The following is a 57,671-nucleotide window of genomic DNA, read 5'->3' on the forward strand; positions in this document are numbered from 1 at the left end:
GCCTGGAGCTTACGAATTAAATCCACAACGGGTTTGGGAATCCGTAAGGCAGGTTATTGCAGATGTTCTCTTGGATTCACCTCGTGTTACCGTTCGTGCCCTAAGCATTTCATCCTTAGGTGAGACTGTTGTACCGGTAGATCATAATGGAAATGTACTGAGCAACGCGATCTTGTACACTGACTCGAGAGGCATCGAACAAGCCGCGATTCTTGAGGGAAAAATAGGTAAGGAACGAACGATGGCGCTTACGGGTGTCCCCTTGCATCCGATGTTTTCTCTCCCGAAGGTCATGTGGATCAAGCAACACCAACCTGAAATTTATCAGCGTGTGTGGAAGTTCATGCTTTTTGCTGATTTTATCGCATTTCTGCTCACTGGTATTTCCGTCTCCGATTACACCCTTGCTTCGCGGACCATGGCTTTCAATGTCTCAACAAAGAAATGGGACCCGGAAATGTTCGATGCTTCCGGTATTGATATGGATAAATTCCCTGATCTCATTCAATCAGGAGAAATCATTGGCTACGTGCGGAAAGAAATCGGACAATCGCTTGGGTTGCATTCGAAAACATTGGTTGTTGCCGGTGGTCACGATCAGGCCTGCGCAGCACTAGGGGCAGGTATTCTTCATAACAACCAGGCAGTAGACGGCATTGGAACTGTGGAATGTATCACTCCGGCCTATTCTTCTCCGGTTTTGGATGCGACGATGCTTAACTATCAATTCAATTGTGCGCCACATGTCGTAGAAGGTCTCTATTTGACTTATGCCTTCAATTTTACCGGAGGTTCCCTCATTCGATGGTTCAGAGACAAGTTTGGTCAAATCGCTGAAGCGGAGGCACGAAAGCTTGGTGTAAACGTATATGACTACTTGAATTCGACTGCAGCAGCACAACCGACCGATTTACTAGTTATCCCTCATTTTGCAGGCTCGGGTACGCCATACATGAATCCTGAATCCAAAGGCATGATTTTTGGGTTAACGCTTGATACTGATTCCAGCCGACTGTATCGTGCTTTATTGGAAGGAGTAACGTACGAAATGCGCTATAATCTGGAATGCCTCGCAGAAGCAGGTATCCCGATCGAAACGCTGCGTGCTGTCGGTGGCGGGGCTAAATCCGATTTGTGGCTTCAGATTAAAGCAGACATCATGAACCGTCCGATCGAAAAATTGGATGTCAGCGAAGCCGGGACGATGGGAAATATCATATTGGCGGGAAAGGCTTCCGGTATTTACCGCTCCTATGAAGAAGCCGTAAGCGTGCTGGTCAAGCCAGTGCGTATGTTTTACCCGGATCAGCCAAATCAGTGCATTTATCAAGAACGGTATGAGAAATATAAAAAACTCTCCAGCTTTATAACATCACTCTAGAAACTCGTTATGTGACATTAACTTTCATAATTACAAGAATAAATGAGGTATTAAACGAATCGAAGCTTTACATAGGATAAGAAAAGGGCAGACCCGAACATTGATCGATTGCCCTTTTAACCGTGCTACTGATTAATGGATTCTTGCTCTCTTGCAAGTAACAATTCAGGGGTATTGTTTCCCTGGAAACTTCGAACGATTACGTAGAGTGGAAAAGCTAGCAGTGGAGAAAGGTTATGCTGTATCGCAGATTGCATTGGCCTGGCTGCTTCGACAACCAATAAATGTATGTACGATTTGCAGCACAAATAGCGATGAACGAATGAAAGCCAATATAGAGACTTTACATATCGAATTGACGCAAGAGGAACTGTTATATTGGGATTTGAGAAGAAATTAAAATAAATTGCTGAGCCATCCAGATTTTCATTAGTTACAATAGAAGTGAAGCGATTTTTCCATATCCGTTACATAATAAGCAACATGACCGATGTTCTTGATAATCAATTAAAAATCCCCTTCTTCCTATTCGAATATTTTCGGTTTAAATACCGGGAGCGCTTCGTCAAAGATTGAGGTGCCTAATTGTCAAAGCGCAATCGTTGTTTCTTCTTCAATTGAAAAATAGGATTTCCCCAGATATCCCCTTGGCAGCAGGGGCCCTTTTTCGAAGGTTGACTGCATGGTCTGGGTTTGCTTTTTATTGCCTCTTTTCACGATTCCGTGCAATACTTCCAGTGCATGGTACGCCCTTTCCTTGCTGACGCGATGTTTTCGCCCCTTCCGCAAAGACCAAGCCATTTCTGCTACGCCAAGACCTCTGGTTTTGCTGTTGAATGGATGAACCCTAGATAGTAAAATATCCAGCGGTTTTTTCTCAGGTTAAACAATGTCATACTCCTCTTTATTTGAAAAGATCTAACCCACTTCCCTTAATTTTTTGTCTATTTCTCATTTTTAATTATATAAGAGGACCGAAAGCGCTAACATATAACAGGATTACGAATAGTTTCGAAATTTTACACATCTTCCTTCGAATTTGGCAGTAAGAATTACTTATACTACTTCGACGTGAAAGCCATCTCCAACTGGAAGTAGTCCCGAATCTTCTCAATCACAAGAAATAAACATCCAAGATCCGATCTGTAGCAATTACAACTTTGCCGGCTGACCATGAAGAAATTCTCGGCAGAGTCTTTTAACTCGCGCATATACCTTCAAGATTGTTCTCAGAGTGGTTCGCCGCCATTTCGATACAGAACTCTCACATTGTTAAAGTTCACCTCAAATCCAAAAAAGAGAGTTCTTCATCTGTAAGCCCGATATGCAATGCCTCTATGTTGGCTTTCATGCGTTCAGCGCTATTTGTGCTACAAATCGTACATACATTCATTGGTTGTCGAAGCAGCCAGGCCAATGCAATCTGCGATACAGCATAACCTTTCTCCTCTGCTAGCTTTTCCACTCTACGTAATCGTTCGAAGTTTTCAGGGAAACAATACCCCTTCATTGCTGGCCCATCAAGAATTTCCTTAGCAGCATTTGGTTCATTACTTTTCACTTTACCGGATAAAATCCCTCTTCCCAAACTGGAATAAGCAATAACAGGCATGTTGGTATCTGAATACCATTTTCTTGCTTCTATATTTGAAGGACCTGCGATTGAGATACATCCACTTTCCCAAGGATCAGTTATCTGGTCTGCAAGGGAGAAGAACGGGCTTGAAACAGAGAATGGAATAAGATTATGTTTATTGGCATATTCATTCGCTGCAATGATACGTTGGTGCGTCCAGTTAGAGCCACCAAATGCGCCAACTTTCCCTTCGCTATGCAGACGATTCAACACCTCCACAATTGGGCCTACTTCCACGTACGGGTCATCTCTGTGAAGAAGATATATATCAACATATCCTGTCTTTAATCGTTCTAAGGAAGTATGTATATCACCTACAATATCCTTTTCAGTCACTCTCTTCTCTCCAATTATACTTGGATGTGCTCCCTTTGTTAGTATGACTACTTTATCTCGTATCCCCCGTCTTTCAATCCAATTTCCTAATGACTTTTCACTTAAACCATATCCCTCGGCAGTGTCAAAGGTATTTATACCTAAATCAAACATACTGTCTAATAATTCACCGACGTCTTCACCATTGATCATAGCAGGAATAGCAGTGCCAAACAGAATTCTAGATACCGGTATATTCACAAAAGGCATATTAATATATTTCATCTGATATAAACTCCTTTTCAAAGTGAAGGACTCCACTTCCTTCCACAATTTTAATATCTATTGAAAGTAGGGTAAGACGGGGGATTACTCCCCCGGACTCCCCATCAAACCGTGCATGCGGATTTCCCGCACACGGCTTTCCTTCGTCAGTTCCCCATCTTCAGGAGTGAGTCATCTTCACCCGTCACCGGGCTGCATATTTCACAACTGAATTAGAAACGTGTGGTGAGTAAGTTTGTTAGAAATACCATTCCTGCCGATTCCAACTCTTTGTTTGGTATCAGCGAATTAGAAACCGTAGATTTCTTTTTACGCATAAAGGCTCGTACCCTCATGCGCGTCCATTCATCCAAACGTTGAATCTTGTTCTTTACATTCCCTATGCCGAAATAGTTACCAAAACCTCGAGCGACTTCATTTAGTTTCTTGAGCATTTCTTCAAGGTTCTTTCCTTGTTGTCTCCGGGTGATCTTACGGACTTTATCTTTGTACTTCTTCACTTTCGTGTTAGGTACAATGATATATCCCTTCCAGAAGTCGAATCCAAGAAAGCGAAATCCATCACTGAAATGTACAACCTTCGTTTTCTCAGGGTGCATTCGTAGTTGTAATTCGTTTTCCAGAATGGTCTTTGCCGCTAGGTATGCCTCTTCAGCCTGTTCCTTTGTTTTACATAGAATGACTGCATCATCCGCATACCTTACCACTGCAAAACCTCTCTCCTTCATCCCCCAGTCGAAATGGTTCAAGTACAAATTCGCAAGCAATGGCGACAAATTCCCGCCCTGTGGAGACCCGATTTCCGTTTCATGGAACTGATCATCTTCCATGAATCCCGCCGTCAGCCATCTGCGAATGAGCGTCAGTACTTTTCCGTCGGTGATACTCTCATGTACTTTCTCCATCAGTAATTCGTGTGGAATTTCATCGAAGAAAGACATAATGTCCAGGTCAACCACATATTCGTATCCGCCACGTTTCGCGCGTCGAATCGTATTCACCGCTTGGTGCGCCGAGTATCCTGCTCGAAAGCCAAAGCTATAATAGTAGAAGTCTTGCTCAAAAATCGGCTCGATGATCTGGCGTACTGCTTGCTGACATACGCGATCTCGGATTATAGGAATACCTAACGGTCTTAATTTCCCATTCTCCTTCTCAATGTAATGACGTCGCACAGGGTCAGGCTTGTACCGCCCTTGTTGCAATAACCTTTGGAGCTCCCTCAGGTTCATGTTCACATTCTTCTCGAACATGGCAATGCTTACGCCATCGATTCCGCCGCTTCCTTGATTCTTCCTCACGGATAGCCATGCTTCGTACAGATTTTCTATTTGGTACACTTTATCGATCAGGGAGCAATATCGTCGTTTCGGTTTCATTGGTGTTTCACCACCTTTACCGCTACTCACCAAGCTGGTCTTGTTTCCGCTACAGATGATCGATTCCTTGCTTGTTCCACGGGCGTAACAAATGCGTCTTAGACTCATTGTCAATCGCTCCTGTTGGTCCGCCGTTTACTCAGGTCGCCAGTAGTCCTTATCCGTTGGCGTTCTTCGCCATTGGCGGGACGCACCCACTTGGAGCTACTCTCGTTGGTTTAAGGCGCTTACGATCTCCACTCGCTTTAACTCACAGGCTTTGACGAAGCACGTTCCCTTTGCCTCTGTCTTCCCTCTTTTGAAGTGGAAGCAGGTTATGCGACTAAGATTTTTTTTTCTTCTCGCGCGCATACTCATCCGAGTTTTACCCTCCAGACTGTTACCAGCTTTCATCGGCTCAGACTTACTCGCTACTACGGAACGATCCGCCATCTCACAGCCCATCGATTCGGCTTTCCCCATTGGGTTATTCCTCCTCTACCTTGTCCGCGTTTGCGCCAAGGAAGCTACGAGACTTCCCTCAGTTATCTTCACATTCTGTTCCATCCATCCTGACCCTAATCACGTCGATGAGCCTTGCAGGTCATATCCCTTTGTTTGTTTTCCTACAAAGTATGCTGATTCGCATAGGTTTCCCCGTTTTTATGGCGGGTCACCCAACACCGCCGCCACCTCTGGTTCACCGCATTCCGGGCTGGACTTTGCCTGCAGGCCCTTCGGATTCCCCCTCACGAGAAACACCCTGCCAATCCTTCTCCTTTTGGAGGTAGGACCTCTGCTTCGGCTACGGCACTTTAAAGGGTAAAGTTACCGAGTGGATTTGAACCACTTAGATTGTGCGACTGTAAGGCGCACATTCAAAACGCCTGAAATCAATATTCAGGCGTTTATTAAATAAAAACTAACACTTATAAACATGCATTTTATTTGTTTTCTCTTTTGAAATTGTCAAACTATTCTCCGTTTACGGGTAGACCATTATTGTCGATGAGCTTTTGATACCAAAAAGCACTGTCTTTCCAAATTCTTTGCTGTGTGTCGAAATCTACATGGATCAGTCCGTATCTTCTGCTATAGGCGGCAGACCATTCATAATTATCCATTAATGACCATGCGTAAAATCCTCGTATGTCAGCCCCATCTTCGATCGCTTTGTGAGTCCATCTAAGGAACCCTTCGAAATATCGAATCCGTTCCAGATCATGGATGTGTCCATTCACAATCTCTTCACCACAGTTATATGTCCCATTTTCCGTAATATAGATTGGAATAGACAATCCATACTCGTTCTTGAGCAGCATAGCCGCATCGTATATTGCTTTCGGGTAAAACTCCGATCCGTTATCCAAGAAGTTTCCGCCGATAGGTTGCTCTCTCTTTCTTTGCATTGCCGGATCCGTCGATAAATTGGGATCGGTAGAGACTATGATCCGGCTATAGACGTTAAGGCCGTAGTAATCAATAGGCTGAGAGATAAGTTCCAAATCCCCCGATCGAATGTCAGGCAAGGTTCCTTCCCGTTCCATCTGACTCAAGATATATTCCGAGTAATGTCCTTGGAAAATCGGATCCAGGAAAAATTTGTGCCCGTTCTCGTCACCACGACGGACGAGTTCATGATCCTCCGGAACATCTCGGGCGGCATGCCTCTTCCATATATCAACTACAATCCCGATCTGCGAATCCTTCATGCCTTCTGCCCGGAAAGCCTTCACTCCTTCTCCGTGTGCCAGCATTGCGTGATGCAAAGCCGCCTTCGCGTCTTTCTCGCTTCTTCGGCCTGGGGCGAAGAAACCAAGTCCGTATCCGACATAAATTGCGATCGGTTCGTTCAATGTGGACCACATAGGAATCAAACCGTTGAATTCGCGGAACATAAGAGCGGCATATTCCGAATACCAGTCTTTAATATCCCGATTGGCCCATCCTCCCCGATCTTCCAGCGCCTGAGGCAGATCCCAATGATACAAAGTAGCATTCGGCCGGATGCCGTTTTCAAGCAGTTCATTAACCAATCTTTTATAAAAGTCGAGACCTTTAACATTCACCTTGCCTGTTCCTTCAGGAATCACGCGTGGCCATGAGAACGAGAATCGGTACGTATTGATGCCCAGTTTTTTCATATTGGCAATATCTTCGGGGTAGCGATTGTAATGATCGCATGCCACATTGCCTGGAATGTTATTCCATGTTTTACCGTTTTGCTGAGTGAAGGTATCCCAAATGGAAGGACCTTTACCCTCCATATTCCATGCACCTTCGATCTGATAGGCGCTACTTGCAGCCCCCCATTGAAAATCAGTAGGAAATTGAAGAAGTTTCATTTTACCGTTATCCTCCCTATAATTTATTAAATAACTTGTAAATCCGCTACGAGCTCTTTATTACAGCTATGCTAAATCGCCCGATGCTTTACCTTTGAGTTGTAAGGAATGCTCTGTATATTGCATCAATTCGATTTGGTTGCCGTCAGGATCTGCAATCCAAAGTTGATAGGTACCATCTATCCCCAGCATTATTTCCTTAACTATCGATACGCCGTTACCTTTCAATTCCTCGGCAGCTGCAAAAATATCTTCCACTTCAAGGCATAAATGATTGTATCCTAATCCGGTATCCTTATTCTTGACTAGCTCCACAATCTCGGGGTAGGAATAAAAAAGCTCGATGAATTGCCTATCGCTCACCTTCAAATAAATAAACCAAGGTTTCCCCTTCTGGTTTTTCAAGAATTCCAGAAATTCTCGTGGTATCCCCGATTCGTTTTTAAGTTCAGGTACATTCATTGAAAAATGCTCTTTTAATCCAAGACAATCACGATAGAAATGAAGCGATTTTTCCATATCCGATACAAAATATGCAACATGGCCGATGTTCTTGATATTCAAATTAAAATCCCCTTTCATAATCAAATATTATTAGAGTTCATTCAAAGACAGGTTATGTTAAGGATTGAATATCTCAGGAAATCGCTTTATAGCGCAATCGCTGTTTCTTCTTCTTTTGAAAGATACGATTTACCCAAATATCCCCTTGGGATCGGCGGCGTTTTTTCGAAGGTTGACTGCATAACATGGTTCTGTTTACTGCTTCCGCTTTTTACAATACCATGTAAGACTTCTAATGCATGGTATGCCATTTCCTTATTTGCACGATTAATACGTCCCTTCCGCAAAGACCAAGCCATTTCTGCAACACCTACACCTCTGCTTTCACTGCTGAAAGGATGAATTTGTTGCATGGTAAAGGGTTCGTTGTTCCCCTTCAGAGTGACACGCACCTCACTGCCGAATGTGTTTGGATCCGCCATATGGAGAATACCCTGCGTTCCAAATAATACAACACTTGGTTTTTCCGGAAGAAGCAAGATTGTACTTGAATCGAAATGAAGACTGCCGATGGCACCACTTTCGAATTGGAGTGTTCCCGCCAATAGAGTCTCGCACAACATTTCATATGTATCGCCGAATGCTTCAATACGATTGCGTTTACGCATCCTCTCCCAGGTTTGCGCAACGCCACTTACTTCACGGACAGGCCCCAGTATGCTTAAGAGCGCTGTTACATAGTAGATACCCACATCAAATCCAATGCCGCCTCCCGGTTGAGCGCAGTACGGGATCATTTCCGCAAAAAGATAGCTGTCACGATTCAGAACACAATAGCAGGATGTCACATCACCAATCATGCCGCTTTCGACAACATACCTTGCTGTCTGGATAGCCGAACCAAGGAAAGTATCCGGAGCAGCGCCCAGATATAAATTCTTCTCGTTGGCGATTGCTATCAGTTCTTCAGCTTCCTCCAATTCAAGGGTTAGCACCTTTTCCGTATAGACATGCTTGCCAGCCTCGAGCATCTGCTTGATCACTCCGTGATGAGCATGTGGCTGAGTCAGATTAACGACCAGTTCAATCGATTCATCCGCTATAATTTCGTCGATGGTCATCGCTTTAATGCCATACTTTTCTGCGGCTTTTTCAGCTTTGCTTGGATTTCGGTCACAGCAAGCGACAACCTCAAGAATTCGAAAATTTTCAATCATATTCTTCAGATATGCATCACTGATGTTTCCACACCCAATCGTAGCAATCTTTACTGGTTTAAAATTGTTCATATCCAATCTCCTCGTCTCCAACGACGTTTTTGTAAAATAAGATAGCCCAACCGGACTATGCAGCGAATTCTTGGTTAAATTGTAAGGTTCATCTCTTAAATCTAGATAACTCTTAATTATCCTTTGTCCAAATGCCATCGTTCACTACATAGTGCCATCCCGGCAGATCGAGCTTTACCTCCCGTTTCTCCCAGCCGGCCGCTATGCGTTCACTTACTTCCACCCATGCTGGGACACCGCTTGTCGCATCCGCTTGCTCCACATTACACGCTCCAACGCCAACCGCAGTTTGAAGCACCTCTTCGAGAGTCAGCCCCTTCAAAAGACCTACTAAAAAACCTGCAATCGTGCAATCCCCCGCCCCAGTCGTTCCTGAAACGTGAACTTTGAAACAAGGAGCCAGCAATTCGCGATCAATCCATCCATCTAATCTGTCAAGTGAAGGACTACATGCACCGATTGCAGCAATCCGATCGCGATCTGCTGTTGTCCTAACATACAAGCCGTACTCTCCCAATTTGAACGCTACTATTGCCACTCCCATATCGAGCAGTTCTTGCGAAAGCAGGGTAAGGAGTCCCCCATCAGCGAAAGGCAGCAGATCACTCGTTTGATGAATTTGGGCTAATTCTTCATAGAGCTCTGGCTTGAGCATGAATAAAATCTCTTCAAAGCTCGGCAGAAACACATCGACATATGGTAGAGCATTTTCCAAGATACAGCGCCAATTCGCCTTGCCGGCAGGCGATTCCAGGTCCGGCCTGGCCATATCGAGCGAAACCGTCTGCCCCTGCGATTTAACGTGGGACAAGAGACGGATTAATTCTTCTCCACTTTTCTCGTACATTCTCCGCATCAAGGGAGGATAGCCGAAATGGAACAGTCGTGCCCCTTTTAGTTCTAAAGTCCGGACGTCCTCTGCAGCAAACGTATCGTTCGCCCCCGTACAGTGAAGAAAGATCCGGTCCACCCCTGGCATGCTGATGACTACTGAATACGAGCTACTCTCACCACTCGCAACTATCATCCCCTTCACCAGATCGTCCCCGTACCGGCCCAGTACGTCAAGAATTGCTCTGCCGAACAGATCCTCCCCGATTTTGCCCATGAGCTTGGTTTGGATGCCCAAGCGATGCAGCGCCAATCCCGTATTAGAAACAGCGCCTCCGGTGGAAATCAGCGAATGCCCTATATCGACCAACTTACCCGGAACGAGAAGTGCATTCATCCCTTCCCTCTCTTCTTGGATCACCGGAATTATATCGAGACAGATGTGCCCAGCCACAATGACCTCCGCAGTTCGCTCATTCAACTCAATCCCTCCAGTCGATGCTGTCATTGAAACATTTGTCTTGTGTACTGAACATTCGGATTAGACGCGGCTTTCCGAACATTGAATCTCCTCCTCATTGTGTTTGAGCTTAGAGCTATGCTAAACTAATTGTGAAATACTTCAAAATCCTCTACATAACCGCTTTTTCCCTCATTAAACTTAATGGATGGTTAACCATGAATAATGAATTTGAAATCATCACACATCCAAAAATCAAACATTTGAATACTTTTCTTGTGAATTTATCCTATCGCAATTCTCATCTACACAATGATTTTGAAATTTGTTTAATATTGGATGGAAGTTTGTCAGTTTACACTAAAAAGGAAATGTATAACCTTTCAAAAAATTCTATTATTTTATTCAATCCCGTTCAGCCCCATGAGCTACGCGCTCGGGATGGAAGCGCATTAATTTTGTCGATCCAAGTTTCACAAACCTTCTGTTCCGCATATTTCCCGCAATTAACAAATATTTTATTTGATTTCATATTTATTTCCGACTTTCTCGGTAATAAAGAATGTAATCTACTTTTGTCCATACTTCTTGAGATTTCCTACTTCTACTTTAATAAAGATTTCGGGTATGAATTTAAGTGTATAAGCTCACTTAACAATCTGTTCTTCTACCTGTTGAAATTCGTCCCTTATCATTTAGTCAGTGATGAAGAACGTACGAGAAACACAAGTCGCTTACATCGGATGAACCGGGTTATAAGCTATGTTGAAGAAAACTATTCAAGTAAACTACTTCTTTCAACAATCGCGGAACATGAAAATCTGTCACTTTCATACCTATCTCATTTCTTTAAAGAGAATCTAAACATGACGTTTCAGGAGTTTTTAAATCAAGTCCGTTTCGAAAAAGCAAAACAGCTTATCGTGCAAACGGATATGAAATTTATTGATATTTGTTTGGAAAGCGGATTTTCGGATACTCGTTATCTCAACCAAATGTTTATAAAACACTTCGGTTGCACCCCAAAACAATACCGGAATCGAATGGATCTGGGGAATACGGAACCAACTCTTGTAAACTTAACTAGTAATCAAAAATTCTTTACTGATATTGAAAGTTTAGAGATTATCAAAGAGTTTTATAGGATTGATTGACTATTCGATTCCCATCAATAGATTCATGACATACATTTCGAGGCCTTCAAAATCTCGGGACGCTACACATTTTTTCTGAAATTCGTAATTAAATTTTTTAACCTTTGCTTCCAAGGCTTTTACAATGTTCAAGCTGTTTTCCAAATGCTTATAACTGTCCTTATCGGATGTGGTACGCATTGCCTTTACATCCAAACCGACATACTCGCCATTGGATCCATAATTGTTTTCAATCAATACCTTAATCTGATTAAATGCCTGCCGGAGATTTTCCACACCGAAGCTTTTATCTTGGTCAAATTTGAGCCCATTTTGGTCATTCAAATGCACACCCCATAATTTTCCCATCGCTAATGCAAATCCGATTTCATGGGAGGGGTCAAGACCGGCCAGAATAGCGTGAGCAGATTCCAATAAACCGCCTACTCTAGAAGGATCAATCGTAGCAGCGGAAACAGCCAGTACATGACCCATGGTACCGCAAATACTTCGATCTATTGGTTCATTTGGTTTTGGCTCAATCAGGATTTTAATATGGGAATCATACTGAAGCATTTTGTTGATGGAATCCACCAACTGTTTGGTTGCATCTACCGGGCTCTTGCTTTCTGCACAAAGAGTTCCTTCCCTTGCTAACCACAACACAATTTTATCGCAACCCAGCTCATTCGCGATATCGATGGCACGACAGGATCTCCACATCGCGAAAGCTCTATCTTTCTCCGAAGTGGACATGAATCCGCCGTCAACTGTGTGCGGGTCCATCCATAATCTTGGTGCAACAAACTCAGCAACCAAATTATATTTGTCTAAAAGCGCTCTCAATTTTCTTGCTTCAGCTTTAATTTCTTCATCCGTCAGGTCGTTCATGTTCGGCACCGCATCATCGTCATGAAATTGAATCGCACTAAAACCCATTTCTGCAAAAGTTTTGAGTTTTTCTTCAAAAGCAATGGGGTTTCTTGTCGCGGGTCCGTAAGTATCAGCACCCTCATGAACGTTCCAAGGACCTACCGAAAATTTAAATTGCGACACGTATTCCAGCTCCTTTTATTATGACCTTACATTTAATTTATTATATTTGCTCGAAACCATCCTGCACAGTTTTACGATTTTCAAACTACAGTTTTGCTATTTTCTGTTGGAGAAAGATTCAGATAAAACCAGATACTCATAGACAATATGAAAATGCCTTACACCTCAACATTTTCATAAAAAATCTTTCACTCCCCTTGGTAAGGCAATTAGCCCAACTCAAACATTCCGTCCAATAATTTTCCAGCGTCGCCCCCCATAATCATAGAAGGAATAGCAGTACCAAACAGAATTCTAGCTATCGGTTTATTCACAAAAGGTATCTCCGTATATTTCATCTGATATAATCTCCTTTTCCCTGCACTAATATAGCGAATTTAAATATGAAATAGCATTACGAAGGTTTTCTTCGTGATATAACCATTCCTCTCCTAAGGGAGAATATTCTACAGTGAAATAACCTTCATATCCGTTACTTTTTGTATGAGAAAGTAAAGTTTTGAAATCCAATAAGCCTTTTCCATGAAGTGCACCTGTCATCTTGGTTCCATCCATACTAACATCCAAATGAGGATGTTCGTCTGTAACTACCCGCATATCTTTTAAATGAATATGCTCAGTACGGTTTGCGAAAGTATCATAATATTGAACTGGATCCTCATTAACAAGTAACATATTGCCACTATCATAGACAACTTTAAGATTGGGCACGTTGTCTAGAACATAGTGTAGTTCTTCCGTCGTACAGAGCGGAATTTGTAAATTCGGAGTATCCTCAATAACGATATGAATTTGCTTCTTAGTTGCATATTCAACGATAGGTATCCAATGCTTTATTAATTGATTAGCTAAATCCTTACGACTGTAATTCAGAATATTCTCATGTACTGTTGGAACCATCATCACAATGTTGGTCCCTAATGCTATACCAATGTCAATTGCCGCTATCCCTTCAGTAACCGCCCTAACACCTTCAACATCATCTAGTGTTGTGAACTGTCCAAAATGAATATAACTGCTTACTTTAAGATGATTTTTGGTTACTATTTCTTTTACTTTTTCAATTCCCAACAATTCAATTTCAAATAACGCAATTTCAACTGCTTCAAACCCCACCTTGTGTGTCATGGCCATTACATCATCATACTCTTTTGCGGCTTCTTCCATACTTCCACCACTCTGAAGCTTGCGTTTGATTCCTACTATTAAACTAATTGTCATTAAACTAAGTTTCATTCGATTCTATCTCCCTATTAAAATCAAGTTATTTAATCCAGTTGTCATACAATAGTAAGCTTGATGTCAGTGGACTTCATACCCTTTGCATTTGATTTGACTACAATAATCCCTGATTTACCTTCCGTTTCTAAGCCTTGATCGTCCAACAATTTTTTCAATTCCTTCGCTCGGGCTTTAATTTGAGCTTCAGATAATTCATTCATATCCGTAACTGCATCATCATCGTGAAATCGAATGCCCCTGCTCCAGTTGTGCTGAATTCTTTCTGGATATTGAAACTAGTCTTGCTTGACCTGAGTTCATAATTATTGGTATGTTTCGTTGCCGACCACCAGCCAACTCCGATAACATCAATTCAATTTTTATCATTCACCGTTATTCCAACCCTTGGGACAAATATTCTCTCAATACTTTAATCAAAAGCGCATGATCCTCTCCAGCACTCAGACCGGATAAAGTAATTGTCCCGACTACACCGACTCCTCGAATAATCAGCGGGAATGCTCCATCTGCTGCTGCATAATCTATGGGTGATCCTCCAAAGAGATCAAAATCTTTTCCGATCATTTCAAGAACGGAACTCACATAATGGGAACTGTGTCCGAAACGGTCGACTACTATTTTTACGCCGAATCCATTCAGCATTGTCTGGTGATGTTCCATCCATAGCAAAATGAAAAATTCGATGCCTATTGCGCACAATATCAACGGTAATAGATTTACCGATAGACCGAGCTTCGTTTATTATTTTTTGTCCGATAATCATGGCCGTCTCATTACTGAAATGAGCAAATTGTATTTCTGTTTCCTGTCTAAGAAGTTCTCCAATTGTTTCTTCCGGATTATTTGTCATGTTATCTAACCCCTCCCTTATTCATTAGCTTCTCAATTCCAAATAACAAAAGTTCCTCGTCAGTCAACTCAATATGCAAAGCATTTATGTTAGCTTTCATTCGTTCAGTGCTGTTTGTGCCGCAGATGATACACATTCATTGGCTGATGAAGATCCAAGCCATTGTTAACTGTGATACACCGCATCCTTCCTTAACTGAAATCGCTTCCAATCTACGCGACCGCTCGAAGTTTTCAGTGAATCAATAGCTTGAAACGCTGAACCATCTAATATTTACTTAGCATTATTCGGTTCATCACATCTCACTTTGCCCGATAAACCTCTTCCCAGACTAGAATAAGCAATGACAGGCATTTTGTCATCTATATACCATTTTCTTGCTTCTTCAATTCAAGGTCCTGCGATGGATATACATCCGCCTCCCCAAGGATCTCTTATTGGTCTGTAAGTGATAAGTAAGGGCTTGATACAGAGAGTGGAATTAAATTATTATATGCATATCCATTCGCTTCAGCAATACGTTGATGTACCAATTAGAGCCATCGTTTCCTCCCCATCCCCTTTTGTTTGTACGAGCCAGTAATTGATGTTGTCTTTTATATTACATGCGCCTAACATTCATGTTCCGACCTCTTGTTATCCAGAATCCAACATTTGTTTCAAATAAAAGGAGCGTTCCGGCGAATTGCCGAAACGCTCTCTATCATAATCAGTCCGCTACTACCTCTTGGACCACTCATCGAATTGCTTCTGTTTTTCCGCAATAATTTTCTCGAGACCTGCAGCCTTGAGCGCTTTATTAAACTCGCCCAGTTTCTCGGGACTTACCATACCGGTTTCTAGCCCGATCCGATACTGGTTGGTTACGTTCGTGACCGCAGCGACCTCTGTCTTCACCGATTGCGGATCGTAGGAGAAGCCAAGAGCTGGAGATTTAACCGAGTTTGCATTGAATTCTCTATACTTATCCCACAATTTCGTGTCATTACCTTCCGCCACATAAGCCAGGAAGTTGTTCCCCACAGCCCATTGATTAAATACCCAACCGACTTCGGATACACCAGCCGGTTTGCCGGCAGTACCGTCGCCTTTCACCTCGTAATGCTTTCCTTTAATCCCGTAATCAATCAAATTGATGATGTCTTTATCGGTATACATCAGGTTCATCAATTGCATCGCTTTATCCGGATTTTGGCTATTTTTAGCAATTGACATCATAAAAGATGCGACGTTAATCGTTCCGGTAATCGGCTTTGTTAGACGTACGGCAACCATCTCTTTGCCGATCGCTATCGTTTGCTCTTTTTCAAACCCCGGGTTTATATTGGTAAGATAGCTAAAGGCTTTGCCAGACTTTATGATTGTTGCGCCTGTTTGCTGTGAAGTAGCAGCATCTTTACTCATATAACCAGATTGATACCATTTGTTCACCAGGTTAACGGAGCTTACGTATTCCGGCGTCTCGAACACGTTAATGAGTTTCTTGTCCTTGGATGTCATCGGAATGACACCGAAGCTGTCACCAAGAAAATCTACTTTATCATTCATCATCACACTTACCGGCGTATTTCCAGCACCCGCATTTACCAATGGCGTTATTCCAGGTTCATTATCCTTGATCGTTTTGAAGATAGGCTCTAGGTCTTCATAGGTTTTCACTTTCGTCAGATCGATGTTGTATTTATCCACCAAATCCTTACGCATCAAAAGACCGTATTCGGCGGCAAAATCACGGATACTCGGGACACCATAAATTTTTCCGCTTATACGTGTTGCATTAAGGACATCTTCACCAACAACATCTTTAATGCCCTGTCCTTGCTTCACCAAGAGATCATCCAACGCTACAAGCTGCCCCTTGGATGCTTGGGTACCATAGCCGAAGAATGGCGTGGATACGAACAGATCAAGCTTCTCATTGCTTGCCAGCATCAGGTTGACTTGTTGGGCGTAATTAGAGAAGCCGAATGTCGTAAGCTTAACGGTGGCATTGATCTTCTCTTTCGTAATCTTGCTGATGGCCTCTTCAATTAGCGGCATATCTGTTGCATTCGTAGGCGGCCACAGAACGACGTTCAATTCAGTAGGCCGTTCTGTCGCAGTTTGTGTACCTTTGCTTGCGCTGCCTGGCGCTGGACTGCTGCCGCCGGACGAAGAGCATGCAGTGAAGAGCAAGGACAGAATGGAAATACTACCGATGAGAGCCGAAAGCTTTCTCTTGTTTCTTTTCATGTAAGGCTACCCCCTATTAAATTTGTTATCTATGTCTACCGAATCGTGAAATTCGGAATAGACCTTACCCTTTCACCGCACCAAGAGCCAGTCCGCCAACCAGATATCTTTGAAAAAACGGATAGGCAAAGGCAATCGGAAGAAAACCGATTGTACCCATGGCCATACGAATGGATTCTATTGGCACATTAGCACTGGTCGACGAAGAATGTCCTCCCATACTGTTCTGTTGAAGGAATTGTGCGTCGCTTAGCGTCTTGTTCAACAGATTTTGCATGCTGAAAAGCTTGGGATCCGTCAGGTATAACAAGCCGTTATTCCAGTCATTCCAGTAAAAAATCAACATCGTTAACCCGGCAGTTCCCAGCACAGGCAAGGAAAGCGGAAGGACAATCCCCCAGAAGATTCGGAATTCACTCGCTCCGTCAATATAAGCGGATTCAATTACTGGAGTCGGCACGGAGAAGCTGAAAAATGTCCGAATCATGAAAATGATAAATCCGTTTGTCAAAAGTCCCGGCACGATTAAGGCGAAAATGGTATTTTTGATATCAAACACCTGAGTATAAACGAGATAGGTGGATACGAGCCCGCCGTTAAACAGCATGCTGAAAAACACGATGAAGCTAATGGCACCACGATGCGGCATATCATTTCTGGATAACGGGTAAGCGATCAAAGCGGAGATGAAAAGCCCTACAGCCGTACCCACAAGGGTTACGAATATCGTAATTCCGTAGGAACGGAGGATTTCTTGCGATTTTGACACCAAGTAGGAATAAGCATCAAAGTTAATTTGATCTGGAAGTAGAGAATATCCGTTCTTAATTAGACTCTCATCACTCGTTAACGATGCCATGACTAACAATAGAAATGGGAATAAACAGGCTATACCGGCCAGAATAAAAGCTCCGTTTACCAAAAATTGATTCAATCGATTTGCAGCCATTCGAAAACCCCCTCCTATTTAAAACAATGCTTGCTCACGGTTACGTCTTGAGACGATAAAGTTCGCAATAATGACCAGAACAAACCCGACAAATGACTGATAAAGTGCAGCAGCTGAGGACATTCCGTAATCGCTTAAAGTCATCAAACCGCGGAATACGTATGTATCAATGGTGTCGGTCGTCGGTTGAAGCGGACCGGAATTTAGTGGCACCTGGTAGAACAACCCGAAATCGGAATAGAAAATCCGTCCTATGGCTAGTAACGTCATGAGTGTGATAACCGGCATGATCAAGGGAACGGTGATTGTGCGAATTTGCTGCCATCGGCTCGCGCCGTCGATTGTCGCGGCTTCGTAATATTCCCGGTCGATGCCAATGACGGCCGCAAAGAAGATGATGCTCGAATAGCCGACGCCCTTCCATAAATTAACTAAGGTAAGGATGTAAGGCCAATATTTCGGTTCACTGTACCAGGAAACAGGCTCTAGGCCGAAAAATGGAAGGATGTGACGGTTCAAAAATCCGTTCTCTACATCCAGGAACGAGAGTGCAAGATAAGCCACAATAACCATGGAAATAAGAAACGGCAGAAGCAGGACGGCTTGATAGAGCCGCTTCATAAATTGACTTTTGACCTCGTTAAGCAAAATAGCTACGCCTACCGCAACAAGGGTGCCCAGAATAATAAAGATGCCATTATAGAGCAGCGTATTGCGGGTAATGACGTAAGCATCTTTGGTAGCGAACAGGTATTCAAAATTTTTGAATCCGATCCATGAGCTGTCTAAAAACCAATTGTCATGGGCAAAATTGATGTCTTTAAAGGCGATGATGATGCCAAACATCGGCAAATAGTTATTGATAAGTAGATAGACAAGAGCGGGAACTGTCATCAGCAGAAGCGCCCGGTAGCGCAGATATCGTTTCATCATGGTTCCTCATTTCCTTTAGTGAATAGTGGTCCGGTTGATTGTCTTTATTCTACGCTGTCTGCTTATGCTGTTTCCGACCTCTTGTTATTGCATTGCCTACCTCTCTCCTTGACCTTGTTCCTTCTGAGTCCTGTATTCATTCGGAGTAACACAGAGATTCTTTCGGAATGTGCTTGAAAAATGAGCAAAGTTCTGGAACCCTGAACGCTTCGCCACAAGCCCTACAGGCAAATCAGTATTCGCGAGCAGATCCTTTGCCAGTGATAATCGTTCCGAAAGAAGTAATTCCGACAGGGTCATTCCCGTCTCTTTCTTGACCAACCGGGTCAAATAATCGGGATTCAAATAGACGTGGCCTGCAATATCATCCCGGTTAATATCCTGATCTAGGTTGAATGCGATGAAACGTTTGACCTTGACGATGATCGTATTCGATTCCTCGAATAAGTGCTCGATCAGCTTCGGTATGATGGCGCCAATCCATGAGATCATGTCCGTTACAGAACGAAGAGGATCGTCTATGTGCTGCTGCCATGCGCTTTCCTTGAAAAGCTGACGGGCTTGAATCCCCTTGCTTGCAAGTAACGAATAAACCAACTGAAGAAAATCCTGATGGAAGCCTTGCAAAAAGTTGGAATCCACCCCTGGCCTTTTGGACAACTGCACAAGATATTGCGAAGCTGATTCCAGAACAGCTTCCTTCTTGCCTTCACTAAGCAGAGTTGACCACAGCCTCATATCCGGATGAGGAAGCTCCAACGTCGTCTGGAACTTGTCCCCCATGAAAAAAACTTTATTCTCGTAAGCAACATTCGTATTATCCAGACGTTCCAGATAATCTGCCGTATCGGGCAAAGCTTGAAGTTCTACGTCGCCGCTTACATAGCAAGCAATATCACAATAAAAATACTTGTTACAGGAAGCGATATAACGGTTAAGGACTTCATGAAGATGATCCTGATCCGCCTTCTTGTCGTTTCTGGTTAGAAAAATGGCAGATAAAGAGCCGCGGCCACCTGAAATGAGATGTACCTCATACTCATTTCCTTTCAAAAGCTCCTCGGCGGCATTCCTTAAGGCAAATTCTATGATTTTCTCTTCGCGGAGTGTCAACGTCTTCCGCCATCTTCTTACCTTAATCAAGATATGGGTAACTCGAGTATGGTCTCCCAAATAAACGTTTCGTTCCTCCGCTTCTTTGCGGATCGCTTCTTCATGAGGCGGAATGTTTCGGCTAATCAAATCCTGCCAAAAGCGCTCGAACAATTGTGGCTGCTGCTTCTGCCAGAAGCTTCTGTCCTTCATCATTGCGGTATTGGCCTTTATTTTATCTAACATCTTGACAATGACAGGCTCCAAATCCTGTGCGAATACAGGTTTCAGGAGATAATCCATGCTGCCCAGTCTTATCGCTTGCTTGGAGAAATTGAAATCCGCATGACAGGTCAAGAACACGCACTCCGTCTGTGGGAAATTCTCTCGAACCCACGCTAATAGCTCCAGGCCGCTGCCCTGCGGCATCTCGATATCGCTGAGCATCATATCAATCGGGTGTTCTTGAAAAATGTCCTGTGCCTGCTTCATGTTCTGTGCAGTATGGATATGTTCGATTTCAAACTGGCTCCACTCTAATAAAGAGCTAACCCTCCTGATGGCCGAGGCTTCGTCATCCACAATAAGCAGTTGAAACATCACGCATCCCTCATTTCTTAAGCATTTAATGGCAAAACGATCTGAACCAATGCCCCATTTGGAGTTGCATTGGCATACTGTATGGTTGCTCTTCCTTCATAAAGTAAACGAAGGCGGTTCTGTACGTTCCAAATGCCGATATGCTCACCTAGTTCATCTGCAATTTTGACGCCGACCTGAAGCTTCTCCAATATTTCCTGTGAGAAACCTTTCCCCGTATCACGAATCGTGATACGCAAGGATGTCTCGCTTACGCCTAAGACAAAATCAATCGTAACGAATATGGTTATCGTTTGGTCCAGTGACATGGCATGCTTGATTGAGTTCTCGATAAAGGTTTGAATCACCAAGGGAGGCACGGGTGTAGGCAGCAGTATTTCCGGTGCATCCAGCTCGTAGAGCAAACTTGTTGGATACCGAAGCTGCTGAATGCGAATATAATTGCGAACGTGCTCCAGCTCATCCCGTAACGGGACGAACGACAAATTGCTTCGAAACATAAATCGGAAATATCGAATCAGGCTAACGGCCATCTCCCCAATCAATTCGTGTTTTCGCTCTTGGGAGAAATCGAAGATGACATTTAACGAATTCAAGAAAAAATGCGGATTGATTTGCAATTGCAAGTGCTGAAGCTCGGCCTTCTGCTTGTCGATCCGCTCCTCGTAGACGCTGATTTTCAGCTCTTCGATCTGAGACATCATTTCGTTAAAAGTCCGGTTCATCAGCATGAATTCGTCAGATGCCCGGAGAATCGGAATCCGGAGATTGACATTCCCGTCCGCTACTCGTTTCATTACTTTAACAATTCGATTGATTGGAAGCATCACGGTTTTGCGGAGAAAGAGGAAGAACGCCGGTAGCATCACAATCCCGCTGATTAGGATGAGGTAAATGATCTTGTTCAAATATGGAAGGTTCTCCAGAATCGCCTTGTCGGGAATGACCGCAACCAGACTGAAGTCTCCCATTAGTGAATGCTCCCCTAATACAAGATAATCGTTCTTTTTCCCCGACATATAATAGTTCCCCAGGTCGGTTTTGCTTAAATCAACTTCATTCTGCTCAACCAGCTCGACATTACCCATAGGTTGTCCCAGACCGGTTGCCAGCATGGCGGCGCCTTCCTTGCCGATATGAATAAATGTCAAAGGCATCAATAGTGTCTCCGCTTTGACCCAAGCGCCGATATAGGTATTTCCCGATCGAAGCACACGAAACAAATAATATTCTTGGCCGATTTGGTGGGCGTACCATTGGCTTGATCTATTCGTTGACTCGGTCAAGCTTTCCTCGAGATAAGCTCGGATGGTATCCAATCTTTCCTGCGGTTCTTCGGAATCCTTCTCCCTGTTTGCGCTGATCCATTCCTTGTGCGGCAGCGAATAGACGAACAGGGAGTCAATCGATTTATAGTTGTCGATGTTCTTGACAAGTTTATTGAACAAATTTATTTTGGAAAGCGCGTAATCATCTGCCTTCGTCCCCGGATTCTCCATGATGTCCAAATTGATATCGCTAGTAGCAAGCGACAGCAAGTATTGATCGGTCTCCTCCAAACCATCGTCTATTAATTGAATGTATAGTGACAGCATGTTGTTATTAGAGTCAGCCACCTGGCCGTGGACAACGTTTATCGCATTCATATTGATGTAGATCAATAGAGCCAGTAACGGGACAATGACCGAAATGACTCCAATCGAAAGCTTAAACCAGATTGAGTTTCTGGGTATGCGAAAGATGCTTAAATTCATTGGACTACCCCCAGCTTCATGATTGCGAAATTGATAAACTTACCCACTATTCATTATAATTGACTGATTTTCTCAATCCAGACCAGTTTGTATTAATTTTACGACTTTAGCTATGAGAAATAATTTAGCCTCTAACGGTACCTTCCTAAGGGTACAACGAACTCAATGTTATAAACGTTTTTTCCCCTTCACTAAGTGTTTCGTTAGCTTCTTCCTCATTTTCTCGTATTATCTTGTAATTTCCTTCTCCAAGGGCAGTAGCGAGTGCAAAGTTTCTGAAACCAAAACTCTTTAATATTCTTAGAGCAAACCGACCTTAAAATTGCTGATATCAGCAGCAAACTAGGCTTTCATACTTCTCACCATTTCATCAAAAAATTCAAGAAACATATCGGGTATACTCCTCATGAGTATAGAAATAGAAGGTAGACTACAACTAGGCTAAAATCTTTCGTGCAAAAAAAAGAAAATCGGGCGCCCTGTTCCGCCTCTATGAAGAATGCTTCATTTTTGCTGCTCAGCACATATCCCCGCTCCGCACCGGAATAGCGCATTGCCACAGCAAGGAACTGACTCATCAGCTCTCGACTCGCTGAACTGGACCACTCCTCCATTTGGTGAATGTCCTGTTTACCTTTGTCCGGCAAGACTACCCCCTCAAGCGCACCTTCACCTTGGAAGCTTTCTTCGGTCGGATGTTGCTCTGGTTTTGTGCCGATCCCTGCTTCTGCGGCCGCAGCAGCAAAATCTTCGTACGCTGCGGATGCGGAAAGAGGCAGCAGCCCAGGGTAAGACGCCCTCAATCGGTCCACTTTGGCAGCAACCCCCCATTGCCCATAAGCGGAGCAAGCATCCGTCAATAATGCATCCGCCGCCGTAACGATACTTGCTTCTCTATAGTAAAGCGAAGCACGTTCGCAAGCCAACACAACTGACAGTACTGACGGAATGATTGGCAAAACCAGCCTTCATGGGAATTCTCTTGCACGAATATTTTTGTCTAATGGCCTCTCCAAAGATATTTTTTTGTCAATTCACTTCGTATATACATAAAATGTCTATGCAATGATTATGTAGGATCTACGGAGGAATAATCATAATGAAAAATACTTCTTTAATTATAAACGTAAGATCCCAATCACCCCGACATGATAATAGTAAGCAAAAAAATGCGTTAATTTTACAAGGAGGGTATCAACCGCATAGACCGAAAGAAGTTGCCGAGATTCTCGCAGGATTATTGCGGCAAGAAAACTTTGAGGTGGAAATTTCGGATACCTTGGATAGTTTGCTTGACCGAGAGAAATTAATGCAGACGGATTTGATAATTCCCGATTGGACCCTAGGAACGATCACGAAAGAGCAGCTGCGTTCCTTCCTTGATGCTGTCAGCAATGGAACTGGTGTAGCCGGGATGCACGGAGGTATGGGAGACGCGTTTCGCTGTGAGATCGAGTACCAGCTCATGGTAGGCGGACATTTTGCAGCTCATCCTGGAGGGGCAGGAATCACCTATCAGGTCAAGATTAGGAATCGGGATCACCCAATAATGGCAGGAATTCGGGATTTCACGGTTACTTCCGAGCAATACTACATGCTTGTTGATCCGGCCAACGAAGTTCTTGCAACCACCAATTTCAAGGTGCATCCACCAGAGGTTTGGAGAGAAGTGGCCATGCCTGTAGTCTGGACAAAAAAATACGGAAGAGGACGGGTTTTTTATTGTTCTTTAGGACACTCTTTGGACATTGTAACCATGCCTGAAGTCCTGACGATGATGAGACGTGGAATGGTTTGGGCTGCCAGATGAATTCTCTGCTTATAAAAAACCTGAAATAAAAGCATAGTTCCTAAATAAACCATATATATTTTTATATAATAATTGATTATCCAACTAGCTCAGATTGGTTTGCCTCTCCAACTCTCACTGTCGGCAGTAGTTCGAAAGGAAGTGAAACCATGAGAATATGCATCGCAAATGACGGGTATACGCTGAGGAAAATCGCGAATCAAAATCAAATCGAAATCGCGGAACTCTTAGCGCTGAATCCAATCATTGAGGATCCTGATCAGAACATTGGAGGCAAAACGGTGAGGCTTCCATCGCTAGCCATATCAGGCAGGAGCCCAAAGAATATTCCCCCCACTTGTCCGCCTGATCCTCCAACCGGCTATTTGGATCAATGGATTCCGCTTACCCCGATTGAGCAGATGGAGAAAACCGATTATGACGTTCTGATCATCGGCACCGGGGCGGGAGGCAGCGCCGTTCTTTGGAGGCTATGCGAACAGTTGGGGGCGAGTGGAAAACGAATCGGCATCGTTGAAGCTGGCGATCTATTATTACCCATGCATGCTCAGAACATCCCTACTTTGGATATAGAGAGAGCCAGACAATTATTCACTAATCCGAAAATTTCGATACCTATTGGCAAGAGGATTCCCGAATTTCCGGCAGCAACCCTGCTTCATGCGCTTGGGGGAAGAACGTTGTTTTGGTCCGGCGTCTCTCCTCGTATGCATGAATCTGTGCTAAGAAAGTGGCCGGTCACCGTGAAAGAGATGAGTTATTACTACAATGTCGCCGAAGAAGTGATGAACGTTACTCGGGATTACACCAAGGGTTCTTCGATAACGGAAGTCATTGTGAAACGGCTTCGGGGAGGCGGTTTTACCGAAGCGGCGGGTTTTCCGCTAGCTGTTGATTTAGCAACAACAAAAAATGGACAAATTCATTCCAATGTATTTTACAGTGCTATGAATTTATTTGCTTATTCCTTAAATCTCAGGCCATTTGATTTGACTGTGAAAGCCCGTGCAGTGAAGGTGCTCCACGAAAATGGGAAAGTCGTTGGCGTAGAAGTGATGAATCCGGACAAGAAATCGTTTTTTCTCAAATCCAAGAACGTGGTCTTATCAGCAGGGGCTCTTGAAACCCCGCAGCTATTACTTTATTCAGGGATCCAAGGAAGAGCCATTGGTCATTATCTCACCAATCATTCATTTATAATGGCGCATGGCGTTTTGAACAGGGGGGATATCCCTGAAAATCTGGGCACTTTAGGTATTTTAATCCCTCAGACGAACGAACGTCCTTTCCAAATTCAACTCTATGGACCTGGAGACTATTTTTGGTACAGTTATGAGGAAGAACCTTTACGAAAGGAATGGGGGATTCGTCTTGAAGGTTTTGGTATCGTGGAATCGCGGTTTGAAAATCAAGTGTATTTGAATCCGAATAGCCGGGACGAATACGGGGTCCCGGAAATCCAAATCCATTTCTCTAATAGTGAAAAGGATAAAGAAATTATTCATCAAGTAGCTCAGACGGTAAAACAAGTATCCGAAGTCATTCAAGCACCTTTGATTTCAAGGGGCGGCCAGGCTGATATATGTCTCATGCCTCCGGGACAAGATAATCATGTGTCAGGAACATGCCGAATGAGTGATGATAGCCGCGATGGGGGAACGAACCGATTTGGAGAGGTGTTTGGCGTGGATGGTTTATTCGTTGCCGATAATAGCGTTCTCCCCCCCATTGGAGCTTCCAATCCGACTTTATCGATGGTAGCCCTTGCAATACGTACTGCAGATTTCATTATCACGAAGCTATAAAAAGGCCGACGCTCGAACTTCATGACTAGACAACGACTGAACGCGACCTTCGTTTGGCTTATCCGCTTGTCAAAAGAGGCCTTTGAAACTCAGCAAGCCATTCCTGTCGTTTGTTACGAGTTTGAACAATACCCTAAGGGATAAAAAAGGTTTGATCTGAGACCTGCCGACAAAAGAGTTACCCCTCGAAACTCTTACTGCCCTTTGTCTCCATGGAATGGGATTATTGATTTTTCCTAGTCATCCAAAATGCAGGACCAGGCCTTTCTTAAAAATAAGATGCCGGTTTTCAAATCGGATTCAACATAATTCATTATAATTTTGGATTAATTTTTCGACATAATGATTACTCATAAATAGCCCACCTACACAATAAAATCACTCTTTGATTAACCTAAATAGCTACCTTCCGCTGTCTCCTTATTATATCACCAATTTACAAATTCAGGATATTTGGCAGACCTCTTTTCTGTAGTACTATACTACCGTTAACGAAAAAAGCCCCGTTAATTGCTGGCTTTTCATATAAAATAGATTTACAAGGACTGTTTGCCACTACCACCGCATCTTCGACCTATCAACAACACAATCTCGACTCAAAGCCGACTTTGTAACACGCTAATTCTGACTTGCTTCTATGTCACTAATTTTTCATACTATAAACACTGTTAAAATGCGGTATTGGGATTAAATTTGTTAGATTGAACCCAAATAACAGTTCACACGGGGGCTTCAAATGAATCTGGATATCTGACAATTACGTTACTTTATTATGATCGTGGAATACTTAAGCTTCGCAGAAGCGGCAAACAAACCAGCTATATGTTGCCCAGTCGACCATTAACTGAAGCAGGGAGTATCGGAATTTCTTGGCATACATATTAAGCGCTCTTTGCCAGATGTAACTAGATGGTTCCGGGAGCAATATCCAAACTGGAGTTGCACCTAAATCACTACCCGACTCAAGCTCTAAAGTCTAGTACCAGATGTTAAGAGGACAATTAAGTTTTGAAGTGCAGAAAGCCAGCAAACACAATGGTTCACTGGCATCTTTCGTGATAATATAAAGACAAGTAAAGTTTTGAAATACTTCAGACAAATGATGGCCACCTGACGAAGGAGTTGCAAGCACTGTCGTATATATATCGCACAGCGAACCTTTCCCCCATTTTGGTTCCCCAACCTTCACCTAGTTTTTTATAATTATGCGCTTTCATCTGTTCGTAGATTAAAAAAAATTCATTAATCTCCGTCATTTATCCGAATTAAAGTTCCATATTAACCTCTCCAAGAAAGTCTATCCATCACCATTAAGTGCGGGGAAGCTACTCCCCGCTCGCTTAACTTTTGAATGGTTTAACCCTTTACCGAGCCTGCAGTCATTCCTTCAATAATATAGCGTTGAAGAAACAGGTAGACAATCAGCATCGGCAGCATGACCGATAGCAAATCAGCAAATACAAATTGCCAAGAAGTCCCGTATTGCGAAACGAAATTATCAACAGAGAACGGTAAAGTCCACTTGCTACTGTCACTAATAATGTAAAGTGTGTTGAGGAAATCGTTCCAGGCCGAGATCGCAACGAATACAGTGACCGTCGCAATTGACGGTTTCAGCAAAGGAAAGATAATCCTGCTGAACGTATAGAACGTTCCTGCGCCGTCAATCGTCGCTGCCTCATCAAGCTCCCTTGGCAAAGTTCTAATGAACCCGCTCATAATAAAGATGGTTAGTGGGAGGCTAAGTGCAGTTAGGAATAAGATAAGACCGATAAACTGACCGGATATATGCAGTATTTGCGTCAACTTAATCGTTGGAATCATCGAAGGTGGAGCGATCATCCCCGCAAAGAATAAGTAGAATAGGTATTGAACCCATCTACCTTGCCGACATGATAGAAAATAAGCACACATGGATCCTGCCCCTATGGTGAACAGAACCGTTGAAAACGTTACGATCACACTGTTTTTGAAGCCGTTCAGCAGTCGACCTTCTACAAATACCATCTTGTAGTTGGACCACATCCATTCACTAGGAAGGCTTAGGTTCAGTTTAACCGCTTCAGCGGGACTTTTTAGGGAGCCAAGAACTGTCAAATATAGTATTGGAGAGCGTTGAGATAGAATTCGGTGGAGAACATCAGGCCCGCGAAAAAGGTATAGCTCAATTGACGTTTACAAATGATAATAACGAAGTTTTTCTGTAATAACCAAGTATATGGTGTTGTGGAGACTCGAAGACGGGGTTTTGAAAATGGATATCGATATTATGTTCAAAATTTTAATAAACCGAAGGCAGTCCAGTCATAGACTAGGCGGCTTTCTTGCTGCCTATACATTCAACCTCAGTGAGGACAGACGAAGTTTTGACCTGCCCTTACTTAATCATATGCATACTGGGTGCACACTAAAAAGCTCCGATGGACCCATCAGAGCTTCTTGTGTAAATGAAAATCATCTATTCTCTTCTGTATACAAATGCTTTATTGCTTATTTTTAGTAAGTTTATATTCAAATCAATTCGGACTGCTATTTGCTTCTCCAGTAATTGTTAGCGACCGAAATAGTTTGGAAATGAATTGCGATTACTTGAGAAGCTGCCGTTAAACTATCGGCGTTTTCTGCGTATTCCGCCCTTAATTTGTTACGGATTTCGTCAGACGGTTGTGTATACTTAACCCCCATTCTTAAGAGCTTGATCGCTAACTCAAAACCCTCTTGGGGAGTGGCTGTTTCTAAAGTCGGAAGCCAATTGTTAGACATAATTTTCTCCTTTTGTGTAGTTCGACATCAACTTCTGTAAACAAGACTATTTTGCAGATTCCAATGATAGCTGTTTACAACTGAATCGAACATCTATATTTTTCATAAAATAGAACAAATTTAAACTAATTTTCAATACAAACTGGATACCAAGATTTTCTCCCGTGGGACATACCCTCTTTGCGACGCCAGCATTGTAATACGCGAGAGCTCGCTTCTCCAAAACAAATGTTAACCGTCTTAGCCTCACCCGGTTGAGGCTCGATCTTCTGGAATCCCTTCAATTCCTTGCGCGGTTGGATCACGCTACTCTCCTTATCGAGGACATACAACTGAAACGACTTCTTTCCCCGCGCGATCGCCGACGTTCCGAAAATCCGGCGAAGATGATTACCATTTCCGTCGCTACTACGATTTCAACCTCCTCCATCCCAATTCAAGGCATCCTTATGACTCAAGTTCTTCTTACAATTTGAATTTCCCGACCAGTTCTTGCAGCTCCCCCGCCATATGTGTAAGATCAGCCGAGGAAGATGAAATCTCCTCCATTGATGCTAGCTGTTCTTCGGAGGCAGCAGACACATTATGCGTCCCGGATGCCGTTGTTTGCGCAACGCCCGCTATTCCTTCGATGGCTTGTACAACTTGCGTTGTTCCGACTGAAATTTGCTGGGTAGCGGCTGAAACCTCGCTCGTCTGATTTCCTACCTCAACGACAAAGCGTTCTATCTCTGAAAATAAGTCGCCCGCCGTTTGAACAACTTCTATCCCCACACTTACTTCCTTTGTTGCCGATTGCATCGATTCTTGAGCTTTTTCGATCTCATCTCGAATGGAATGGATGAGACTCGCTATTTTTCCCGCCGATTTGGAAGACTGTTCGGCGAGCTTCTTCACTTCATTTGCTACTACGGCAAATCCGCGTCCATGTTCTCCGGCACGCGCCGCTTCTATTGCAGCATTAAGCGAAAGCAAATTCGTTTGCTGAGCAATTTGCGTGATGGCTTCCGTAATTTGTCCAATCTCTTGGGAAGTATCGGCTAGCCGGATAATGACTTGCGCCAATCCATCAACTGAACTGCTGATCGAACTCATTTGGGAGGAGGCAGTCTGTATGGCGCGTCCACCTTCCAATGATTTCTCGGAGGCTTTTGTTGTTGTGTCGGCAACAGATTTAGCACTAACTGCAATTTGCTGTATTTTTGTTGATACTTCATGAATCGTTTGTGCGCTTTCCTCAACGGTGTGAACCTGTTGATTGGCACCTTCAGCCATCTGCTCAACGGTATTCGCAATATGTTCGGTAGCCTTGGAGGTTTGTTCAGCGCTTGCAGACAACTGTTCCGCAGAAGCCGCTAATTGATGGGACGATTCGCTGACTTCTACCAAAACGGATTTAAGTGAATCCACCATCAGGTTAAAGCTTGCTCCAAGCTCGCCGAATTCGTCTTTCGATTTAATATCTGCTCGATATCTTAAGTCACCCTCGCTGATTTTCCGGGACGTGTCGATCAAAACACGTAACGGAGATGCAATGGCGCGAACAATAAAGAACACGATAATGGCTCCTGCAAGCAAAGCAATGGCAATTACCAGCGCCGTTTTTTTGAAAATCGGGAATGCCTCCTGCGACACTTCATCCTGATACCAGGTAGCCGACAACTTCCAGCCGGTTAACGGATTCGTTGCAAAAACATCCTTCTTGATCTTTCCGTCAAACTTGTTGATGTACTCCAGCGAGCCCGAATCGGAAGCAAAACGTTGATCAATAGTCACTCCTGTCGCAACATCGCCAATTTTCGCTGTAGGGTGAACCAAATATTTTCTCTTGGCGTCATATAATATCACATAACCCTGATTGCCGATTTTGACTCTCTTTACGATTTCGCTCAGCGAATTCAGGCTTAGATTAGCTGACACAACGCCATGACCGTCGCTCGCAACTTTGGCTATCGATATAACAATATTGTTCGTTGCCAAAGATAAGAACGTATCCGTCACAATCACTTTGCCCTTGTTCTCCATCGCTTGCATGTACCACGCTCTTTTTCTCGCATCAAAATCGGCAGGAACTTTAGTATTCGGCGAACCTTGAATTAACCCTGTATCCGCCCCTACACCAACAACCTCCAACTCGGGATGAAGCTGTTTATGCCTGTCGAGAATTTCTTTTAATTTAGGATTTTCATCCCCTTGCTTTGGACCGACCGTTGCGGCAGCGATTTGTTGCGCTAAAGAATCGACATCCTTCATTTCTGCTTCTATCATTTGGGTAATCGTTTGATTCAGAAGATCAACATTTGCAGTAGCAGCCCACATCATTTGCTCATCTACTTTGTTCTTGGCGGTGTTATAAGAAATCCAACCGATAGACAGGCTGGGTACGAGTAAAATGACAACGAAAGCCAAGATCAGTTTTCTCTTGATCGAGTGAAGATTAAATTTGAACGAGCGAAGTTTATTAAGTCTCAATTTCATGTAGATCCCCTTTTACTACTTGTTGAGAATAATCACACTGTAGATAACATTCGGAAGATCGTTCAAGCCTTTATTGACAATATCATGCTTGATCCTAGATCACATTGATTAGTACTGCTCTTTCAGGCGAAAATAGCTTGTGCGGATCTTTGTTGGTTGTTGATTTTTATACTATTCTCGTGTCGATTCATCTGTCGAAATCAACATCGTATTTGAAAATGACGGAGCAGTATTAATTACGTGTTCAGCTTACGGGTAGCATTCATTTATATAGACTCGATATGTTGCCGGGATTCAATCAGAGCATTCAACTCCCTCATATCCTCAGCCAGCATAGCTTCCGTGTATTTTCCTTTTCCGAAAGCGACCAATGCGCGGAGCGGCATATACCTCATCAAAGCCAGAAACATCTCCGGATTGTCGGAGTTCATGGTGTCAAGCCCGCTCTTGGCGGCGAACTCCTTCGCCTTCGCTTCCGTTGCGGGATTCAAAAGCAAGTCGCCCACTAACGTATTTTGCGTAATCGGCGCCGGCTTTAACAACACGGTTGATTTGACATACACGGTTTGCTTCAAGCAGATTTGACGTGAAGACGAACCTGCAGCGATTTCAAATTCACCCGATTCCACATGCCAGTCTTTGATAAGAACATTGTAATAAGCGAAAGCTCGCTTCTCCAAAACAAAAGTTACCGTCTTAGCCTCGCCCGGTTGAAGCTCAATCTTCTGGAATCCCTTCAACTCCTTGAACGGCCGGATCACGCTGCTCTCTTTATCGCGGACATACAACTGGACGACTTCTTTCCCCGCACGATCACCGACGTTCTTGACGGTGACGCGTACTTCCAGCGATTGCTCGTCCGTTATTGACGCCCGATCGGTCTTCAGGTCCGTGTATTCGAATCGGGTGTAACTCAGGCCGTGACCGAACTGAAACAACGGTTCGATTTCCTTCGCGTCGTAATACCGGTATCCGACGAACAACCCTTCCCGATATTCCACCCGATCTCCTTCCCCCGGAAAGTTCAGGTACGAAGGGTTGTCGGAAAGCTTCATGGGGAACGTCTCCGCCAACTTGCCGCTGGGGTTTGCTATACCGTAAAGCAAATCCGCTACGGCGCCACCGAATGCTTGGCCTCCAAGATAGCCTTCCAGCACCGCTTTGACGCTCCTGATCCAAGGCATCTCCACCGGTGCGCCGTTGCTTAGAACGACGACGACATTCGGCTGCTTTGCCGAAACAGCCTCAATTAGTGCCCGGTGGTTATCCGGAATCGACAGATGCGTCCGATCATAGCTTTCGGATTCGTATCGATCCGGAAGGCCGGCGAAAATGATTGCCACTTCCGCCGCCGCGGCTGTTTCAACCGCCTCGTCAAGCAAAGTCGCGTCGATCTCGTCCGATTCGAGCCGATATCCCTGTGCATAAGTTACTGATCCTGCCGATCCGGCATGTATCCTGATTTCATCCAACGGGTTGTCGAGCTTCGTCGGATTGACGTGCGAGCTTCCGCCGCCTTGAAAACGCGGATTTATCGCGAACTCGCCGATAACTGCGATCGACGCTTCCTTCGGCAAAGGCAAAATGCCGTCATTTTTGAGCAGCACCATGCTTTCACTCGCCATCTCCCGTGCCAATGCATAGTGCGTCTCCGAGTCAAAAATTGTCCCCTCTTTGCGCCCCTGCACCGCCTGGAAGATGACTCGCAGCAGCCTCTCGACCGCCAGGTCCAACACTTCTTCCGGTAATGTACCATTGTTCACGGCTTCGACGATTTTAGCGTCCCCAACACCCGAGTTCGACGGCATCTCAAGCTCTAACCCGGATTGAAGCGCCTTTACTCGATCATTCACAGCGCCCCAGTCGGAAACGACAAAGCCTTCAAAGCCCCATTCGTCGCGGAGAATCCGGGTCAATAGCGTCTCATTCTCAGATGCATACTCCCCGTTCACCTTATTGTATGCGCACATGACGCTCCATGGCCGGGATTGCTTTACTGCTCCTTCGAAGCTCGCCAGATAGATTTCCCGAAGCGTCCGCTCGTCGACAACGGCGTCAACGGACATTCTGCGGTGCTCCTGGTTATTGGCGGCAAAGTGCTTCAGCGACGTGCCGACACCTTGGCTCTGTACCCCTTGAATATGATACGTCGCCATCTCAGAGGAGAGATACGGGTCCTCCGAGAAGTATTCGAAGTTCCGGCCGCAGAGCGGCGAACGCTTCAGGTTCGCTCCGGGCCCTAGCAGCACAGCAACGTTACCGGATTGACATTCTTTCCCCAACGCTTCGCCGACACGGCGGATTAATTCCCGATTCCAGGAAGAGGCCATCCCTGAAGCGGTAGGGAAACAAGTTGCAGGCAGACTTTCGTGAAGCCCCACATGATCGGCGTTCTCATCCTGCTTACGCAAACCATGCGGTCCGTCCGTCAACATGACCGACGGAATGCCGAGCCGTTCCACACCTTTGGTATGCCAAAAATCCGCTCCAGAGCAGAGCCCCGCTTTTTCTTCAAGCGTCAATTGCTTGATCAACTGCCGAATATCGTCATTCACTGTTATTCCCCCCGTTGAAATAATCCCCTGATTCTCATCAGGGGCTTTACAAATCAAGTTTTAAATGAAGTTAAAGATGAATCAACCGAAAAGAATCGTATTGAAAGATTCCGCTTCTAGCTCGAAGCCATACGTGGCCATGCCGTCTGAAATTTGGACGGTTCTGGCTTCCTTGAACGGGTTCGCAATGACGACGACGCATTCGCCGCTTGGCGTCTCGTAGCTTACGGCATTCCCGAACCAATGGCCGCGTTGACCGATTCGCCTTGAGCCCGGTCGAACGAAATGGGAGAAATGCTTCATTACATAATACTCAGGATTTTTAATGACCGTCTTCTCGTTCGGGTCGATCGTGATCATGGAATTTTGCTCCCAGCCCCATGTGCTTCGTCCCTTCGGCTCCAAGAATATATTCCAATAAATGTAAGCATTTACTTGATTCGTAAAATAATGCTGGTAGAGATTAAATATATATTTGGCGTACTCCCACGTGTTGGTGCCGTCCCCGCATTCGTTCTCCGTCTGCATATACCTAAGCTCCGGGTAGCTCAGCGCCGTGCGTTGAATCGCCCATTTTCCCGCCCATTGATACCCTACGCCTTTAATATACTTATAGGCTTCCGGGTCGCTGAGCACCGTATGCGCATAAGCGTCATGATCGGCCTCTTTCTTCTTCAACCATTCGTCCCAAGGCTCAGGAGCGTTAATCGTTCCGAGCCAAATTTCCGTGTTGAGACCGTGCTTCTCGAAGGCTGGCCCCAGATAATCGCGGATAAATTCGCGAAGCTGCTCGCCAGTCCATACACAGGATGGAAACTTCTGGTCGGCCACAACTTCGTTCTGCACATGAACTTGGTGAATGGTAATTCCTTCGGCTTTATATGCTTGTACGAACTTCACGAAATACAAGGCATAAGCCTCCAGATTTCGCTTTTCCCAACGCAAGGTTCCGTAATTGTAAGCCTTAGGGAACTTCATCCACGTCGGCGGACTCCACGGCGAAGCGAATAGCTTCAGCTCCGGATTAAGCGCCAAAGCTTCCTTGATATAAGGAATCAGATATTGCCGGTCCCGATCAATCGAGAAATGCTCCATGGCGTAATCCCCATCCGTCTCGTTCAGGCTATACCATTCGAGAGCATAGTCGTTTGCTCCGATAGGAAGACGGCATACACTGAACTTCTGCGCTCCATCGGGATGAAACAGGTTGTACATCGTTTGCTTGCGGTCTTCCTCTGACAGATGGCTTAACGCAGCATAGCCAAGCTCATTGAAGCAGGCGCCAAAGCCTTCTACAGTTTGAAACGTATCGCTTGTCAGCGTAAGGTCGGCCGCGCCGTCCATGGTGGGCGGCAGCGCATTATCGATCCATTGCGCCTCCCTTTTGCTTGAAATCCATTGTTTAAGTTGTCCCATGTCAATTACTCCTAACGTCGATAAATTACCCTTTGACGGCGCCGGCCGTCAAGCCTTTGGTCACATTCTCTTGAAACACTACATAAAGCAGTATTACCGGAAGGGCTGAAATGACAAGCGCTGCCGAAAGTCCCGCATAATCGGTCGTATATTGGCCTTGGAACGACATAAGACCGATCGGCAACGTCTGAATCGCCTTGTCCGACAGGAACACAAGCGCCAGCATAAATTCATTCCAGGCGTTAATCGCTGCCAGAATCGCCACCGTTGCCAGGATTCCACGGCTAAGCGGCAGGAAAATCTGGAAAAACATACGGTAAATACCCGCACCATCCACAATGGCTGCCTCTTCCAACTCCTTGGGCAGTTGTTTAAAGAAACCGTATAGAAGAAACACGGCAAACGGCAAGCTGAAGGCGATGTAAGGGAAATACAGCGACCATCGCGTATTGATCAAGTGCAGTTTCTGCATAATTGTAAACAAAGGAATTAAAGTGCTGTGAAATGGAATGATGATCCCCGCTACGAACAGCGAGAGCATAAGATTGGAACCTTTGAACGGACGCCGCGCCAGCAGGAAAGCGATCATCGCTGCCGTAAGCAGCGTGCCGACTACTGTTACGAATGTCACGATCACACTATTAAACAAGTAATTCTGAATGCCGTTCTCCCACGCGTTGACGTAATTCTCAAACACCCACGTTTTAGGTAAACCCCAGGGATTATCGAAAAATTCCACGTTTGTCTTAAGGGAAGAAATCGACATCCAAAAGAACGGATACCCGGTTACGAGCAGAAAGACCCAAAGAAATAGATGAGTCGGAATTTTTTTAAGCATGGCCGCCTCCTTTAGTATTGAACCGGTTCGCTCTTGAACAGTTTCGACAAGACGCCGGCGAACAAGAGGCCCATAACGAGCAGCAGCATCGAAATCGCGCTTGCGTATCCGAAATCCGAGAAGCGGAAAGCTTGCTTAAACATAACGGAAGCAATAACCTCTGTCGAATTGTTCGGTCCGCCGCTTGTCATAATATAGATCAAGTCGAAATATTTCAGCGACCCGACTACACAGTTAATGATCGCGAAAGAGATAATATGGCGGATAAGCGGAATCCGAATGTTCCACAGCACCCTGAATTTCGATGCGCCGTCCAGATCCGCTGCCTCGATAATTTCGTCCGGTACGCCCTGCAATCCGGCCAAAAATAGAATCATATAGAATCCGATATACTGCCACCCGATAACGGCCGCAATCGCGCCCATAGCCGTCGTTTCATCCCCGAGCCATACGTGCTGCAAGCTTTCAAGCCCAAGAAGCCCGAGGAGATTATTCAGCAAACCGATGTTCGGCTCGTAGATCAGCCCCCAAAGAACGCCCAGAACCGAAGTGGACAAGATGACAGGCATAAAGAATACCGTCTTGAATAAACGCCGTCCGAACAGCTTCTCAGAGGAAAGCAGCACGGCCAGAATCAAACCGAGCGGCAATTGAATGACGAGCGCCCAGAATGTCAAAATAAAAGAATGCTTCACGGAATCCATAAGCAAGGTGTCATGAAACATGTTAATAAAGTTGTGAACACCTGCGAATACCATCGGATTTAAACCGTCCCAAGTAAAAAAGCTATAATACATGCTAAGCAGAATCGGAATCACCAGGAATATACCGAAAATGGCAAGCGCCGGCGTTACGAATACGAAACGGCTGATAATACGTTGCGTACGACTTTCCACTCTTCCATCCTCCCTCACACAAGAATGGTATTGCCCTTGATCGAAGATCAAGGACAATGCCTGTCTGTTTATTTACTTAATCTTGGCCAGCGCTGCCGCTGCATCTGTGGTGCCGCTAGCGATCGCTGAAACCGCATTTAAAATTTGCTCAGCACGTTTCGCATCGATGGCTTGATCATAATATGAGAAGTAGCCGGACGGCATGCTGCCGATATTGGACAAATAATTCGCTACGATCGGATTGAGCTTTTCCCCTGACAGATCCATCTTGATCGCCGAAGGAGCGCCGAGGGCGACTACAAAATTTTTCCGCTGCTCCGGAGTCAAGATAAACTTAAGGAATTTCGTCGCTGCTTCTTTGTTCGCCGATGCAGACACCGCGTAAAGAGCGCCGAAGCCGCCATGCATAAGCGCCGGATCGCCTTTGCCGTTCTCAACCGAAGGGAATGGGAAGTAACCAAGATCGATTCCCGAGTTCGCATAGGAGCCAAGCGACCAGTCACCCATCAGAGTCATAGCCGCCTTGCCCGATTGGAACTCTGCTTCTGATTGCGCAGATGCCATGCCGAGGTAGCCCTTGCCAAAGCCGCCGGCCTTCGCCAGCTGCTGCAGCTTGTTACCGGCCTCAACGAACGAAGGGTCCGTGAAATCGCCTTTATTCGCTGCCGCATTCTCGAACGGCTTCGCTCCGCCGATTCGATTGGAGAGGTATGAGAAGTAGAACAGGAGCGGCCAGCGATCCTTTGCGCCAACCGTGATCGGAGTCACGTCGGCTGCTTTCAGCTTATCAACGGCAGCCATCAGATCATTCCAGGTTTTGGGAACCTGGATCCCGTTATCATTAAAAATTTTCTTGTTGTAATAGAACATAACGTTCGACGATCCTGTAGGAATCCCGTAGAGCTTGCCATCGATTGTAGCGGCGTCGAGCGCGCCTGCCGCGAAATTGCCTACGAATGCTTTATCCCCTTGAATCTCATTTGTAATATCGGCAATTGCGCCTGCTTTTACCATGTTTTTAAATTGTTCCCCGGTCCAATAGCCGAATACATCCGGCCACTGTCCTCCCGCACCGGCGACTTTGATTTTCGTCTTTAACGATTCATCATCCACATACTCCACTTTGATCTTGATTTCGTTCTGGCTTTTCTCGAATGCGTCAATACTTTGCTGAATCGCGTCCTTCATCTTTGTCTCGGAATTCGGTATCCATACGGTGACCTCTTTCGCTTTCGCCGTGGTGCTTTCAGTCGGCTTCTCCTTTGAACCGGTCTGAGCGCCGCCTCCGCAAGCGGTTAAGAAGAGTCCCATAGTTACTGCCACTGCCAACGCTTTCTTCATTCTCATTTCCCCCTCGTATATGTTATCGCTTTCATGTCTTAATTATAAAAGATACTTGGATTAGCTATAAGGCTTAACGATCAGGAAAAATACCAATATTCTCAGTTCTGCAGAAGATTCGTTCCGTTCTGTATTATTGCCTCTAAGGGAAAAAAAATCCCCGCCGTCATAGGCGAGGATTGTGAAGATTGGAACGATACTCTTTGGGAGTTACCCCTTCAAGCTCGTGAAATACTTTTGTAAAATATTTTGCCGTTTGGTAGCCGACTTTTTCGGCGATCGTATAAATTTTAAGATCGGTTTGAGCCAGCAGCCGTTTGCCTTCCAATATTCTTCGCTTTGTCATAAATTCGCTAAAGGTGATTCCCGTTTCATCTTTAAATAAGGTGCTTAGATAATTCGGGTTTAAATGTACAGCCGCGGCAACATTCTGAATGCCGATCGGTTCCTGAAGATGCTGTTCAATATACTCAATCGCGCTTAATATCGATGTGTTTGTCGTCCCGCGATCCCACTTTTCCAGCCATTCCCCTTCGCTCTGTACAATTTTTCGGCCAAGCAAGTCCTTTCGCTTTTCCCGGCCAGTAGCTAATCCTCGCTGCACAGCTTCAACAAGCTGCAGCGGATTTATCGGCTTCAGCACGTAATCTACGACCCCGAACACCAGTGCAGAACGGACATATTCGAAATCGGAATGACCTGATAATACGATGACTGCGACTTGTATGCCACGCCTGTGAATCTCTTCGAGCAATTCGATTCCGCTCATGACGGGCATACGGATGTCGGTGACAATCAGTGCAAACTCCATTGATTCCATTAAAGATAGTGCCTCTTGACCATTCGAGGCTGTGACATAGTCAAACTCGTGCGAATTCCATTTCTGCAATGACCGCAGAATCCCTTTGCTTGTAAGGGGCTCATCCTCAACGATCAATATTTTCCGTATCATTCGAAGACTCCTCCTTACGATAATAGGGTAAAGTTAAAATAACCCGTGTTCCATTCTGGGCATCGCTATCGATCGACACCCCATACTCCTTACCATACATCAGTTTGATTCTTTGATGCACGTTGGAAAGACCTATCCCGAAAAGCACTGTAGAATCCGAAGCCTCTGGCGTTTCCAAATGCCTGCGAATAAGTTCAAGGCGATCCGGAGGAATTCCTCGGCCGTTATTCCAAACAGCGATTTGCAGCGTATCACCTGGTGATTCCACGGACATGCTAACAATGCCTTGTCCATTGTTTTCCTCCACTCCATGATAGACGGCATTTTCGACCACGGGTTGGAGAAGAAGCCTTGGTACCCGATAGCCTCCGATAGCAGCTCTAACCTCGAGCGCATATGTCAAACGCTCCTGAAACCTTAGCTGCATAATCGTCAAGTATCGCTCTACGTGCCTGATTTCTTCCGAGAGAAATTCGGTATCGCTTTTGGACGAACGGCCGGACGTATATCGGAACAACTCGGACAAGGAAAGAATCAAATTCGCCGATTCGTCGTCATCCTTGTTGCGCAGATGCCAGTTCAAGGCTTCCAAGGTATTAAACAAAAAATGGGGATGGATTTGTGCCTGCAGTGCTTTGATCTTTGATATATTGCTTAAACGCTCTTTCTCGTATACTTCATCGATAAGAAATTGGATGCGTGCCACCATCTTGTTATACGTCCGGTTTAATTCATTTATTTCGCGATTAAAATATGAGGCAAGATTCGTTTGAAATTCTCCCTTTTTCGAATCGATCATGACTTTCCGCAAATGATTCAACGGACGGGTAATCAACAAGGAAAGTATGATGGACAAAACCAGCGCCATCACTCCTCCTATCCCTGCTGCTACATAAAGTACGTTACGAAGGAGTTCAACAGGGCGCTCGATCTTCTCGACCGGAACTAGGCCGACCAGCGTCCATCCGGTCACATCCGAAGTATGTACCTTCGGATAGTACCTCCCGCCCTCCCAAGCAACTACCTTCCTGTTTTTCAAATCGTCAAGGCTCAGTCCGATCTTGTAAGGGGCGGGGGTTATTAATGTGCGGCTTTCGTCGTATACGAGATAAATAAAATCATTTTGATTCTGAAAAGCATTCTGGATTTGAAAGATGTTCTTTTTAACACGAAACAGCAAATAGCCCCCTTGTGTCCAATCTTCCAGCAAACGCACGTGCCGCAAAGCTATAAGTTCATCGTTGCGTTGCGAATTGTGCAGCCAAATCGTCCGATTCGGGTTTGCCCGGGCGTTCTGTACCGTCTCTTCGCCGGTCATCTCCTTCACCGTTCGATCGAAGATCGGAAATAACGCTCTGCCTTGTTCGTCGTATAACTCAGCGACACTCACAACCTTGGAAAAGATGAGTTGCCGATTCAGTACATTACGTAGAGTGAGACGTTCATCTAAAGGTATATTGAGATCAAGCTTCGCCACAGCAAGCATTCGCTGTACCTCTGTATCCAATACGATTCTTTGGAATGTCTCATCGATTCGGGCAAGCTCCGCATCCAAATTTTTCGAAGCGAGCAAGGTGCTCTCAAGTACGTATGACTCAGCGCTCTCCTTCGCGTTCGCGGAAAGCAACGGATATGCAATCGTTGCTGTAATGGACATAATAAGCATCACAACAACCAGAAATCCGACCAGGATCTGACTTCGGGTGGAATGCAGATTCCTGGTTATCCTATACCACCATGAAGGTCTGAATTGATCTACCATTTGCTCATCTCCGTTATGCAAAGATATTCGGTATCTTATCAAACCTCGATGGCGTTTGCAATTCTAATTGACTAGCTGTATATTCGTCTTTTGATTCTGTTACAACGCTATTCGGTTGTAGTTGAATGATAATTCGGTTCTGACCACCATTTACCGGTACCTTTTTTTCAAGGTATCCACCAAGAGTAATAGAGTGGGTATTATATTGTTCATCATCAATGCAGCAAAAGGCCATACGAATGTTGTGTTTACATGTTCTACCGAACTATTTCTGTAATAAATCAACACAAGAATTGAAAGCGATATAGTTATCGGAAATATAGCGGGACGGTAACTCGAAAGCCCAAAAATCCGTCTCACACACTCACATAAAGCTATCAAGAAAACACTGACCTTCAAAAAAAACCAGAATGTCCAGAGAATGATAACAGCAGGTTCTAAACGGGTTATGAAGCCCCCTACTTCTATGTATCGAATCGTATCGAAATAGGGATAATTCAATCGGGAAGTTAGTGGTCCCATAACTAGCAAAGATTGAAAAACAATGGTTAGCGAAATCAATACAACACCTGCGAGGGCCAGAAAACTTTGTTTTCGCGCCTGCTCCTTCTGCTGTAAAAAAGGAAGCACGAATCCCAGTACAACTACTTCCCCATAAAAAAATGAAGGAACAGCGGCATCTTGTATCACAGGAATGATACCGTTTTCGAATGAGGGAAGCATCTGGTTTACATTCATATCCGGAATGGATAATCCAAACAATATTAGGGTCGCCAGTATGTTGAGAGGTTAATCAGCGATTGGCTTGCCAGGATATCGATTAGCAAGAGCAGTCATTACGAGGATTCCCCACACGCCAGTAGCGGAAGCAACGATTACGGACATCCAGCCATCTTGTTTAGCAAATGCTGATGTGGATGCAGGAATAATTAAGATTTCAGTTGCAATCAATAATGGAAATAAAAAAGTTCTTAATTGTATTGAACCGTGATTGCTTCTTTTTTCATGATGTATTCTTCTTTCTTGATGCTTTCTTCCGCAAAGAATCTACAATCAAAAAAAGAGTCGGAATCAAATTATTCATCGCCAATGAAGCAACTGGCCAGACGAAGGTCGTGTCCTCAAATGCTGCCGCGCTATTTTTGCTATAGAACAACACCATGAGAGAAAGCAGCAAAATGAGCGGAAAAATAACAGCTCGGTGATTCGAAAGCCCTAAGAGCCGTTTTAAGCAATGACAAAGAGCCAACAAGAATACACTAACTTTCAAAAAAACCCAAAACGTCCAAAGAAGGATCACAATAGGCTCTACACGGGTTAATAATCCGCCTATTTGTATATACCGTATCGTATCAAAGTAAGGATAATTCAATTTAGGAGTAAGAGGTCCGAGCACCATCAAGGATTGAAGTACAACGGTGACAGATATCAAAATGACTCCGGCGAGAGCCAGAATACTTTGTTTTCGCGCCTTCTCCCTTTGATGCAAAAAAGGAAGCACAAATCCGATGACAACGATTTCCCCGTAAAAAAACGAAGGCACGGCAGCACCCTGAATCACAGGAACGATACCGGTTTCAAATATGGGTAGTAAGTGATTCACATTCATATCCGGAATCGACAATCCAAATAAAACAAAGGTTACCAATATGTTAAGAGGCACAATCATTTGAGCACACCGCGCAATGACCTCAATCCCTGCATTCGCAGCCAATCCGCACATAGCAAACAACAATAGTACGAGGACTAATGGAGGTGTTTTCGGCAGGGCCATTGAAGAAATAAATGTCGCATGCAGCAACACGGTTCCCGAAGCAATCAGAGCGAATATATATGAAGCATAGCAAGTCCATAAGATTCCGAGCCATTTGCCGATAATATCGAAGCTATAATCCGCCATCGTCTTGTCCGGATAACGATTAGCAAGGGTTGTCATCACAAGGATTCCCCAAATTCCTGTTACGGAAGCGACAATAACGGATATCCAGCCGTCTTGCTTTGCAAATCCCGATGTCGACGCGGGAACGATCAAGATTTCGGTAGCAATTAATAAAGGGAATAATAAAGTTCTTAATTGCTTAACCGTAATTTTCTCAATTCTCATGGGATTTCCTTCTTTCTCTATTTCTTCAAAAGCTTGCGCCCTATTGACTCAAACAACACCCTGAGCGGAATCATTGGACTTGGAATCTCGATTCCCGTGAGCAGCAGGGATCCGATTATCGTAGTGAAAGCAAAAATTCCCACGCTTAACCAGGCTTCTCTACGAAGCTGCGCTTTCAGCAATGAACCCATATAATAGCAAGAGGTCACGATCATAAAGAGAATGAATGCAATGATTTTCATTACTTCTTTTTCACATCCTCTTCATTTAAATGCAAGGGAGCTCCGGTCAAACCAGTGCGGACTACTGTAACTTTGGTTTCCACATTGATTTGGATCATAGGGAACGTTGTTTCCCATTGATCTTGCAACTTTTTCCATTGCTTGACATGAGATTTGTGAATTTCCTGTCCAAATCCAAAAATATCCGCTTGCAATTCATTCTGCGCCTTGGTAATCGTCTCTTTAATCGTTGTATTAAGTGAAGTCTTGATCGCATCCTCTACCTTATTCACATTTTTGACTTGAGTCAGATCCATGTTCGTATTGTTTTCACGTAAGGCGCCTTTAGCCACAAACTTCAGGTTGACGATAACTTGATCTCCCTTAACCTCCGTATTTATTTGACGAACCGCATGAGATACCTCCATGCTTATATTCCCTTCTTTGGGGATATGTGCTATAACCTTGTCATATTTCACTTTTCCGGTAATCCAACGCAATCCCCGCATCTCATCATCATTCAGATATCCCGAAAGCTTATAGTTTTTAATTACGGCGGCACCGGATAAGCTAAGTACTTCCTTTCCGGATTGACTTTTGTCTTTCTCCGGATGCGGTCTGCCATTTATTTGAGCGGGAACCACATTGAGCACCCCCATAACCGGTACAATGCCTACAGTGGATGTACTAATGAATAAATCGCGAAGCGTCTCATCTATACCTGTACCCGACTCTTCCATCTTCCGAACCGCGTCGGCAGGTAATTGTTCGATGGGAGAATCCACGCCAAGAAGTTCTCCTGCTTGTCTATCTTTGGTAATCAAAACATAAGTCCGAAGCCGGCTGTCCGGATCTCGGCTAAAATGGTCAAGCAGATCCTTAATCCCTCGCTTAGCCAATCTTTCACCGATAAGAAGCACCCTCCGATGAGAGGCGAATATGGTTCGGGACAGCTTCTCTTGAAGTTGGCCGATCATTTCATGATTATTTTTGCCCTCCGCAGATAGAACGATATAGTTATTCTTTTGGCTATCGCTGCCCGATTCCATTTTCCCTCCAGAGGGTTTGGGGATTTGAACAGTTCCGACGAACTTACCACCTTCCGCTGCATCCAAAGCCGTCATCATGACAAGTGCGAGATCATTAACCTCTTTCCTGTCCCAACACCCTGTGATGAAAAGGAGAGAGGAAAGCAGCATATGGACGAAAAATCTGTTTGCCTTCATGTGTCCCCTATCCTTTCCTTTTCGTTCATGGCTTAGGTTTCTGCTTCCATGGAACTCGCAACGGACGCTTTTTCCCCGTAGTAAACGGGCGTAGATTCATATCCCACCAAGGTACACGTACAAACACGTCTTTTAAGCTTGAGAGGGTCAGAGGCGCCACTGGAGATAAGTAGGGGACGCCAAATGAACGTAAGCAGCACAGATGAAGAAGTACAGCAATCAGCCCAATCGATATCCCGAATAAACCCAAAGTTCCAGCCAATAGAATCATTGGAAAGCGAAGCATCCGGAAAGCAGTACCGAAACTGATCCGTGGAATCGTGAATGAGGCAATACCTGTAATGGATACCACAATAACCATCGCCGCCGATACGATACCGGCTTGAACCGCAGCTTGCCCGATTACTAGCGCACCTACAATGCTAATCGCTTGGCCGACCTGCTTGGGCAGCCGAATGCCCGCTTCTCTCAGCGCTTCGAATACAATTTCCATCATTAGCGCTTCGACTAATGCCGGAAACGGCACCTTTTCCCGCGAGGAGGCAATGCTGAGCAGCAAGTCAGTGGGCAGCATTGCCTGGTGGTAAGTGGTAATTGCCACATATAAAGAAGGCATTAACAGAACCATAACCATGCAAATTAGGCGTAAAATGCGTATTACTGACGCGATCCAAAAACGGTCATAATAATCCTCATTCGCACTTATTGATTCCCAGAACATCACAGGAACGATCAGTACAAAAGGCGTGTTATCCACCAAAATGGCTATTTTTCCCTCTAACAGGTTGGCGACCACAACATCCGGACGCTCTGTATTATGTACGGTTGGAAATGGAGACCACGGCGCGTCTTCAATAAATTCTTCAATATAAGATGACTCCAAAATCCCATCTATTTGGATACGGCTAAGGCGCTTGCGCACTTCATCTATGAGATCCTCATCCGCAATACCTTCCACATAAGAGATTACCACTTCCGTCGAAGAGATTTCCCCAATTTTGAGCGACTCCATCTTTAAAAGAGGTGTCTTTAGTTTTCTGCGCAGCATACTCGTACTAGTCCGGAGGTTTTCATTAAAACCTTCCCTCGGCCCGCGGATTACCGCTTCTGTGGATGGCTCCTCAATGCTTCTAGTCTGCCATCCATGTATCTCCATAAGCAGACCGACAGTCTGCCCTTCAACCAATAAGACTGCCGCGCCACTTAGAATGCTATCTACAACATCACTCAAGGCATCCGTGCGTTTGATTCGACCCACAATCACGACTTGTTCTTCCAAGATTGTAATGGGATCTGAGTCGCTTAAATCAGTTTCTCTTGTCTGTAATAGCGGTTGTAATACCATATTTTCCAGGTGCTGTATATCTACAAGACCTTCTACATAAATCAAAACAGCCCTGACATTGCCATAAATGCGAATCGTGCGATACATAACATCCGAACAATGAATAAGGAGCCGATTCAAATACTGTTCATTTTGTATCAATTCAGCACTGATGGAATTTGTTTCTTCAACGATTGAAGTAAAATGGGGAGAAATCGTTGTCATCTTCGAACGATTTAATAACTTTTTTAAATAATCCATCGAAAGTTGCCCCCAGAAGTAAACATACAAACAAAATTATTTTCATATTTTGCTCGATAAATCCATTATTATACAAAAATAACTAAGTGGGAAAGTCAAAGTGGACTAGAAGCACGCTGAATACTTACAGGAATTGGAATTTGCGCTGCATTGTAAGACAAACTATTCCGCTCTACTGCCCTTAATGCCTCTGTCTAAGTGTATAAACAATAAACCGGTACCCCAAATCGGAGTCCCGGTCTTCATTATTACAACTATCCAACTTCACTCAACCGCCCATCCCGAAAATGCACAATCTGCTTCGCCTGCTGGGCAATCAATAAGTCATGCGTAATCAAAACAATCGTCCGACCTTGTGTATTTAATCTCTTTAATATGTTTAAAATCTCCACACCTGTCTTCGAATCTAACGCTCCCGTAGGCTCATCCGCCAAAATAATCGAAGGATCTCGTGCCAACGTTCGCGCAATAGCAACACGCTGCCACTGTCCCGTTACGAGCCAGCTTACCGAAGAAGGCTTTTGCTTGAATTGCCCCGCGATATCTAGTAGGGCTACATTGAACATTGTGGCATTCATTACCGAGAAAAAGAGGACGAAACAAAGAGCCTACACCAATCGGCCACTCACAGCCGCTTCTTCGCTACTTGATTTTATTGCTTCTTGCTGTATCATACTCACTCCACTTTCCGTTGTAAAAGTAACCATTTTAACAGAATTGGCGTTTGTAAAAATCGAGCCCCTTCGTATTTACCTTCCCAGTCCCTTCCGGAATGACACGCGGCCACAAGAAGGAGAAGAGATACGTTTCGAGACCCAATTGTTTCATATGGGCAATATCTTCGGGATAACGATTGTAATGGTCGCATGCCACATTGCCGGGAATATCCTTCCACACTTTACCGGGCTTTTGAGAGAATGTATCCCATATCGAAGGACCTTTATCCATGCTACTTCTATTTGGTAGGCGCTGGTGGCAACCCCCCATTGAAAATGCTGTGGAAATTGAATATGTTTCATCTCGCCATCTACCTCCTAAAACACTTTCTGTCAGTAATGTAGATTAATCCATAGAACCAGTCGTTCCAATACAGAATTTTATAAAAAAGACCAACTGTCGCTAGCAACGGCGTGGAAAGCGGCAACACGAAGATGCTTTCCTGTTTCATACTATCAGAATTCGCTCATGCCTGCTTTCAGAATTCCGTCAACATCTTTAAGTATTAATTTGTTTTACACCGCAATTTAGGTCCGTTCCTACGGCTAAGGATATAAGTTCCGTCAGAGGATATATGTTCTTATCCTTCACTTTGGACAAGGACATAAATCATTTAAAGACAAGAACATACATGTTCAGTGTGTTGGGGATGGCAAAGGCAGAATCCATGTCGTTGATACAGTGGATAGATCAAGATTTGTTCAGCAGCCCCGGAATTATAAGACCCAAAACGTATACTTGATAAAATCCTGTTTCTCAGTTTTTACAAATACTTCTGGAGCTCCTCTTTTACGATCTCGTAACCCTTGACAGTCAAATGAAGGCCGTCATACGAATAATCCTTACGTAATTGTCCTGTCTCATCAATCAACTTTGCAAAGATGTCGATATAAGTCAATTTGTTGTTTGTCGCTATTTCACGAATGTCATTATTTATCCGTTGGATATCCTCATTGGTACGGTTACCTACCACTGGAAATGGGGTTATATTTACAAATTCGCTTCTATTTACCGGGTATATGGATTGAATATATAATTCTATTTCCGGCAGTACGTGCTTAATGCTTAAACTTATTTCCTCGATATTTCGGACGATCTCTCCTGGTTCTTTACCTTCCCCCAGGTCGTTCGTTCCGATCAACAAAAACACTTTTTGCGGCTCCAAATTGAATACTTCATCCTTCAGTTTATTTAAAACACCACTAGAAGTATCGCCGTTAATGCCTCTGTTGTATATAGGCTTATCACATTGGAGCATTTCATGAATGGGGAAACCCTCAGTAATGGAATCTCCTACAAACACGACTCCCCCTTTTTGGGCACGTTGATTTAACTCTGTGAAAGAGGCTAGCCGTTGATTTCGGTTAAATTCTAAAAAAGCTTTTGCAATATCAATATTGAATTGGCTTCCCATACTGTTTTCGCTCATCTTAATACCTCCACTTTCATTAGTTCCTTACCTAATTGGTCCATATCTTCTAAGGATAGTACTTACTCCCTCATTCTTCTTAAAACGCTTTTACAAGTGTCGAGGAGACTTAGAAAAATACGTCTATCGCCCTTATGAACGTATTTCTAGCTTTTTTAATCCAAGAAGCATACCTCGCCCTAGCCAAATGAGCTAGCGCAAGGTATGCCCGTAACTAAACTCTGCTAAGTAAGATGAGTTCGGAAAAATTGTTCGATCATTTCAAAAACACGTAACGTTTTCAGTGTCGTTTGTTCTGACATGTTTTTATTGATGCTACGCATCATAACATAGGGTGGATTCTCCCTATCGTCCAAATCGCTTTGATTCAGAAACCCATGACCAAAACCTTCTATTAAAGCTAATGCAACTTCGTTTCCGTGAGTTCTAAGCGATTCGTATAGTAATGTGCTTTGGTGTGCCGGCACAGCCACATCTTCTGTTCCGTGCAGGATTAGAAAGGGCGGGGCACCACCACGGACGTAAGTAATCGGATTTGCTTCCTTCACCAGTTCTGGGCAAGTAAGTATGGGGGCACCAAGCAACAACGATTCCGGTGAATCTGGAGCCGCAGAACTTTTCAAGTTTATCTTTAAACGATTAGATTCCTCATCATACGAGGTGTTCTCCGTATTTAGCATCCAATCAATACCCAGGTACGCCTTCGTCCAAATGATACAGAAGTTCTATCACTGACATAGCCCCCCCAAATATATAGCAAAGATTCCAACAAATGCTCCAACCCCAGATGCAAGACCAAAATTAGCAGTTACATTTGCAGGATCAATTTCCAAAAATTTAAACGTCAATAGTAATGCAATCGGAATCACAATGGCTACGTAATATCCAAAATATCCAAAACAGATACCTGTAATTAATCGTCCATATGAGGTGGTGACTTTATTTAATACTTGTCTCTCCATATTTCCCCTTCTTTCCTAATCTAGTAAATTAAATGTTTTATTTTTATTATCGAAACGCTTTCATATTTAATCTGAGAATGAAAAACGTCGGAATTATTCGCCAAAAATCCACCAAATTTTAATCAGCTTTTGCAAACGGTACTTGCTTGATATTTCTCTGAAAAAACCGCTCAAACGGTTGTCCGGTGCTCTTAGGAAAAACCTCCTTTGAAAAAAATGACATATTCAAACTATTATTTTTCTATTATAGAAAGCGCTTTAAAGCAATGATACACAAATTACACACATATATATATAACAAAAATATTGAACTTTTTTATCATATTCAAACCACTCGATTTGTGGCATAATGTTATGGAAATGTTCATTCTACGAACATTAGAAAGGGACATGCAAAGTGGATACAAAAGATTTAAATCAATACTTATTTACTTTGAACGATATTGAACAAGAGGCTCTCAAAGATCCAAGTATGCCTAGATTTTTCTCGGAAAAATCCTTTATTAATATTGCTCAGGATGACTTATTTTTAAAGCCGGATCAAAAAATTGCATTTTTGAAACATCCTCGATATATGTTAACCCCTGAACACAAGCATGATTTTCTGGAAATCAATTATGTATATGCCGGAAGCTATGTCCAAACCATTAACGGTAAGCAGGTAACCCTCAAAGAAGGTGAATTCTGCTTACTGGATACTAACGTGGTACACACCATCGAAGCAGCTGGAGAAGGAGACATTATCATCAATTGTATGATGAGAAAGAACTACTTTGATTCCGATTTATTACGCCGTTTGCAAGGCAATCATCTGATATCTGAATTCATTATTAACGCGATTTATAAAAATAAAGAATATAACCAATACATTCTTTTCCATACAGGTGAAAGTGTAAAGATTAAGCATATAATGAATGAAATTCTTTGTGAATATTTCGATCCTGGCATTTGTTCGATTGAAATCATAAATAGTTATGTAATGATATTGTTTTCGGAATTGTTGCGAGTATATAAAGCAACCAATGAAACTAACAAAAGTCTGAGTGTGGAGAAAGTCCTTATCACAGATATATTGCTCTACTTAGAACAAAACTATTCCTCCGTAACCCTTACTTCTGCAGCACAGTATTTCCGTTTTCATCCCAACTATTTAAGTAGACTGCTAAAAAATCATATAGGCATGTCTTTCATCTTAGAGAACACTCAAGTTCCCATTGCAAAAATAGCTCAGGAGGTCGGAATCTCGAATATGAATACCTTTTATGAATTGTTTCAAAGTGGTTTTGGCCTAACACCAAGAGAGTATCGATTAATCAAACAAAAAAATGGTTGATTGTTAAGCTTTCTTCAGAAAATATATATATAAGTTGAACTTAAGTTTTCCTTGTTAATTAGGTAGGATTTTCAAACTCTGCCCGTCGAATAAGAATGTATTACTTATTGAGACGGGTGATGTAAGACGACCACGTTCGATTCACATTTGAATTGAAAGTTTAACAACCTGCTTAGAGTAAAAACATGTCGAATATGTATAAAGAAGAGCGAACGTCTAACATGGTAAAACACTCCATTTCCGAGGTGCAGAATCGAAATGACAATAAAAATGACGGTCAAACTGCCAACAGTTTTGACACGTCATTTTTTTCTTTAATATCAAGCTTTTATAAACTCGAGATACGGCTAAGAAAATAAGGTCTGTTGATACCATTAGAAAGTTGTTACTTTTTTTGTCTGGAACCGAAAACTTTATTTAGAAAAGCTTTCCGTTCTACTTTTTAACTGTGCTCGTTTTCCAATCAAAACGACCACTGGGATGGCTCGGAAGGTGTACTGTTACCATTGCAGCCCGTGATGAGGAGGAGAGTAAAAACAAAAAGAAAAAGAAGTTGTCTAGTCAAACTTTTAGTCCCTCCTTGCATATGGCACATATATCAAAAAGACTGAAATCACCACTTCCACATTCGGTGATTTCAGTCTTTTTTTATGTTCAAATAACGAATTCCAAGAAAACAGGTGATCGAAGTCTTTCGTTTTTGGTCCAGTTTCTTGTCTTAATCCTGGCCATGATCCGCGGTTCCATGTGAGCAAAATTCTTGTCTTCCTTAAATACTAAACGTTTCTTCACTCCATCTAGCACTTTTTTGTCGATTGGTGATACACCTGACTCAATAATCCCGACAGCGAACTTAGGCAAAATTATTTTTTTTATTACCAGAAATGTATACTTCCGCGTAGGTCCAATTAATCACCTTTTGCCATTGGATCGAGCATTTTTCTATTTCGTATTTGGAATGCTCTTTTTTGGATTTAATGATTCCCTCAAGACCCCGCCCACGAACTTGCTCAAAATAATCAACCGCATTCCCCTCAAAAACTTTAACTTTTTTATAGTTCTCATTTTCATTAAAAGCCTGATCCAATAGTTCTTTACGCTTGAGTAAGCTAAGGCCCGTTACGTCAATTCCTTTATATCGAAAAATGTCAAAAGCACAAAAGACCACAGATTTCTTATTCTATTTCATAAAAAGCCTCACAGACATCGCTTCAAAGTCTGGTTTCCTTTGATCATCCATCACGATCAATTCACGTCAAGAATGGTTCCTTCAGGCACAGGACAATTCAATAACTCAGGAAATTTATGCGTAATCAAGTCATTGTGTCTCGTATACACATACAGTTTATCCATATTGGAAATAATACACCGTAAACCATCTAATTTTAATTCTGCTATATGATTCTTACTGTAAATGACTCTTCTGACTAATGGAACTTGAAGGAATTGTTCTTTAATACTCAGCAGGTGTAACAGAATCTATCCTCGATCTTGTACAAGAATGTTAGAAAAACACTAAATGCAGGCAATCAACTCGATGAAGTAGACTCAAGTTTTGTTGCTCTTAATTTTAAGTTTTACTATTTCAAAGGCTTCCATTTGATTGTTGTTATCCAATTCTCTAAAGGCACTAATTAACTCTTTTTCTAGAGTACTAAGCTCAAATATAGATCCTACATGATTCGATATATTTTGACTCTCAGTGTTTAATAACCACTCCATAGAACATCCAAATTTCAAATGTATAGAAACCACAGTTTCTACGGAAGGATTACATTTCCCAGATTCTATAAACTACCCTGTGAAACTCCTATTAACTTGGCAAATTCAATTTGATTAAGGTTATGTATTTTTCTTAGTCTTCTTACGTTATCCCCAATAACTTTCAAAAAAATCCCTCCAAATGGATACGAATTATGACAAGAGTTATTACAGAGAATTTCAAGATGATTTTTCTAAGTAATTTTCAGCCTCATGTAACTATCTCCAAAAAATCCAACTTAAAAAAATATAAAAAATCCCGATGTATCAAGGCTTTGAGCCACATCGGGACTGACATAGTTGTGACAAATCTACGTTCCAAATCGATGACAAACTATATTACAAACGGTGACAAAGTGAATTACAACTCACATTGAGTAACTCCCGACTGTCCGACACCATTGCTTTGATTCGTAACGTCTGTTCATTGAATTGTTTTATGTTCTCCGATGTTTGTCGGAACGCGGTTAGCTTACGCTCGATTTCCCCTAATTTAAGAGGCTTCAGCACATACCCTTGTACCCCCACTTCAATGGCTTCCTGTGCAAATTCGAATTCATTCTAGCCGCTGATGATCAGAATCTAAATTTCTTGATGTATCGATTTAGCTGCGGCAGCGAGCTCGATACCGTTCATGCCGGGCATGGATACATCGGTTATCAGCACATCGATTTTACTGCCTTGAAGTAGAGAGATTGCCGATTCGCCTGTTTCCGCGGTAAGTGGAATGGTGAAACCGAGATTCGTCCAAGGGATATGCCGTATTAGCCCCTGAACATGAGATGGCTCGTCATCCACAATAAGTGCTTGCAGCAAGATTATCCCTCCTTTTTAAGGTTCGGCTTGTCCGTACAGGCGGGCAACTCGATCGTGACAACCGTCCCTGCCTCAGGCGCACTTTCGATCCTCAGTTTACCGGCGTCGCCAAAATATAAATAAAGACGTTCGCTTACATTAACCAAAACATGGTCAGGACCCAGTTCCCCGTGAATAAACCCATACTTCGTTCTAGGTTTAATTCTGATTCAAGCTCATACAAAGTATCGAGGATTCAGGCCAGGCATACAACGAGGGCGAAATCATCCGGTTTGACAAAAGCAGAAATCACCAACCATTTTAGCAAATGTGTTAGGATCGAACATGCTTTTCCATTTTTCCATGCTACATCGACAACTCCATCCTTGTGGATAAATGTGGATAAAATAGGGGAATGTAAACTACGCATAAAGGTTGTGAAAAAAAGTGCAATCCAGCGAGAAAATATCCGGAAATCAGTTAAGCTTACTTTTTTTCACCTTTATTGTTTCTACTCTCATTTTATCCGTACCCGGAATTATGGTATCTTTCGCCAAGCAGAATGCCTGGATATCTATTTTTCCAGCTTCGCTTACGGGAGTTGTGAACATCTGGGTATTGACCGCTCTGTCCAAACGTTATCCCGGTCAATCGATCATGCAGTATACTGTCGAGATTTGTGGAAACTGTGCGGGCAAAATTGTAGGATTTTATTTGACTTATTATTTGTTTCTCTTTATTTGCAACTCTTTATACCAACATGCCGGGTTTATTAAAACCAACCTCCTGATGAATACTCCCTCTCTGGCACTGATGGTCTCCATGTTGTTTTTGTGCTGCCTAGACGTAATGGCAGGAGTCGAAGCTATCGCTAGGAGCAATGAAGTGATTGTTCTCATTATCATCGTCCTGCTGATCCCTATCTTCTTTTTTTCTATCCGAGATATTGATCTGGCTCACTTGACCCCTTTTTTAGCTGAGGGACTATTTCCAGTACTTATGGGTGCAGTGGTTCCGTCCGCGTGTATGAGCCAGTTAATTGGAATGTACATCCTCCTCCCGTATGCCAAAAATAGTAGGCGTTCACCCAATAGAGTGAACGCCTACTTATTTCAAAACTTACTTTATTTGTGGGAACTTCTCGGCGGCCATCATCACGACAACCGAGATTCCGAAGCTCCGGTGAGCAACCCAACTCACCCAATCATGGTCTTTTTCATGCGTCATCTTTGGTCTAGTCACAGGAACAGCTGTATATTCCGCCGCCCGCCTGAATATGAAGTCCTTTTTTGCCAGTTTGCAAGCCGATCGGAAAGCTTCGTGTATAATAACATTGTGTCAAAAAATCCAAATAGGATCTACTATGTTGTAAAGTCCAAAAAACAAATTGGGAGGCGTGTAGAATGAACAACCGTAGGGATACCGAGTGGACGCATCTTGCCATCTGATCAAGTTAAACATATCATTTGTATTATGACTTGCAGTCAATACTGTCGAAGAATTGATCCGTCACATTGATATCAAACATAGTTAATCGCAGTCTGTTACTATGCAATCCTGACCCGGAAGTCTGTCTGATGTGGCCTTGGAGAAAAATCTCTTTTCGATATTCTCACGCATCTTAAGTTATTTGCCTAAAACGACGATTGGCTGTTTGGACAACACGTATGCTTATTTGGGTCAATGCTCATTTGGGTCACATTCGGTTGATTTTGCATGACTCAAGTAATTAAAATAATAAGGCCGGCCAGCCGGAATATAATACACGCTCCCGACGATCGACCGGCCTCTTGACCATTTACCGAAACTTACTTAGCCTCCGTACTAATTGATTACATCAATCCTATCTGCCGTAATAATATTACCGGATGAGCTTGCATTTTTTGTACCTGTTACTCTGACCTTCACTGTATGTTGTCCAGCCGTCAAGACAGAACTCGTATAGATAAGCACATTATCCGATCTGGTTGAAGCATAGGTGTCTACCAGAGTCTCTGTCCCACCATCGATGGATATAGCAGCAATACCTTGATTTGAAGCTTTAGCAGTAAATACCTTAACCTGAGTACCGTTGAAGCTTAACTGGTAATAATTATTCGTAACACTACTCCAATGGTTGTCATTATTGTACGCCCCACTCTGTGTACCATAACTCCATATAGTATTATATTGATATTGGTTATTACTTGTTCCCGTTGTGTTGTCATTTACTGTGACTGGTGTTATGACGTCCATCCTGTCTGCCGTAATCGTATAACCGGATGAGCTTGCATTTTTTGTACCTGTGACTCTGACCTTTACCGTATGTTGTCCAGGCGACAACTCAGGGCTTGTATAGATAAGAGCGTTATCCGCTCTGGTTGAAGCATAGGTATCCACCAGCGTCTCAGCCCCGCCATCGATGGATATGCCTGCAATACCGTGACCGGAATTTTTTGCGGTATACACCTTAACCTGAGTACCATTGAAGTTCATCTGGTAATAATTATCCGTCACGCTGCTCCAGTGATTGTCTCCCTTGTATGCTCCGCCCTGTGAACCGGAGCTCCATGCAGAGTTATACAGATACTGGTTATTATTTGCTCCCATCGTATTGTCATTCACCGCCACTGTGGATACAGGCGTTGCCGAATTAATGCTTTCTGCTTCAGCGTAGTCAACAACGATCGTTCCGGTTTTTACCACTAGCTTAAAGATATGGGAGCCTGCGGCAAGTCCGTAATTACTGTATAGAACATTCCTATTCTTTGTCGCTGTGGACGCTGTATTGATCGTTGTCTGCAAGACGCCATCAATATAGACATCTGCCGTACCGCCGGAGCTGTTCTTGATGCCTACAAGACTGACTTGAGTTCCATTGAAGGAGAACTCTAAAGTTGCATTCGCTGTGCTTGAACTGCTCTTCGTCCGATGCAGCTCGGTATAGCTGGTATTTATTTCGTTATTCCAATTCCCGATAGAGTATGTTAAATAACCGGTGTCTTCGTCATCTACCTGATTAACAAATGCCAAGGTATTCGCATCAATCGCTTCAATCTTGAAATTGTCATACATGACATTAGGCCATGTGCTGGAACTGGTCGTATCAGATGCAATGGCGGCATTCCCTGAAGAGAATGTATCGTCCGTTACGGTTGTTATGAGTACACCGTCTACATACCCCGTTATCGTCGTTCCATTGGCCGCAATCTTCACATTGTGCCAATTCGCGTTATTATACCCTGTTATCGTACCGGATGACAGGGTTGTTACTGTTCCACCGGTTGATTTTCTTAAGGCCCAGCTTCCATCTCCGCGAAGCATCATAGAATACCCTTCGGGGTGTGTGTTAGCAGCAGCAAGAACATCCACTTCAACGATCCTTGCATACACACCGGCAAAAGATGACGTGTCAGGTATTTTAACATCTGAACTCACCTGATAATTCGCATGATTAAGAGCTCCGATAACACTAAACGGCTTCTGATTATTTCCCTGGAGCCAAGCTGTCGGTTTCGTGTTGACAACCTGCTTCAGGACCTTTCCTCCTGCACCGTCATCCGCTACTTCAAAAGCTCCGTTCTGGTCGTAGAAATATTTCGGTTGATCACCAATGGCATAGCTTGAAAAATTATCGGTATATGGCAAGCTTATGTCACTATTAGCCGGTATCGAATTTGAAGGAGTACCTTTTTGCTGGCCTGTCGTGGTGGTAAGCGAATACATCGATTGTGCAGGTACAGTAATCGTAAAAGAACCGCTGCTTGGAGTAATGGATGTCTTCTGTACAAACTGAGAATTCCGGTCGGTTGCCCAAACATTCAACGCAGCGGTTGACAGGTTCGTTGTATTGAAAGTATAAGTTTGGTTAAAGGCTCCAGCATTCACAAGTACAATACTGTAATTGTTGGATGTAGAATCTTTAAATGTTACATAATTACTATCCGCATCAACTGCACCCGAACCGCTGTCAAGTATTTTCCAGCCAACATCGGCAAACTGGGTGAATTGAGCCGTCAACCACAGGTCTGGATGAATGTCATAGTGGCCTGACCATGGAGTACTGGCGGTAAGTATACCTTTACGCTGGTATTTGATGTTTTCATACACGCTGTCGAGCGCCGGTTGAAACATCCACATGGACTGCTTACCGGTGGACAGGGCCGTCGCAATTCTTCTCGCAACCCAAATCCCTCTGCTCCAATCCATCATAGGAGTGTCACTTTCCGAATTGAAAAGAGGCATGCCCGAGCTTTGCGCTGCGGATGTGCTTGAGTCTGTATAATGTGCAGACTGTGCAAAAACAGCAGCCTTCAAGGCAGCATCCGAGTTTATAGCAGAAGCAGCGCTCCATTTGGTATTGGTATCATCAGCAATGACAATCTTCGATGTGTACCCTCCTGCATCCAAGGCCGGTTTAAAGGTGTTTTTCACAAAATTACCTAATGATGTTGTGTAATTATCTTCATTGACTCCAGGTCCGATAAAGTCGACCGGTGTCCCATTGGCAGACATTAAATCCAGATAACTTAGAAGGTAGTTGGACTTTAATGTATCAGTATTTACCCAAGCAGGCGTAGCCCATCGCAATGCCGCGTACTGCATGTTTGCATTTCTGAGCTTCGCCTGGCTTGCAATCCAGAAGTTAACTCCCCTTGCGACAGGAGTGTCCGCCTGGTTTCTCCAGTGCGAAGGTTC

55 protein-coding genes and 3 pseudogenes (2 of these 58 cut by a window edge) are annotated in these 57,671 nt (G+C 43.7%); 8 read left to right on the forward strand and 50 right to left on the reverse strand.

Annotated elements, in window-relative coordinates; all coding sequences use genetic code 11:
• Positions 1-1,381 carry the 3' portion of an FGGY-family carbohydrate kinase gene (locus AC58P7_RS22350; RefSeq protein ID WP_497346780.1) on the forward strand. Its footprint begins 113 nt before the window's first position, so only the last 1,381 of its 1,494 coding nucleotides appear in the window; its start codon lies off the left edge, out of view; it ends in the stop codon at positions 1,379-1,381.
• 151 nt (positions 1,382-1,532) lie between these two features.
• On the forward strand, positions 1,533-1,781 hold the full coding sequence (locus AC58P7_RS22355; RefSeq protein WP_497346782.1) for an aldo/keto reductase: 249 nt from the start codon (positions 1,533-1,535) through the stop codon (positions 1,779-1,781).
• 29 nt (positions 1,782-1,810) lie between these two features.
• On the opposite strand, the gene AC58P7_RS22360 is transcribed toward AC58P7_RS22355, so the two are convergent.
• The 9 genes from AC58P7_RS22360 to AC58P7_RS22400 all read right to left on the reverse strand — a co-directional run bounded on the left by AC58P7_RS22360 (position 1,811) and on the right by AC58P7_RS22400 (position 10,425).
• Positions 1,811-1,888, reverse strand: a complete 78-nt coding sequence (locus AC58P7_RS22360; RefSeq protein ID WP_497346899.1) for a VOC family protein — start codon at positions 1,886-1,888, stop codon at positions 1,811-1,813.
• Between the two features lie 81 nt (positions 1,889-1,969).
• Positions 1,970-2,098, reverse strand: a complete 129-nt coding sequence (locus AC58P7_RS22365; RefSeq protein WP_497346784.1) for a hypothetical protein — start codon at positions 2,096-2,098, stop codon at positions 1,970-1,972.
• A gap of 562 nt (positions 2,099-2,660) precedes the next feature.
• Positions 2,661-3,617 carry an aldo/keto reductase gene (locus tag AC58P7_RS22370; RefSeq protein WP_497346786.1) on the reverse strand — a complete coding sequence of 319 codons (957 nt, stop codon included), beginning with the start codon at positions 3,615-3,617 and terminating at the stop codon, positions 2,661-2,663.
• 212 nt (positions 3,618-3,829) lie between these two features.
• Positions 3,830-5,104 carry a group II intron reverse transcriptase/maturase gene (gene ltrA / locus AC58P7_RS22375; RefSeq protein ID WP_497346788.1) on the reverse strand — a complete coding sequence of 425 codons (1,275 nt, stop codon included), beginning with the start codon at positions 5,102-5,104 and terminating at the stop codon, positions 3,830-3,832.
• 96 nt (positions 5,105-5,200) lie between these two features.
• Positions 5,201-5,458, reverse strand: coding sequence for a hypothetical protein (locus tag AC58P7_RS22380; protein WP_497346790.1), 258 nt, complete (start codon positions 5,456-5,458; stop codon positions 5,201-5,203).
• Between the two features lie 491 nt (positions 5,459-5,949).
• Positions 5,950-7,320 (reverse strand): GH1 family beta-glucosidase, encoded by a 1,371-nt coding sequence (locus AC58P7_RS22385; RefSeq protein WP_497346791.1) that lies wholly within the window; start codon positions 7,318-7,320, stop codon positions 5,950-5,952.
• Positions 7,321-7,386: 66 nt separating this feature from the next.
• On the reverse strand, positions 7,387-7,884 hold the full coding sequence (locus tag AC58P7_RS22390; RefSeq protein WP_497346793.1) for a VOC family protein: 498 nt from the start codon (positions 7,882-7,884) through the stop codon (positions 7,387-7,389).
• A gap of 86 nt (positions 7,885-7,970) precedes the next feature.
• Positions 7,971-9,113 carry a Gfo/Idh/MocA family protein gene (locus AC58P7_RS22395; RefSeq protein WP_497346795.1) on the reverse strand — a complete coding sequence of 381 codons (1,143 nt, stop codon included), beginning with the start codon at positions 9,111-9,113 and terminating at the stop codon, positions 7,971-7,973.
• Positions 9,114-9,225: 112 nt separating this feature from the next.
• Complete coding sequence (locus AC58P7_RS22400; RefSeq protein WP_497346797.1) at positions 9,226-10,425, reverse strand: carbohydrate kinase family protein; 1,200 nt, start codon at positions 10,423-10,425, stop codon at positions 9,226-9,228.
• 197 nt (positions 10,426-10,622) lie between these two features.
• Between AC58P7_RS22400 and AC58P7_RS22405 the strand changes: the two genes are divergently transcribed.
• The gene (locus tag AC58P7_RS22405; protein WP_497346799.1) at positions 10,623-11,558 is read left to right on the forward strand and encodes an AraC family transcriptional regulator; all 936 of its coding nucleotides are present in this window, start codon (positions 10,623-10,625) and stop codon (positions 11,556-11,558) included.
• On the opposite strand, the gene AC58P7_RS22410 is transcribed toward AC58P7_RS22405, so the two are convergent.
• From AC58P7_RS22410 to AC58P7_RS22465, 12 genes are all read right to left on the reverse strand, one after another.
• Complete coding sequence (locus AC58P7_RS22410; protein ID WP_497346801.1) at positions 11,559-12,593, reverse strand: TIM barrel protein; 1,035 nt, start codon at positions 12,591-12,593, stop codon at positions 11,559-11,561.
• A gap of 209 nt (positions 12,594-12,802) precedes the next feature.
• A complete protein-coding gene (locus AC58P7_RS22415; protein ID WP_497346803.1) occupies positions 12,803-12,931 on the reverse strand; it encodes a hypothetical protein in 129 nt (42 codons plus the stop codon).
• A 25-nt stretch (positions 12,932-12,956) separates the two neighbouring features.
• The gene (locus AC58P7_RS22420; protein WP_497346805.1) at positions 12,957-13,829 is read right to left on the reverse strand and encodes a sugar phosphate isomerase/epimerase family protein; all 873 of its coding nucleotides are present in this window, start codon (positions 13,827-13,829) and stop codon (positions 12,957-12,959) included.
• A 44-nt stretch (positions 13,830-13,873) separates the two neighbouring features.
• Positions 13,874-14,035 (reverse strand): hypothetical protein, encoded by a 162-nt coding sequence (locus tag AC58P7_RS22425; protein ID WP_497346806.1) that lies wholly within the window; start codon positions 14,033-14,035, stop codon positions 13,874-13,876.
• Between the two features lie 172 nt (positions 14,036-14,207).
• Positions 14,208-14,399, reverse strand: coding sequence for a heme-binding protein (locus AC58P7_RS22430; protein ID WP_497346808.1), 192 nt, complete (start codon positions 14,397-14,399; stop codon positions 14,208-14,210).
• 1 nt (position 14,400) lies between these two features.
• Positions 14,401-14,685: a heme-binding protein gene (locus tag AC58P7_RS22435; RefSeq protein WP_497346810.1), complete on the reverse strand. Its 285-nt coding sequence runs from the start codon at positions 14,683-14,685 to the stop codon at positions 14,401-14,403.
• A gap of 720 nt (positions 14,686-15,405) precedes the next feature.
• Complete coding sequence (locus AC58P7_RS22440; RefSeq protein ID WP_497346812.1) at positions 15,406-16,917, reverse strand: ABC transporter substrate-binding protein; 1,512 nt, start codon at positions 16,915-16,917, stop codon at positions 15,406-15,408.
• A gap of 64 nt (positions 16,918-16,981) precedes the next feature.
• Positions 16,982-17,866: a carbohydrate ABC transporter permease gene (locus tag AC58P7_RS22445; protein ID WP_497346814.1), complete on the reverse strand. Its 885-nt coding sequence runs from the start codon at positions 17,864-17,866 to the stop codon at positions 16,982-16,984.
• Between the two features lie 18 nt (positions 17,867-17,884).
• On the reverse strand, positions 17,885-18,796 hold the full coding sequence (locus AC58P7_RS22450) for an ABC transporter permease (RefSeq protein WP_497346816.1): 912 nt from the start codon (positions 18,794-18,796) through the stop codon (positions 17,885-17,887).
• 99 nt (positions 18,797-18,895) lie between these two features.
• A complete protein-coding gene (locus AC58P7_RS22455; protein WP_497346818.1) occupies positions 18,896-20,491 on the reverse strand; it encodes a response regulator transcription factor in 1,596 nt (531 codons plus the stop codon).
• Positions 20,492-20,508: 17 nt separating this feature from the next.
• Positions 20,509-22,245 (reverse strand): sensor histidine kinase, encoded by a 1,737-nt coding sequence (locus AC58P7_RS22460; RefSeq protein WP_497346820.1) that lies wholly within the window; start codon positions 22,243-22,245, stop codon positions 20,509-20,511.
• Positions 22,246-22,390: 145 nt separating this feature from the next.
• Positions 22,391-22,543 carry an AAA family ATPase gene (locus AC58P7_RS22465; protein ID WP_497346901.1) on the reverse strand — a complete coding sequence of 51 codons (153 nt, stop codon included), beginning with the start codon at positions 22,541-22,543 and terminating at the stop codon, positions 22,391-22,393.
• A 32-nt stretch (positions 22,544-22,575) separates the two neighbouring features.
• Here AC58P7_RS22465 and AC58P7_RS22470 point away from each other — a divergent pair, with 32 nt between their 5' ends.
• Complete coding sequence (locus AC58P7_RS22470; RefSeq protein ID WP_497346903.1) at positions 22,576-22,674, forward strand: AraC family transcriptional regulator; 99 nt, start codon at positions 22,576-22,578, stop codon at positions 22,672-22,674.
• Here the strand turns inward: AC58P7_RS22470 and AC58P7_RS22475 are convergent.
• The gene (locus AC58P7_RS22475; protein WP_497346822.1) at positions 22,650-23,171 is read right to left on the reverse strand and encodes a hypothetical protein; all 522 of its coding nucleotides are present in this window, start codon (positions 23,169-23,171) and stop codon (positions 22,650-22,652) included. The genes AC58P7_RS22470 and AC58P7_RS22475 overlap by 25 nt on opposite strands.
• Before the next feature lie 173 nt (positions 23,172-23,344).
• On the opposite strand from AC58P7_RS22475, the gene AC58P7_RS22480 reads away from it, so the two are divergent.
• Positions 23,345-24,055 (forward strand): ThuA domain-containing protein, encoded by a 711-nt coding sequence (locus AC58P7_RS22480; protein ID WP_497346824.1) that lies wholly within the window; start codon positions 23,345-23,347, stop codon positions 24,053-24,055.
• Positions 24,056-24,204: 149 nt separating this feature from the next.
• On the forward strand, positions 24,205-25,860 hold the full coding sequence (locus tag AC58P7_RS22485; RefSeq protein ID WP_497346826.1) for a GMC oxidoreductase: 1,656 nt from the start codon (positions 24,205-24,207) through the stop codon (positions 25,858-25,860).
• A gap of 1,356 nt (positions 25,861-27,216) precedes the next feature.
• On the opposite strand, the gene AC58P7_RS22490 is transcribed toward AC58P7_RS22485, so the two are convergent.
• The 24 genes and pseudogenes from AC58P7_RS22490 to AC58P7_RS22605 form a co-directional block, all read right to left on the reverse strand.
• On the reverse strand, positions 27,217-27,885 hold the full coding sequence (locus tag AC58P7_RS22490) for a carbohydrate ABC transporter permease (protein WP_497346827.1): 669 nt from the start codon (positions 27,883-27,885) through the stop codon (positions 27,217-27,219).
• Positions 27,886-28,389: 504 nt separating this feature from the next.
• On the reverse strand, positions 28,390-28,623 hold the full coding sequence (locus tag AC58P7_RS22495; RefSeq protein ID WP_497346829.1) for a hexameric tyrosine-coordinated heme protein: 234 nt from the start codon (positions 28,621-28,623) through the stop codon (positions 28,390-28,392).
• 125 nt (positions 28,624-28,748) lie between these two features.
• Positions 28,749-28,928: a fibronectin type III-like domain-contianing protein gene (locus tag AC58P7_RS22500; RefSeq protein ID WP_497346831.1), complete on the reverse strand. Its 180-nt coding sequence runs from the start codon at positions 28,926-28,928 to the stop codon at positions 28,749-28,751.
• A gap of 160 nt (positions 28,929-29,088) precedes the next feature.
• Positions 29,089-31,101 (reverse strand): methyl-accepting chemotaxis protein, encoded by a 2,013-nt coding sequence (locus tag AC58P7_RS22505; protein WP_497346833.1) that lies wholly within the window; start codon positions 31,099-31,101, stop codon positions 29,089-29,091.
• Positions 31,102-31,367: 266 nt separating this feature from the next.
• Positions 31,368-33,656, reverse strand: coding sequence for a glycoside hydrolase family 3 C-terminal domain-containing protein (locus AC58P7_RS22510; protein WP_497346905.1), 2,289 nt, complete (start codon positions 33,654-33,656; stop codon positions 31,368-31,370).
• Positions 33,657-33,737: 81 nt separating this feature from the next.
• The gene (locus AC58P7_RS22515; protein WP_497346835.1) at positions 33,738-35,072 is read right to left on the reverse strand and encodes a glycoside hydrolase family 30 protein; all 1,335 of its coding nucleotides are present in this window, start codon (positions 35,070-35,072) and stop codon (positions 33,738-33,740) included.
• 25 nt (positions 35,073-35,097) lie between these two features.
• Positions 35,098-35,910, reverse strand: coding sequence for a carbohydrate ABC transporter permease (locus tag AC58P7_RS22520; RefSeq protein WP_497346837.1), 813 nt, complete (start codon positions 35,908-35,910; stop codon positions 35,098-35,100).
• 11 nt (positions 35,911-35,921) lie between these two features.
• Positions 35,922-36,806 (reverse strand): carbohydrate ABC transporter permease, encoded by an 885-nt coding sequence (locus AC58P7_RS22525; protein WP_497346839.1) that lies wholly within the window; start codon positions 36,804-36,806, stop codon positions 35,922-35,924.
• A 72-nt stretch (positions 36,807-36,878) separates the two neighbouring features.
• Positions 36,879-38,147, reverse strand: a complete 1,269-nt coding sequence (locus AC58P7_RS22530; protein ID WP_497346841.1) for an ABC transporter substrate-binding protein — start codon at positions 38,145-38,147, stop codon at positions 36,879-36,881.
• A gap of 166 nt (positions 38,148-38,313) precedes the next feature.
• Positions 38,314-39,099: a response regulator transcription factor gene (locus tag AC58P7_RS22535; RefSeq protein WP_497346843.1), complete on the reverse strand. Its 786-nt coding sequence runs from the start codon at positions 39,097-39,099 to the stop codon at positions 38,314-38,316.
• A complete protein-coding gene (locus tag AC58P7_RS22540) occupies positions 39,074-40,756 on the reverse strand; it encodes a sensor histidine kinase (RefSeq protein WP_497346845.1) in 1,683 nt (560 codons plus the stop codon). Before AC58P7_RS22540 ends, AC58P7_RS22535 begins: the two co-directional genes overlap by 26 nt.
• A gap of 255 nt (positions 40,757-41,011) precedes the next feature.
• Positions 41,012-41,641: a GerAB/ArcD/ProY family transporter gene (locus AC58P7_RS22545; RefSeq protein WP_497346907.1), complete on the reverse strand. Its 630-nt coding sequence runs from the start codon at positions 41,639-41,641 to the stop codon at positions 41,012-41,014.
• Positions 41,642-41,650: 9 nt separating this feature from the next.
• Positions 41,651-41,812 carry a hypothetical protein gene (locus tag AC58P7_RS22550; RefSeq protein WP_497346846.1) on the reverse strand — a complete coding sequence of 54 codons (162 nt, stop codon included), beginning with the start codon at positions 41,810-41,812 and terminating at the stop codon, positions 41,651-41,653.
• A 52-nt stretch (positions 41,813-41,864) separates the two neighbouring features.
• The gene (locus tag AC58P7_RS22555) at positions 41,865-42,965 is read right to left on the reverse strand and encodes a GerAB/ArcD/ProY family transporter (RefSeq protein ID WP_497346848.1); all 1,101 of its coding nucleotides are present in this window, start codon (positions 42,963-42,965) and stop codon (positions 41,865-41,867) included.
• Positions 42,966-42,982: 17 nt separating this feature from the next.
• The gene (locus tag AC58P7_RS22560) at positions 42,983-43,207 is read right to left on the reverse strand and encodes a hypothetical protein (protein ID WP_497346850.1); all 225 of its coding nucleotides are present in this window, start codon (positions 43,205-43,207) and stop codon (positions 42,983-42,985) included.
• Positions 43,207-44,412, reverse strand: coding sequence for a Ger(x)C family spore germination protein (locus tag AC58P7_RS22565; RefSeq protein WP_497346852.1), 1,206 nt, complete (start codon positions 44,410-44,412; stop codon positions 43,207-43,209). The genes AC58P7_RS22560 and AC58P7_RS22565 overlap by 1 nt, the downstream gene beginning before the upstream one ends.
• 25 nt (positions 44,413-44,437) lie before the next feature.
• Positions 44,438-45,997: a spore germination protein gene (locus tag AC58P7_RS22570; RefSeq protein WP_497346854.1), complete on the reverse strand. Its 1,560-nt coding sequence runs from the start codon at positions 45,995-45,997 to the stop codon at positions 44,438-44,440.
• Between the two features lie 254 nt (positions 45,998-46,251).
• Positions 46,252-46,518: pseudogene (locus AC58P7_RS22575) on the reverse strand (ATP-binding cassette domain-containing protein); the annotation flags it as partial.
• A 187-nt stretch (positions 46,519-46,705) separates the two neighbouring features.
• On the reverse strand, positions 46,706-46,945 hold the full coding sequence (locus tag AC58P7_RS22580) for a family 1 glycosylhydrolase (RefSeq protein WP_497346856.1): 240 nt from the start codon (positions 46,943-46,945) through the stop codon (positions 46,706-46,708).
• Positions 46,946-46,971: 26 nt separating this feature from the next.
• Positions 46,972-47,016 (reverse strand): annotated as a pseudogene (locus AC58P7_RS22585) (hypothetical protein); the annotation flags it as partial.
• Positions 47,017-47,033: 17 nt separating this feature from the next.
• Positions 47,034-47,144, reverse strand: a pseudogene (locus AC58P7_RS22590) (carbohydrate ABC transporter permease); the annotation flags it as partial.
• A gap of 333 nt (positions 47,145-47,477) precedes the next feature.
• A complete protein-coding gene (locus AC58P7_RS22595; protein ID WP_497346858.1) occupies positions 47,478-48,143 on the reverse strand; it encodes a GDSL-type esterase/lipase family protein in 666 nt (221 codons plus the stop codon).
• A gap of 224 nt (positions 48,144-48,367) precedes the next feature.
• Positions 48,368-48,823: an alpha/beta hydrolase family protein gene (locus AC58P7_RS22600; RefSeq protein WP_497346860.1), complete on the reverse strand. Its 456-nt coding sequence runs from the start codon at positions 48,821-48,823 to the stop codon at positions 48,368-48,370.
• Positions 48,824-48,871: 48 nt separating this feature from the next.
• Positions 48,872-49,105 (reverse strand): hypothetical protein, encoded by a 234-nt coding sequence (locus tag AC58P7_RS22605; protein WP_497346862.1) that lies wholly within the window; start codon positions 49,103-49,105, stop codon positions 48,872-48,874.
• 397 nt (positions 49,106-49,502) lie between these two features.
• Here AC58P7_RS22605 and AC58P7_RS22610 point away from each other — a divergent pair, with 397 nt between their 5' ends.
• A complete protein-coding gene (locus tag AC58P7_RS22610; protein ID WP_497346864.1) occupies positions 49,503-50,438 on the forward strand; it encodes an AraC family transcriptional regulator in 936 nt (311 codons plus the stop codon).
• Positions 50,439-51,291: 853 nt separating this feature from the next.
• Here AC58P7_RS22610 and AC58P7_RS22615 read toward each other — a convergent pair.
• The 3 genes from AC58P7_RS22615 to AC58P7_RS22625 all read right to left on the reverse strand — a co-directional run bounded on the left by AC58P7_RS22615 (position 51,292) and on the right by AC58P7_RS22625 (position 53,015).
• Positions 51,292-51,606 carry an ATP-dependent DNA ligase gene (locus tag AC58P7_RS22615; RefSeq protein WP_497346866.1) on the reverse strand — a complete coding sequence of 105 codons (315 nt, stop codon included), beginning with the start codon at positions 51,604-51,606 and terminating at the stop codon, positions 51,292-51,294.
• A 380-nt stretch (positions 51,607-51,986) separates the two neighbouring features.
• A complete protein-coding gene (locus AC58P7_RS22620) occupies positions 51,987-52,160 on the reverse strand; it encodes a hypothetical protein (protein WP_497346868.1) in 174 nt (57 codons plus the stop codon).
• Positions 52,161-52,781: 621 nt separating this feature from the next.
• Positions 52,782-53,015: a response regulator gene (locus AC58P7_RS22625; protein WP_497346869.1), complete on the reverse strand. Its 234-nt coding sequence runs from the start codon at positions 53,013-53,015 to the stop codon at positions 52,782-52,784.
• 426 nt (positions 53,016-53,441) lie between these two features.
• Between AC58P7_RS22625 and AC58P7_RS22630 the strand changes: the two genes are divergently transcribed.
• Positions 53,442-54,401: a GerAB/ArcD/ProY family transporter gene (locus AC58P7_RS22630; protein ID WP_497346871.1), complete on the forward strand. Its 960-nt coding sequence runs from the start codon at positions 53,442-53,444 to the stop codon at positions 54,399-54,401.
• Between the two features lie 417 nt (positions 54,402-54,818).
• Here AC58P7_RS22630 and AC58P7_RS22635 read toward each other — a convergent pair whose 3' ends face one another.
• Positions 54,819-57,671, reverse strand: the 3' portion of a protein-coding gene (locus AC58P7_RS22635; RefSeq protein ID WP_497346873.1) for a 3-keto-alpha-glucoside-1,2-lyase-like domain-containing protein. It continues 357 nt past the right edge of the window; the window shows 2,853 of its 3,210 coding nt (coding positions 358-3,210); the start codon falls outside the window, past its right edge; the stop codon is at positions 54,819-54,821.

The sequence above is a fragment of the Paenibacillus sp. J22FR5 genome (assembly GCF_059691975.1).

Bases quoted from the DNA above. Each gene is read 5' to 3' on its own strand.
- AC58P7_RS22370 (WP_497346786.1), bottom strand. From the start codon at position 3,617: ATGAAATATATTAATATGCCTTTTGTGAATATACCGGTATCTAGAATT.
- ltrA (WP_497346788.1), bottom strand. From the start codon at position 5,104: ATGAGTCTAAGACGCATTTGTTACGCCCGTGGAACAAGCAAGGAATCG.
- AC58P7_RS22380 (WP_497346790.1), bottom strand. From the start codon at position 5,458: ATGGGGAAAGCCGAATCGATGGGCTGTGAGATGGCGGATCGTTCCGTA.
- AC58P7_RS22385 (WP_497346791.1), bottom strand. From the start codon at position 7,320: ATGAAACTTCTTCAATTTCCTACTGATTTTCAATGGGGGGCTGCAAGT.
- AC58P7_RS22395 (WP_497346795.1), bottom strand. From the start codon at position 9,113: ATGAACAATTTTAAACCAGTAAAGATTGCTACGATTGGGTGTGGAAAC.
- AC58P7_RS22405 (WP_497346799.1), top strand. From the start codon at position 10,623: ATGAATAATGAATTTGAAATCATCACACATCCAAAAATCAAACATTTG.
- AC58P7_RS22415 (WP_497346803.1), bottom strand. From the start codon at position 12,931: ATGAAATATACGGAGATACCTTTTGTGAATAAACCGATAGCTAGAATT.
- AC58P7_RS22420 (WP_497346805.1), bottom strand. From the start codon at position 13,829: ATGAAACTTAGTTTAATGACAATTAGTTTAATAGTAGGAATCAAACGC.
- AC58P7_RS22425 (WP_497346806.1), bottom strand. From the start codon at position 14,035: ATGAATGAATTATCTGAAGCTCAAATTAAAGCCCGAGCGAAGGAATTG.
- AC58P7_RS22430 (WP_497346808.1), bottom strand. From the start codon at position 14,399: ATGATCGGAAAAGATTTTGATCTCTTTGGAGGATCACCCATAGATTAT.
- AC58P7_RS22435 (WP_497346810.1), bottom strand. From the start codon at position 14,685: ATGACAAATAATCCGGAAGAAACAATTGGAGAACTTCTTAGACAGGAA.
- AC58P7_RS22440 (WP_497346812.1), bottom strand. From the start codon at position 16,917: ATGAAAAGAAACAAGAGAAAGCTTTCGGCTCTCATCGGTAGTATTTCC.
- AC58P7_RS22445 (WP_497346814.1), bottom strand. From the start codon at position 17,866: ATGGCTGCAAATCGATTGAATCAATTTTTGGTAAACGGAGCTTTTATT.
- AC58P7_RS22450 (WP_497346816.1), bottom strand. From the start codon at position 18,796: ATGAAACGATATCTGCGCTACCGGGCGCTTCTGCTGATGACAGTTCCC.
- AC58P7_RS22455 (WP_497346818.1), bottom strand. From the start codon at position 20,491: ATGTTTCAACTGCTTATTGTGGATGACGAAGCCTCGGCCATCAGGAGG.
- AC58P7_RS22460 (WP_497346820.1), bottom strand. From the start codon at position 22,245: ATGAATTTAAGCATCTTTCGCATACCCAGAAACTCAATCTGGTTTAAG.
- AC58P7_RS22480 (WP_497346824.1), top strand. From the start codon at position 23,345: ATGAAAAATACTTCTTTAATTATAAACGTAAGATCCCAATCACCCCGA.
- AC58P7_RS22485 (WP_497346826.1), top strand. From the start codon at position 24,205: ATGAGAATATGCATCGCAAATGACGGGTATACGCTGAGGAAAATCGCG.
- AC58P7_RS22490 (WP_497346827.1), bottom strand. From the start codon at position 27,885: ATGTGGTCCAACTACAAGATGGTATTTGTAGAAGGTCGACTGCTGAAC.
- AC58P7_RS22495 (WP_497346829.1), bottom strand. From the start codon at position 28,623: ATGTCTAACAATTGGCTTCCGACTTTAGAAACAGCCACTCCCCAAGAG.
- AC58P7_RS22505 (WP_497346833.1), bottom strand. From the start codon at position 31,101: ATGAAATTGAGACTTAATAAACTTCGCTCGTTCAAATTTAATCTTCAC.
- AC58P7_RS22515 (WP_497346835.1), bottom strand. From the start codon at position 35,072: ATGGGACAACTTAAACAATGGATTTCAAGCAAAAGGGAGGCGCAATGG.
- AC58P7_RS22520 (WP_497346837.1), bottom strand. From the start codon at position 35,910: ATGCTTAAAAAAATTCCGACTCATCTATTTCTTTGGGTCTTTCTGCTC.
- AC58P7_RS22530 (WP_497346841.1), bottom strand. From the start codon at position 38,147: ATGAAGAAAGCGTTGGCAGTGGCAGTAACTATGGGACTCTTCTTAACC.
- AC58P7_RS22535 (WP_497346843.1), bottom strand. From the start codon at position 39,099: ATGATACGGAAAATATTGATCGTTGAGGATGAGCCCCTTACAAGCAAA.
- AC58P7_RS22540 (WP_497346845.1), bottom strand. From the start codon at position 40,756: ATGTCCATTACAGCAACGATTGCATATCCGTTGCTTTCCGCGAACGCG.
- AC58P7_RS22555 (WP_497346848.1), bottom strand. From the start codon at position 42,965: ATGAGAATTGAGAAAATTACGGTTAAGCAATTAAGAACTTTATTATTC.
- AC58P7_RS22560 (WP_497346850.1), bottom strand. From the start codon at position 43,207: ATGAAAATCATTGCATTCATTCTCTTTATGATCGTGACCTCTTGCTAT.
- AC58P7_RS22565 (WP_497346852.1), bottom strand. From the start codon at position 44,412: ATGAAGGCAAACAGATTTTTCGTCCATATGCTGCTTTCCTCTCTCCTT.
- AC58P7_RS22570 (WP_497346854.1), bottom strand. From the start codon at position 45,997: ATGGATTATTTAAAAAAGTTATTAAATCGTTCGAAGATGACAACGATT.
- AC58P7_RS22580 (WP_497346856.1), bottom strand. From the start codon at position 46,945: ATGGATAAAGGTCCTTCGATATGGGATACATTCTCTCAAAAGCCCGGT.
- AC58P7_RS22595 (WP_497346858.1), bottom strand. From the start codon at position 48,143: ATGAGCGAAAACAGTATGGGAAGCCAATTCAATATTGATATTGCAAAA.
- AC58P7_RS22600 (WP_497346860.1), bottom strand. From the start codon at position 48,823: ATGCTAAATACGGAGAACACCTCGTATGATGAGGAATCTAATCGTTTA.
- AC58P7_RS22605 (WP_497346862.1), bottom strand. From the start codon at position 49,105: ATGGAGAGACAAGTATTAAATAAAGTCACCACCTCATATGGACGATTA.
- AC58P7_RS22620 (WP_497346868.1), bottom strand. From the start codon at position 52,160: ATGGAGTGGTTATTAAACACTGAGAGTCAAAATATATCGAATCATGTA.